Here is a 57,671-nt window from a genome sequence, read left to right on the forward strand (position 1 = left end):
CTATGCTTTATTAAGAAATTTTTTGGTTAAAGCTGAGTCTGTACATTTTAATCCAGATTTATCGAGTGTGTTGAATATCGTAAGTGTTCTTGTCGTTTTTGTTTTTGCCGAAATTTACCGTGCAGGAATTGAAATGAAAGAAGAGTCGGAGTATACCATCTAGCTATCAATCAAGAATTTTAATCATACCGAAATGAAAAATAATTTTAGAATCATCAATTTTTTAAGAATCGTCTTTAAGATACTCTATAGAGTAGGTGTCGTAGGCATTGTTTTACTTGGTATAGGGCATATCGTATGTTTATTTGACGTTGACAAAGTTGTTAAAGTTACCTTTTTAGGTACATCACATTTACAACTAGCATCGGGATACAATTTGATTACAGGAGATAGTTTTACAGGGCTTGCCGATCTTGATGTGAGCTTGGAGTATATTAGATCATCGGGACTATTCTATCGAATTTTAGCTTTATTAAATTGGATAATCCCAGCTATTTTGTCTGTTTTTGTGTTTAGATATGCCCATCTGATCTTTAAAGATTTAAAGGAAAGAGACAAAGACAGCAACTACTTTTCTATAGAGATTTATCATAGATTGAAAAAGATAGGTTTTCTGATACTAGCCTCTAAATTGTATTTGTTTATGAATGGGGCAATCATTTCTTGGTTTGTACTTGATAATTTTACAATCTTGGACCAAGATGTGAATTTTCAACCTGATTATACTTATTTATTAGGGATTGTTAAGGTGCTTGTTATCTTTGTATTTGCTGAAATATACCGTACAGGTATTAGTTTGAAAGATGAAGTTGATCTCACCATTTAATACTATTGAATTATGCCAATAATTACAAATTTAGATGTAATGCTTGCCAAGCGTAAGATGAGCTCCAAAGAACTGGCGGAACGTATTGGGATTACGATGGCTAATCTTTCTATATTAAAGTCGGGGAAAGCTAAGGCGGTTCGTTTTACCACGCTCGAAGCTATCTGCAGAGAATTGAATTGTCAGCCGGGTGATCTTTTCGAATATCAGGCTGTAGATTCTGATGAAAAAACAGAATAATATATAGACTCTTATAAATAATAAAGGCTCGAATTTATTTAGATTCGAGCCTTTGTTTTATGCTTTGATTTGTTCGTCCAGATAAGCGATGATCTCATCTTCCTGATCGGGATGGAACCATTTGATCTTTTCATCTCTGCGGAACCAGGATAGTTGGCGCTTGGCGTAGTGTCGCGAATTGCGTTTGATTAATTCAATGGCTTTGTCTAGACTGATATTGCCTTTAAAATGTTCGAATAATTCTTTATAGCCAACCGTATTAAGCGAGTTTAAATCTTTAAATTCAAATAGATCTCTAGCCTCTTCAATCTGTCCATCGGCTATCATCATATCTACACGTTGGTTAATACGATTATAGAGTTCTGTTCTGTCTCTGTTCAATCCAATTTTAATGATATTGAAGTTGCGTTCTTTGGTTTTATTTGTTCTAAGTGATGAATAGGGTTTGCCCGACATGAGGCAAACTTCTACGGCATGAATCACACGTTTGGCATTTTGCAAATCGACTTGATCGTAAAAAATAGGGTCGAGTTCTTTTAGTTCTGCCTGCATGGCTTCCAATCCATTTTTTTCATAACGATCGCAGACTTCTTTTCTCAATTCAGGGGAAATGGTCGGAATTAAATCGATCCCGTTACAAACGGCATCGATATACATCATCGATCCGCCAACCATAAGCATTTGGTCTTTCTCCTTAAATTTTTCGTTTAGAAGAGCCAGTGTCTTTTGTTCACATTCCCATGAGCTAAAATAATCGTGAATAGAGTGGGAGTGGATGAAGTGATGTTTGACAGCTTCTAATTGTTCCTTTTCGGGTACAGCCGTGCCTATACGCATTTCACGATACACCTGCCTGCTGTCAGAAGAAGTAATCTCAGTGTTGAAATGACGGGCAATACGTATACTGAGATCTGTTTTTCCTACACCAGTAGGACCAAGTAGAACAATGAGTGTTTTTGACATCGGTTTAAAATCTGATAGAACTAAAGCCCCTGAAGAGGAGCTTTAATTTGTATAATTGGGTAAAAGGGGAATTAAAGAATGTCCTCGTAATCATCAAGGTTCTCAAATTTTGGACCATTTTCGATATCATCATCAAATTCATCCATAAAATCGAAATCTGTATTCTTTTTTGTCGCTGACTTTAGGTCTATACCATCAAGATCCAGTTCATCAAGTCCATCAAAACTCATAACAATTTGTTCCGGAGCTTCACCTTTGTATGTGTAAATTTTTGGGGTATCAACTGCTACACGTCTTCTTTCAGTATCGATTAATTCAATATTGAAATAACGATCTGAGAAGAAGTCGAAAACGTAAATCATTTGAGGATTTTCTTTAGAAAGGAATTCTCTTATCATAGCAACATCCATCGCAACAATATTCACATTGTCGTCGTCGTCACTACTCATTTCGAAAAGCGCAATCTCTTTACCTCTTTCTCCCATATCAGAAATTTGAAAGAATGAAGCCATTTGCGTATTATCATAGGCAAGAGCTTGTTGTATGGTGTTGTGAAGTTCTAAATAAGTGCCTTCGTTATTCATTTCAATTTCCATAAGGAAATCGTCTTTCTCTGGAGAGGTGATTTTTAGTTTGTATATGTTCATGGTTTAGATTTTTACATAAAGGTAGAAAAGATCTCGTTTATATTAATTCAATTGACTTAAAAAAGCCATGGTGTCAACATTGTCTGCATAATCGTTTAAATCCGGCTGCTGTGCTTTTCCAAAAGGGATGGCATTTTCAAAATCATTTCCAACGATGCATTGAATGTTTTCTTCATTTGCTTTAAGCTCTTGCTTAATTCGATCAATATCTTGATAGTGCTCGTAATATAAAACCGATATTGGCGATGCAATGGCCATATCCTCTTTCAATAGTAAAAAACCATTATCGTAGTGTTTTACGGCATTCATCAGATAAAGTGAGCGCTGATAGTCGTGGTTGTTGGCGTATTTGTTATGATCAGCACTTGATGCGTAGTCCTGCCAAACATCGAGTACTTGCGTGATATCGTAATTTTCGGGTACGTAAAGTTTTGATACATTTCGGCATCCAAGACCGAAGTAAAGAAAAACATCCTGCCCTAATTTGAAAAGTTCATCTTTACTTTCCTTCCCTGTTAGTATGGCCACTGAATTCCGGTTTCGACGAATGATGTGTGGATATTTACTAAAGTAAGCTTCGAAATAGCGGGCTGAATTATTGCTGCCGGTTGCAATGATGGCATCAAAATCTTTTTGACCACTTAGCTGCTCATTTTTGAATGAGATTAAATTTCCGAATTCAGGATTGAGTTCTCTCAGAAGTTCTGCAATAAAATTGAGAAGACGATTGTCTTTTGAAGAAAGCTTTCCGATAAATTGATGACCTGAAATAAGAACACAAAGCATGTCGTGAAAGCCCACCATTGGGATATTTCCTGCCATAATTACAGCTACGCGTTTATCTGTAGTTTTCTCAGCAATTTGGTAATGATTGGTCCATCCCTTTAGCTTTTTTTTCTCCAAAAAGGAACAAATTCCTTGAATAGAAGCTCTAACATGATCAGGTGTGAACCATGCATTTTCAATGTGAGCATTCTCTATTAAATTATTGAATCCAATATAGAATCGTTCATTTAAATGATGATTGCTTTTGTTTGTTTTAGCGGTTTCAAATTGTTCAAGAAACTGTCCAAGACTAACAAATGCTTCTATGCGCTCTGATATGTTCATTTTATATTTGGTGTTGAAAAAATAAGGGTAGGTACTGTAATATGTCTGCAAATATATTAAAGATATTGGGATTCTCTAAAGTGACTTTAATCGATTTACAAACAGGTCTTATAATTGTTTAATAATGAAATTGTAGAGAATAAGTATGAGTGTGAGACTACTCAAGATGCGGTTGGATTTGATTGTCCATTTCGACCTGAACTTAATGTGTATGACTAAACTTATACCAAGAAGAATTATAGGTAACAGAGCAGGATATGTTTGAATACTGTCAATAAAATTTCCTTTTAGTAGCAAAATAAGGGCTGATTGTAAGCCACAGCCCGGACATTCTATCTGATAATTCTGATAAAAATGGCAAGGGAGACTGTTCGTTTCCAGCCAGTGTATGAGTTTTTGCCACATTTATTGAAGATTCAATTAACACATTTTTACATCTGAATGTTAAATATATACAAAAGAGAAGTTTTTTTGTCAGGTTTTAAAATCGAAAATCAGTACTTATTCACTTAACGAAACAAAAAAAGCGCTGCAATTAATGCAGCGCTTTGGGATATTTTATAATGATCAATTAATTATCATCATCAGTTTCTTTCATAGTTGGGTTGAATTCCCAAGTGTCATCTAAATAGATTCCTGAAGCTAAACCAGTCGTAAAGAAACCTCTGTTATCTAAAGTGAAAGCAACAGCATCTTCTCTCGATGGAATTTCATTTTCAAGAGATGTTCTTTCTACCCATTCATCTTTGCTTGGATCGTATTCCCAAACTTCTCTTGAATAACCGCCTAATTTTCCAGTTACTAAATAGCCTTTGTTGTTGATTACAAATGCTACACCTTCAGAGCGCTGAACGTCTTCTCTTTTATTATCATTATCTAAATATTTCTTTTTAGTCCAGCCATTAGAAGTGCCTGATACTTTTGTAGGATCATATTCCCAAACGTATTTTAAACTGTTATCACCAGAAATAATATATGCTTTTTCGTTGATAACGAAAGTTGTTGCATTTCTCGATTTTTCACCGTCGAAAGCAATTTTTGTCCAATTACCATTCTCAAACTTGTAAAAGTCTTTTAGATAGTTTCGATCTTCTCCTTCTTGGAAACCATAACCGGTTCCAACATAACCGATGTTATTAATAGAGAAAGCAACAGCATTTTGTCTTGCACCACCAGCAAAATCGTTAGCTACCTTAGCCCAAGTGTTAGTTTCTGGAGTGTATTCGTAGAAGTCAGCAAGTCTGTTGTCTTCTTCATCGAGACCAGTTCCGACATAGCCTTTACCATTAGCAGTGAAAGCAACCGCTTCTCTTCTTGCAATACCAGGGAAATCAGCAATTTTACTCCATCCTTCCTGTAAACTATATTTGTAGAATGTGTTTAAAGCATCTTTACCATCATAACCTGTACCTACGTACACATTATCTCCAATAACAAAGCTTACAGCTCCACCACGAGGACGTCCTTCAAAAGATGAACCTTTAATCCAGTTACCATCCAAGCCGTTGTCACTACCACAGCCAGTGAAAAATAGAGATAATGCAAAAAATGCAAATAATAGTCTTTGTTTCATGTGTTATGATTTTATCAATAATTAATAGATTATACTTAGTCGTCATAAGTAAAAAGACAAAGCTTTTTTTTTCTTATGACGACAAATATAAATAAAAATCAATAGGATTGGTTTTTCTCTACATAAAAATACCGTTCACTTTCGAAAAATTAACAAATGAAAATCTCGATTAGAAAATCTCGATATTTTATTTACATTTGTGCGTTATCCAATAATTTCTTATAAATCATCACATGATATTAGTTCATGATTTATCCTTAATTTATATGATTAGCAACCTGCTTTTATTTAGAATGAAAAAAATAAAATATTTCGCATTTCTAACCTTTCTTGCTTTCTTCTCAAGTTGTAATTCAGATGTTTTTGAGGAGCATGAAATTGGTGAGAATTTGATTGATAAATCAACAGAAGTTCTCTTGATTGACACATTTACAGTTGATAGTTATACTGTTAAGCTAGATTCGATTGTCACTTCAGGGGGCTCAAGTGCACGAGTGGGACAATATCAAGACGATTTTTTTGGTAAGGTTCGTTCTGAGTTTTATGGAATATTAGATTATGGAGGCGGATTTGAGTTAAAAAAGGATATTGAGGATGCCATTATTCCAGTTGAATTTGATTCTTTAGTTTTTATTACCTATTTCGATAAAAACTTTTATGGAGATACACTTAAAGAACAAAGTATTTCGATACATAGGGTAACTGAAGAAATTGATTTTGCAGATGGGACGGCCAGTTTTTTTGGACACAACGAGTTTGATTACGATGATAAAGTATTGGGAGAATTGACTTTTAAAGCACGTCCTTATAGAACAAAGAATGAAAGGCCTTATAATTTAAGAATTCCGATGGGGGATGAGCTTGGTCAGAAGATCATTTCTATGGCTATGGAAGCGAACGATACTTTATCTGAATCTAAAAAATGGAAAAGATTTTTTGAAGGGATTGTTTTAAAGCCTGGAGAGGATGACGATGCAGCAATGTTGACTTTTAAAACGGGCGATACATTGATGAAAATGCGTGTGTATTATAGTAACCTTGAAGGAGAAAATACAGATGTTGTCTTATATCATGATTTTCCGGTTAAGTCTGATCCGTTCAATTTTTCAAATTATACATCCGATAAAAGCTCAACACCTCAAGATTTAGGTCGTATTGTCGAACGTACTGATGAATTGAGTTCTGAATTGACTGATAATCTTGCTTTTGTGCAAGGAGGTGTGGGGTTTATAACAAAAATTAAGATTCCTTTTATAGAAAATTTAAATACTTTGGGTTTAACAGGAGGGATTCTGAAAGCAGAGTTGGTTTTTTATCCGATGGATGGTAGTTATGACAGTAAACTTTTTAAGTTGCCAAATTCAGCACCATTTAATATTTACAAAACAAATGCTGATAATATGGCTTTAGAGGCTGTTATTAATCCGACCATTAATGGGCCTGTGGCATCTAACTATAATTACAATTATGACAATCCGGATGAATCTTTTTATTCTTTAGATATAACAAGCTATGTCAATGAAATTTTAATGCAAGGGCAGGAGTATGACGATGCTTTGTTGTTATCTTTTCCTTTGGAGGGATTAGGAAATTCTATGGAGCGTATAGTTATTGAAAATGATCCTAAGTCTGATTTTCGAATTAGATTAAAAACAACGTATGTTGTGCAAAAATAATTGATATTACTTGACCAATTTAATTACTAATATATGTGTAACATAAGAATGATTGTTAAGCCTTTTTATTTTATAAAAAAACTCATTGCATTCTTAGGCGTAAGTTTATTGTTTTTAACAAGTTCAACTTTTGCTCAGAATAGTACCAGTTCACCCTATTCATATTACGGACTAGGGGAGTTGAATCAAAATGGAAGTGGTAACAGTATTTCTATGGGAGGGACGAGTCTTGCCTATAGAGATGGAGGTGTTTTGAATATTCAAAACCCTGCAGCATTGGCTTATATTGATAGTCTTAAGTTTATCTTTAATGCTGGTATGGCTGTAAAATATACCAATTTAAATCAAGGAGATAAGAGTGATGCCTTTAATGATTATAATTTGACCAGACTAGCTTTTGGTTTCAAGGTTTCTCCAAGATACTCAACTGCCTTTTCGGTATCACCTTATTCGAGTTTGGGCTATGATATTGCGAAGAGAGAGAAGGTGATTGGTTCTGAAACATATTTGAATCGCTTTTTAAAAGGATCTGGAGGATTGAATCAGCTGATTTGGTCGAATGGGGTGAAAGTAACTAAGAATTTTTCTTTAGGTATTAATGGTATTTATTTGTTTGGGAATAATACTCGGGATGAGATTATTACTCTTGAGAGTGAATCTACTTATACATACAATAGTAAAACAAAGCTAATTTCTCAAGGTATCTATTTTAATCTTGGTGCTCAGTATCAAATTAATTTAGGTAAATACAATTTTAGTTTAGGAGCCAAATATCAACCCCGATTAGCAGTTGATGCTGAGCAGGTTATTGAGGTGACAAATTATAGTAGTGGATTTGGTGCTGTAAGACACAAAGATACTGATGATGGTGCGTTTGATGTTCCGGAAAGCTATGGTTTAGGCTTTGGAATAAATAAAGGGAAACATCTATGGATTGGAGGAGATTTTCTTCATGAAAAATGGAGTGATACAGAAGTTTTCAAAAAAAGTTATTCATTGCGCGATCGTAATAAATTCAGTCTTGGTATGGAATATAAGGCTAACGATGGATATGCTAGAAAATTTTTCAAAAAAATGACTTATCGTCTAGGTGGATTTTACGATACGGGTTATATTACTGTAGAGGATGAGAAGATCGGAGCGATGGGTCTTAGTTTAGGCTTTGGTATTCCTATGGCTAAAAATACGGGTATGATTAATCTAGCCATTGAATTTGGAACTTCTGGAACAACGAACAATAATATGGTTCGTGAAGATTTTACGAGAATTACAGTTGATATTAATCTTTTCGAACGTTGGTTTGTGAAGCGAAAATATCATTAATAGATTAGACCTGATTAGAAAATATATATACCCAAAAACAATATTGTTTTTGGGTATTTTTTATTGATGGATTTATATGAAAAAATGGAATAAAAAAATAATAGACCTCTTACTCCAATTTAGAGTTGATAAAGAATAATATTGACTAATTTTGTGTCGATCTAAAGTTTGAAGATAACTTTATATTTAAATACCATAACAACACAATATCACTAATAGAACCTGGTTGTATTTTTTGTCTCGAATGGATTATTCTTATTCGATTACAATGAGTTTGCTGGTTTAAAAAGATTATAATATGAAAATGATTTATAAACCTCAAGAGTATAGAATCAAAGATGAAAGGATGAAACCTTTTATTGACGAGTCTGAGATTTGGGAGATATTAGATTCTGCAGAACCTACAAAAGAAAATGTAAGAGCAGTAATTCAAAAATCATTAGCTAAAAACCGTTTAAGTTTGCAGGAAACTGCACTTTTGTTAAAAACGGAAGATCCTGAGTTAATTGAGGAAATAAAGGCGGGAGCACGAACTTTAAAGGAAAATGTATATGGCGATCGTATAGTCATTTTTGCACCATTATATGTAGGAAACAAGTGTGTTAATAATTGTACGTATTGTGGATTCCGAGCTTCAAATAAAAAGCAAAAACGCACAACTTTAAATGATATTCAACTCAGATCTGAGGTGAAGTCATTGGAAGATAACGGTCAAAAGCGTTTGATTTTGGTATATGGTGAGCATCCTATGTATGATGCTGACTTTATCGCGGATTCTGTACGTACAGTTTATTCAGTCAAATCAGGATCAGGAGAGATTCGACGTGTCAATATCAATGCTGCTCCTTTGGATATTGAGGGGTATAAAAAAGTTAAAGAAGCCGGCATTGGCACCTATCAGATCTTTCAAGAAACCTATCATCGTGAGGCCTATGCGAAATACCACTTGAGTGGTCAGAAGAGTAACTTTGATTGGCGTTTAACAGGTTTAGATCGTGCACAAGAAGCCTTAATTGATGATGTTGGTATTGGGGCCTTATTTGGTTTGTACGACTGGAAATATGAGGTTTTGGGACTTCTTCGTCATGTTAACCATTTTGAGGCATGTTATAATGTCGGTCCTCATACGATTTCATTTCCGAGAATAAAGGCTGCATCTGATTCGACTATTGACCCTAGGTTTGAGGTTAACGATGATGATTTTATTCGTTTAGTTGCTATTCTGCGTTTAGCCGTGCCTTATACAGGTTTAATTTTAACTGCTCGTGAAACCAAAGAACTACGTGAAGAAGTGATTAAGTTGGGAGTTTCTCAGATTGATGCTGGAACAAACATTCAATTAGGAGGATATTCTGAGGAGAGTCGTGAAGAGCAACAGTTGGATCATGAGCAATTCGAAATAGGCGATACGAGAAGTCTGGGAGAGGTGATAGATGAATTGTTGGATAAGCAATATTTACCATCGTTTTGTACGGCTTGTTATCGTAAGGGGAGAACAGGAGAGCATTTTATGGAATTTTCAGTTCCTGGTTTTATTAAGCGATTCTGTACTCAGAATGCTATATTAACTCTAGCGGAATACCTTGAGGATTATGCAACGCCTGAACAAAAGAATAAAGGCTATAAGTTGATTGATTTAAAGGTCGAAGAACTGAATCAGAAGGATAGTCTTAAAGTGGCTCCTTTATTAGATCGTTTGGAGAAAGTGAAAGAAGGAGAGAGAGATCTGTATTTTTAGATTTTAGCCTCATATAATATTTAAACAAAAGCCCGAAATATCGGGCTTTTATTATATGTGATCAATCCAAAATGAAGGAAAAAACTTTATTTAATACTAAATAAAGTCGTTGTGTTTTTTAGTTATCATCATTTGTTTCTTTCATTGTAGGGTTGAACTCCCAAGTGTCATCTAAATAGATTCCTGGAGCATAGCCAGTAGTAAAGAAACCTCTATTGTTTAAAGTGAAAGCAACAGCATCTTCTCTTAATGGAATTTCATCTTCTAGAGATGTTCTTTCTACCCATTCATCTTTGCTTGGATCGTATTCCCACACTTCTCTTGAATATCCGCCCACTTTGCCTGTTACTAAATAGCCTTTGTCGTTAATTACAAATGCTACACCTTCAGAACGCTGTATATCCTTCATTTTTGTCCAGCCATTTGAGGTTTCAGAAACTTTTGCAGGATCATATTCCCAAACATCTTCAATACTATTGTCACCAGAAACAAGGTAAGCTTTATTATTGATAACAAAAGTCGTTGCATTTTTTGATTTTTCACCATCAAAAGCAATCTTAGTCCAGTTACCATTTTCAAATTTATAGAAGTCTTTAAGGATGTTTCTGTCTTCTTCTTTTTGGAAACCATAACCAGTTCCAATATAACCAATATTATTAATAGAGAAAGCAACAGCGCTTTGTCTTGCACCACCAGTAAAATCGTTTGCTACTTTAGCCCAAGTGTTTGTTTCTGGAGTATATTCCCAAAAATCAGCAAGTCTGTTGTCATCTTCATCGACACCAGTTCCTACATAACCTTTACCATTAGCAGTAAAAGCAACTGCTTCTCTTCTTGCAATACCAGGGAAGTCTGCAATTTGTCCCCATCCTTCTTGTAAACTATATTTATAGAATGTGTTTAAAGCATATCTACCATCATAACCTGTACCTACGTACACATTATCTCCAATAACAAAGCTTATAGCTCCACCACGAGGACGTCCTTCAAAAGAAGAATGTTTAATCCAGTTTCCAATTAGAGTACCACTTTCAGATGTTCTATCTATCACGTTAAATGATATATACCCAAAATCCGAAGGGTCTTTTTCTTCAGTACTTAAAACCTCAATATTAATTTTTGATCTTTTATCTTTTTCTATATCAAAATTTAATGGTAATGGGTTTTCAATAAGTTCTGCCAATTCTGAATTTTGGTAGGGAGCTGCAAAGATTATTTTATTATCGGAATTTTTTAATTCGAATTTTGTTAGTTGATAATCTGAGTCGACTTCTAATGTTATCGACTCTGTAGTATATGTGCCTCCTCCCCAGCTGTTGATATTTATTTCTTTATTGTCGAAGTCCTCCAATACCTTCCCATTGTGTTGGATTGTGATGAGTGCTTTAGATACATTCTCCAACGAATATTCACTATCTGATTTTGTTTTGGATTGAGGTTTGAATGAAAAGGAAAACGTTCCGTGAAAATTTTCTATTTCTTTATCTTTTTTACAGGAACAGAATATAAGTCCAATAGCTAAAATAGATAGGGAAAGTATTTTTTTTATTTTCATAAATAACAATTGTTAGTTTATATCATAATGAGTTTTATTTAATGGTTTAAAATTATGTATTTTTGACATAAAATAACTACTATAAATAGAATTTATCTAACTTATGGCTTTGTCCATCTCAATAATAAAGTTACTTCCTCGTCCAATTTCGCTCTCACACCAAACTTTACCATCCATGGCCTCAATATATTTTTTTACGATTGACAAACCAAGTCCGGTTGATCGTTCTCCAGCAGTTGGTTTTGCACTAAGTACCTGAAATTTCCCAAACATTCTTTTCTGATCTTCTAAGGAAATACCTGGCCCTTCATCTTTAATCATCGTCTTTACTTTATTACCATCTTCCCAAACTTTAACCCAAATTTCTTTATTTGATGGTGAGAATTTTATCGCATTTGAAATTAGGTTCTCATAAACTTGTGTCATGTATTCGGGATCAACTTCTACGTAAGTTTCGGTTGATTCGAAGTTTAATTTGATATGCTTTTGTTCGAGTTTTTCTTTAAAATTCTGATTGACGATATTGAGTAATCTTGATAGGTTAATTTTCTCAAGTTGAAGGTTAATACTTTTTGATTCAATCATTTTAACATCAAGAATACGTGTAATCATTTTATTCATGCGGGTCAAGGCATTCAGCATGAAATCAATGTTTTCAACATCTTCAGGCTGGTTGCTGTTTTTAATTTGTGATTTTAAATATTCAGCAATTGTTAGAGTTGATGTTAATGGGTTTTTTAAATCATGTGCAATAATTCCTATTAGGTGATTCTTTTCATGATTCAATTCTGTGAGTTCCGAATTTTTTCTGAGAATTTCCTCTTTCTGCAGGTTGATGTTGTTGTTTGCTTTTTGTAACCACTTTGCTTGTAGTTCAATCTTTTGGAAGACCTGAGCATTTTCGATTGCAATGCTAGCGTACACGGCAATATTTTGTAGAAGACTCAAGTGGTAGTCTTTAAATGCATTTTTTAAATAGCTTTGTACGGTAATAACGCCAATGACTTTACCTCTTACTTTGAGAGGGAGGTAGATGACTGACTTGGGTAAGTGAGTGTTATTGATTGAAATGACTTTTTCTATGTATTTCGAGGCTTCCTTGTCAAGATCATTGATGAAGACTTCAGCTTCATTTTTGTAGCAGTACACTGCTAGCCTATTGGGGTCATCTAAATCAAATCTAATATTATTGATATCATTACCATCTTCCTTGAATCGAGGGAAATAAAGATCTTTTTTCGATTTATCGTAAACACCAATCCCAAAAATTGACGCATCCATCAGTTCTTTTACAGATTGATAAGCCGAATCAATAATCCGTTCAAACGAGAGGTTAGCCGTAATTATTTTTCCGATATCACTTAGATGTATGAGGTTCATATACGACTTCTGAAGAAATTGGGATTGTTGAAGAATTTCTTCTTTTTGCTCCTCAAGAGCTTCATTTTTCTTTTCAATTTCAGTTTTTTGTAGTCTGATCTCCTTTGTCTTATCAAAGACCATTATTTCAAGCACTTTTTGCTTGTTGCGAATGTTGATTAATCTAATTTTAATGGTTAAAAACACCACTATAGCCAGAAAAATAACGAGAAGGGACAAAAACCACCAGGTTAACCACCATGGTGGTTGTATCGTGAATGTGTATTCATATGGAGTGGAAGTCCATATGCCGTCACTATTCGAAGCTTTAATTTTTAGGGTGTAGGTTCCGGGAGGAATTCTTGAATAAATAGCTTCTGATTTGCTTGTGATTGGTGACCATTCTTTATCCAGACCTTCAAGAATCCATTTGTATTTTACCTTTTCGGGGGACTTGTAAGATAATGCCTCAAAATTAAATGTAAGGTGATGCATATCATGGGTTAATTCCAGTTTCTGAGGAATAGGAAACCAAGGGCTAATAGAGCTATATTTATCCTTATATTTTTTATCATTCCAATTTATCTTTTTGAAAAATAAATTGATGCTGGTCAGTTGAATAATGGGTGGAGTTATGTTGATGTTATCGTTACTTGGATTGTATACCATCGCTCCATTTACAGTTCCAAACCAGAGGTTTTGATTTTTATCAATATAATTGCTGGCACCGTTATTCTCGATCCCAATAAAACCATCGTATTTGTCGTAGTTGCGAATTTTGTCAATTTTCCCCGATAAGTCGATAGAAATTCGATCAACACCATTTTGTGTTCCAGCCCAGATATTTCCTTCTTTATCTGTAAGAATAGAATATGTAATTTCAGAACTTAAGCCATCTTCAACGCTTACTTTTGTCCAACGCTGATCGTCCCAAAAGCTAAGGCCTCCACTGAAAGTAGCAGCCCATATCCGGCCTAGTTTGTCCTCACAAGTTTGCAGCACCCAATCGTGGCTTAATCCATTTTTAGAGTCGTAATTAATGATTTGGTCGCCATCGAGTACCGAGACACCATGCATATGGGAAAGCCATAGGCGATTCTTGGAGTCAATAAAAATGTTCGAAATATTCTCGCTGGTTAAATCATGATTTTTTGAATTAATTTCGCGCCTTTTGTTATCCTTATCAATAAAGACAAGGCCATTATTTAAAACAGCAAACCAGATCCCATTTTCGGCAGTACAGATATCTGTGATAATTGTGTTGGGATGAAATCCATATGTTTTTGCTGCTGATTTGATTTTTCCATTCTGATATTCCAATAATCCATTTTCAGAGGCAATAAGTATTTTACCATTGTCCAGTTCCAGAAGATCGATAACCCTGCTCAAGGATGGATGCATCTCTGTGGTTAGAATTTGAGATTCTCCATTTTTGTAACGAACAATTCCTTTCCCCGAAATACTAAACCAATAATAACCATTTGAATCTTGAAGGGTTGCCAAAACAATATTTCCACCAATAATGTTTGTGAAATCTAGGGATAAAAATTTGTTTGAGCCATATTTAATTAATCCGTTCCCACTGGTTGTTAGCCAAATATTCCCCTCGTTATCTTCTAGCACTTCCTGAATGTAAGGCGATATCAAACCTTTGCTTTGATCAATAATTTTAACATTCCCATCAGAAACAATGGCCAAACCGACTTCCTTAATACAAATCCAAAGTCTTCCTTTAGAGTCAAGATTTATATTTGTAATATCTAGTGGGTTGATTGATTCGGGAATATCAATTTTGGATATTTTATTGTTTTTAGTTTTAAAGATTGAAAAGCCAAAATTGGGTTTGAAAGCTCTGTACCAGCATTCATGGTTAGAATCAAAAAACGCGGGGACAATAATTTGGTCTTTGAACAGACTTTCATCATTAAGTTTAGATATGGACAGTTTGTTGTCTTCGTACTCATACAGTGCGTTCTGCGTTGTAATCAGGAGTTTTCCTTTCGGATCGTTTAAGATGGAGAGAGCTCGATTTTTAGTACTGAGTTCTGGATATAATTTATTGGCATTATAAATATGCCCATCTTGAATATAGACCAGTACGCGTTGATTATCTTTAATTCCCAGTGCCCATATTTTTCCATCATTACTTTCTTGAATTTGGAAGTATCTGGCTACAGGAAGACTATCGGTTTCGTTATAATTGATGAATTCAATTCCGTTAAAAAGACTGATGCCAGTGCTGGTTCCAATCCAAATGTTATCTTTACTATCTTTGAACAAGGAGCGAATGTTATTGTCCTCTAAACCATGATTTTTATTATAGGAAAAGAATTCCTGCCCATTGAATCGGGATAAACCGCCTCCGTTTGTACCCAGCCACAAATTGCCTGTTTTGTCTTGAATAATTGATGACACTTCTGATTGTGGTAAACCTTGTTCTAAAGAATAATTTGTGAAACTATACTGCTGAGCATAGTTTACCATGGAGAGTGTTAACAGAAAAAGGCTTATTAATATTTTATTGAACAGGTTGTACATATTATCAATGCTTATCTTGTGGCTTAAATAATTTGGCCAATTGTAGCTTAAGGTTGCTTTTGATATTCTTTAATGTTAACAGTAAAATTTGCCTTTTAGTATATTTAATATAAAACTGAATAAAAAGCAGTAAAAGGTACAAATTTTTTTAGGCATTTAAAAATAGTACTTTTGTTATGGACAAATCGAAATAATTGAAGTTTTTGATTTGTGTATTTAACTTAAGTATTTAATCGATATTATACTAATTATCTGGTTTTAACCTAAAAATATGTTGATCAGATAAAAATCTTAACCTTATTTACAATGACTACTAAATTAATTACAAAGATTGGATTTGTTGGTTTGACCTTGTCTTTGTTTTCATGTCAAATCCAGAAACCAATAGAAAAGGCTGAATCTGTAATATCTGAGGCGCGAATGAAAGAGTACGTTCAGGTTCTGGCTTCAGATGAATTTCAGGGACGCAAACCTTTTTCTCCAGGGGAAAGTAAAACGATTAAATACATATCAGAAGTTTATTCTGATTTGGGATTAAAGACTGATAATAATTATTTGCAGGAAGTTCCTTTGGTTGAAGTAACAGTTGGGGTAGATACACCAATGCAGTTTGAGACAAAAGGCAAAGAGCAAAGCATTCGATATAAGGACGATTTTGTTGTTTTTTCGCGTCGTTTAAAAGATCAAATCGAAGTAAAAGATTCTGAGATTGTTTTTGCGGGTTATGGTATTGTTGCTCCTGAATATGGATGGAATGATTATGAGAATCTTGATGTGAAAGGAAAAACCGTTTTGGTCTTAGTGAACGATCCAGGGTTGGATTCAGGCAATGATGAATTGTTTAAAGGTAACGAAATGACCTATTATGGTCGTTGGAGTTATAAGTTTGAAGAAGCGGCCCGGCAAGGTGCAGCAGCTTTATTAATTATTCATGACAATAAGGGAGCGGGTTACCCCTGGTCAGTGGTTTTAAATTCGGCATTGGTTCCTAAATTGTATCAGCAATCTGAAAACGCTTATCAGGACAGAGCAGCGATAGAAGGTTGGTTGACTCATGAGGTTGCTTCCAAATTATTTGCGGAGAATCAGCTGAATTTGGATGAGTCCATTTTGAATGCTAAGAAAAAAGGTTTTCATGGGTTTGCTTTGGATACAAAAATGAGCATAACAATTCGAAATTCATTTCGTGAAGATGTGACGCATAACGTTATTGGAATTATAAAAGGGAGTGACTTATCAGATGAATGTATTGTGTATTCTGCGCACTGGGATCATCTTGGCATAGGTCGAAAAATGAATGGAGATAGTATTTATAACGGCGCAGTTGACAATGGTACATCATTGGCTTGGATGTTTGAGATTGCTAAGGCCTTTAAAGCCATGCCTACACCTCGGCGTTCTGTGGTATTTTTAGCTCCATCAGCAGAAGAATCGGGGTTGAATGGATCTGCTTATTATGTGAATCATCCTTTATTCCCACTTCATAAAACTGTAGCAAATATTAATAATGATTTGATGTTGCCTTATGGTCGCATGAAAGATTTGATGGTGACAGGCTATGGTCAGTCCGAATTGGATGATTATGCCGAAGAGGCTGCCAAACAACAAGGGCGTTATATCTTGCCAGATCCTAATCCTCATACAGGAATGTATTATCGGGCTGATCATTTTAGTTTTGCTAAAGCGGGAGTGCCGGCTTTGTTTGCTCGTGGGAATAACGACCATGTTGAGAAAGGCAAGGTTTTTATGTCTGAAAAAGAGAAGGATTGGTTGGCAAATAATTACCACAAGCCTTTTGATGAATATCAGGATTGGTGGGATTTATCGGGTGTAGCCGAAGATGCTAAACTGATGTTTCGTATTGGATGGAAACTGGCTAATGAAGATTCATTTCCTCAATGGAAAGATGGTTCTGAATTCAAAGCCATTCGTGAAAAGCAATTTGTAAATAAGAAAAACTAGACTTAGGTTTTAGTCTATACAACCAATAAAAAAAAAAGTGATCTCAATTTTGTTGAGATCACTTTTTTATTTTGTATCAATTAGTGTCTTGATTTATAATGTAAGGAATCACCCCATTGACCATAGCCAATTTCACCATCAGCCATATTGATACGAGCTTCCATACAGTTGGTGCAATCATCCGCACCTTCATCAATACAGGGTTTGTTTTGATATAAAAGGTAGTTGGCTCTTTCTTGTGTCGGTGTAATATTTGGCATGATAATATTTGCTCCAATTTTCAAAGCTTTTTCTCTTCCCAAAGGATCAATAGCTTGCAGGGCAGTGGCTGCAGCAATATTAATATCCTTCATCATGATTCGAAGAACCGCAATCATTCTAAGCGTTAACCTAAATCTTTCATTCAGACTCATCAACTGATCCTTGTACTGGTACAATGGGGTCTGGTCATGTTCGATAAAAGGGCCCATACCCACCATATCGATATCAAACTTTTTCATGAAAAGCAGATCGTTGGCCAAATCTTCGTAGGTTTGAAAAGGAAGACCAATCATCACGCCCGTTCCCGTTTGATAGCCAATATCCTGAAGCGATTTCAAGCATTTAAGTCGGGTTGCATGCGAGTGTTCTTCGTTATTGGGGTGGATTTTATTGTAGAGTTCAGCATTACTCGACTCAATGCGTAGCAGATAACGATGGGCTCCGGCATCAAACCATTTTTGGTAGGTTTCAGGATTTTGCTCACCAATTGAAATGGTGATCCCCAGCTCATTATTACTGATTTTTTTGATATCTCTTAAAAGTTGACTGATGCGGTCAACAAAGGCAGGATCGGAACGTTCGCCAGCTTGCAAAACCATTGAGCCGTATTTGTGTTCGTGGGCAAATTTGGCAGCCTTCAGAATCTGCTCATCAGCAATATCGTAGCGATTGACCTCTTTGTTAGTGGCCCGAATGCCACAGTATAAACAGTCTTTTTTACAAATATTAGAGAATTCAACTAGTCCTCGGAAATAGACTTTATTGCCGATATATTCAAGTTTTACTTCGTGTGAACGTTTAAATAAAGCTTTCTCTTGTTCACCACTAGCCTTCAAGAGTCGAATAATGTCGTCTTTGCTAAAGTTCTCTTTTTGTAATAGTGCGTTGAAACTAATATTCATATCAGTGGACTTAGATTTTATGAGCTTGAGTTTGTTCTGCAAAAATAGTGATAAAAATTTAAGATTTTCTTTCGAATGGCAGTATTTGGAGTTTCATACTCGAAACTCTTTAATGTGTTTATTGGAAGAATTTTAGTTTAAATATTAAAGACCTGATTGTATTGGCAGTTTATGCTGAAGTCAGAAAATAGGGGGCTTCATTGCAAACGTTTGTTTTAGATCAGTTCTAAATTGTTGTTTTTTTCTTGATAAATGGGGATTTGCTTACAGATTACTAGTGATTCTTCTTTTTAGAGTATTGATTCTTACTATATTTGTCCAAAATTTTGATGAATCATAAGTTGGTTCTGGGGAATTAAATTTACAAGATACTACACCCGAAATCGGTTTTAAGGTGTTTATACAATTGAGTAGGTATACACGCTTTATTTTGCAGATCAGAATTTAATTTGAAATAAAATACTAAAACATATACAATGATTAACGAACAGTTATTAAATCCTAAAAGTATTGTCGTTGTTGGAGGTTCCGACGATGTACAAAAGCCAGGTGGTAAGGTTTTAAAGAATCTTATTGATGGAAATTTTCAAGGAAACCTATATGTTGCTAACCCAAAGTTAGACGAGGTTCAAGGAATTAAGTCATATAAGAATCCACAAGATTTACCTGAAGTGGATTGTGCAATTCTTGCAATTGCAGCTAAGTTTTGTCCACAGACAATTGAGTTGTTGGCAAAAGAGAAAAACACAAGGGCTTTTATTATTCTATCTGCTGGATTTAGCGAAGAGAATGAAGAAGGAGCTGAACTTGAGAGACAAATTGTTGAAACGGTGAATTCAGTTGGGGGTGCTTTAATCGGACCAAACTGTGTTGGTGTTTTAAATTCAAACTATAATGGTGTTTTCACAACTCCAATTCCATCATTAGATCCTAAGGGATGCGATTTTATTTCTGGATCAGGAGCAACAGCGGTATTCATTATGGAGTCCGGTGTACCTAAAGGGCTTTCTTTCTCTAGTGTTTATTCAGTAGGGAACTCTGCTCAGATGGGTGTTGAAGAGATCTTGAAATATATGGATGAGAGCTACGATCCTGAAACTTCCAGCTCGGTTAAATTATTATATATCGAGAATATCGACAAGCCAGAGATGTTATTGAAGCACGCTTCATCTTTGATTCGTAAAGGTTGTAAGATTGCTGCAATTAAATCGGGTAGTTCTGAAGCGGGTTCTCGTGCTGCTTCATCTCACACAGGTGCACTAGCTAGTCCTGATGTTGCTGTAAATGCACTTTTCAAAAAAGCGGGTATTGTTCGTTGTTCAGGTAGAGAAGAGTTGGCAACTGTCGCTTCCATCTTTATGCATCCTGAATTGAAAGGTAAAAATATTGCGGTTATTACCCATGCAGGTGGGCCGGCAGTGATGTTGACAGATGCGCTTTCAAACAATGGTTTGGATGTACCGCATATCGAAGGACCTAAAGCTGATGCTTTGCTTGAGAAACTTTATGCAGGCTCTTCAGTGGCAAATCCAATCGATTTCTTAGCAACAGGTACAGCTCAGCAGTTGGGTGATATTATCGATGCTTGTGAAAATGATTTTGACAATATCGATGCGATGGCTGTTGTATTTGGTAGCCCGGGTTTATTCCCTGTATATGATGTTTACGACTTGTTGGATGAGAAGATGAAGCAGTGCAAGAAGCCAATTTATCCAATTCTGCCATCGGTTATTAATGTGAAAGATGAAATTGAACATTTCTTAGCTAAAGGTCGAATCAATTTCCCTGATGAAGTTGTATTTGGTGACGCATTGGCTAAGGTTTACAATACTCCAAAGCCAGAGGCTGAAAATATTGTGATGCCTGAGGTTGATAAAAAAGCAATCCGTGCGATTATTGATGAGGCTGATAATGGTTATTTAGCTCCTGAGAAAATTCACGCTTTATTGGATGCTGCTGGTATCGACCGTTCGAAAGAAGGTGTGATTGATACGGTTGAAGCTGCTAAGGAAATGGCTAAGGAAATTGGTTACCCAATGGTAATGAAAGTTGTTGGTCCGGTTCACAAGTCAGATGTTGGTGGGGTTGTTTTAAATGTGATGAATGAGGAAACAGTGGTTGCAGAATTCGAGCGTTTGATTAAAATTCAGGATACTTATGCCGTAATGATGTGTTCTCAGCATAGCGGAACAGAAGTTTTTATTGGTGCAAAACGTGAAGATAAATTCGGTCATATGGTTCTTTGTGGACTAGGTGGAATTTTTATCGAAGTATTCAAAGATGTGAAAGCAGCTTTAGCTCCAATTTCAAAAGATGAAGCGCACGAAATGATTCGCGGTTTGCAGTCTTATGGTATTATTAAAGGGATGCGTGGACAAGAGCCTGTAAACGAAGATAAGTTTGCAGATGCAGTTTCTCGTGTTGCTGCTCTGATGACAGTGGCTCCTGAGATTTTTGAAATGGATTTAAATCCACTTTTAGGATCGAAAGATGCTGTTGTTGCTGTTGATGCTCGTATTCGAATTGAAAAAGAGATGTAAAAACTGTGGCTTAGCTTGTTTGTAGGTTCGTGAATTTGACGATACCTTTACATTCTTCAAATTGACAATTTACTCACTTACTAAATCACTCATTATATTATGAGAAAGTTTAAAGATCTAAGCCTGAATGAAAAACTGATGATCAGTTTTATCCTAATTCTTTTAATCGCTATTGCTTTAAATTGGAGCAATGTTTTTAAAGGAATAAAAAAAGGCTTCGATATTCAGACCGAACAACCGGCCGAATAAGCTGGATGATACCCGAGACATCGTCTCGGGTATTTGTTTTAAATCTTGATCTTGCGATCTCGATATTATTTACCATTTGCATGATATTATAAAATGAAAAAACAAGATTTAATATTCATACTTTGTGTTGTCATTTTCTTTCTGCCATTTTTTGTGTCAGACGAAGTGTTTAACTTTTATGTAGGCTATAATAAAGCTCACGGTATGGTTACCAGTTTCATTAAATTCGCAGTTCTGGCGACTTTGGGTGAGATAATCGGTTTAAGATTGAAATCCGGTGTTTATTACCAAAAGGGTTTTGGTATTCTTCCCAGAGCCATTGTATGGGGATTCCTGGGATTAAGCATCAAGCTGGCTTTTGTCATTTTTGCTACCGGAACACCGATCTTCATTGCTTATCTTGGTCTTGATGGTGCAACTGAAATTATGAAAGGCGCTTTTAGCACCGATAAGCTATTGGTTGCTTTTGCAATATCAGCTTGTATGAACCTTATATATGCACCCGTAATGATGACTTTGCATAAAATTACGGATACCCATATTATTGATAATGGCGGAACGTTAAGAGGTTTTCTGAAACCGATTCAGTTTTCTAATATTTTTCAGAAGCTGGATTGGGGTGTGCAGTGGAATTTTGTTTTCAAAAAAACAATTCCATTTTTCTGGATTCCGGCACATACATTTACCTTTTTATTGCCACCAGATTATCAGGTTTTGTTTGCAGCCGTTCTGGGAATTGTCTTGGGGGTATTACTCGCCATTGCAAGTTTGAAAAGTGCTAAATAATTATAACTTTGTAGAGGATTGAAAATTATAAATTTTTAATCCTCTATTTTTTTACAATAAGCACAAGTGGGTTCACTGTGTTTGGTTTGATGTCTCATCTCTTTTATACTGAAAATATGACTAAAATTGGTTTGTTTTACGGCCCTGAAGAAGGTAATGTAGAAAAAGTAGCCAAGCTTATTGCTGGCAAACTTAAAAATGTTGATCTGGTAAAAGTTAAAGATGTTGATGCAGATGCTTTCGATGCGTACGAGAATATTATTCTGGGAATTTCGACACTTGGAAAACACACGTGGTCTTCGGATAATACAGGAAACGATTGGGATCAATTTTTGCCCAAAATGAAGGGGATTAGTTTAAAAGGTAAGAAGGTTGCCATTTTCGGACTTGGGGATCATGTTGCTTACGCTGATTTCTTTGTTGATGCTATGGGAGAATTATTTGAGCTTGTTAAAGAAACCGGAGCGACCCTTATTGGTGAAGTGAGTGGTGAAGGTTATGAGTTTAATGAATCTCGTGCTTTTATCGATGGGAAATTTGTAGGACTTCCTATTGATGAAGACTTTGAAGAAGAATTAACTGAAGAAAGAATCGATAATTGGTTGAAAATCATTGAGCCGGAGATGATTTAAAAAATATTCATATATAAATTGAAGCTTTCTTCCCTTGAAGAAAGCTTTTTTTTTGCCGAAACTATCAGTTTAGTATTTTTAAAACGATTACTCTCTTTAGATTGTAATTATATAAGCTTAATTCGTTTTAATTTGTAAGGAAAATTTGTAAAATTGCAGTAATTAAAATTTAAACAATAACCCTTTAAATATAAAATATGAAAACCCCCATAAGTTCTCAAATCGTTGATGCTAAATTAGCTCTGTGTGAGATAGATAAGATGGAAGATGCCACTATTCGTGATGTTGTACGTGTGGTCAATATGATTGAAGAAGAGAGTGGAGAGAAATTCATTCGTATGGAAATGGGGGTTCCGGGTTTGGCAGCCTCTAAATTTGGTATTGAAGCAGAAAAAGAAGCATTGGATCGTGGTGTTGCTTCAGCTTACCCAATGCTTGAAGGTGTTAAGCCTTTGAAAGAAGAAGGTTCTAAGTTCATCAAAAATTTCATGGATGTAGAATTAGGCGCAGAAGGTGTAATTCCAACTGTTGGTTCTATGCAAGGTGGATATGCTGCTTTTATGGCTGTTTGTTCGGCTACCAAAGGTAAGGATACGATCTTATTTGTTGATCCAGGTTTCCCGGTGCAGAAAACACAGATGGATGTTTTGGGAATGAAATATGAAACTTTCGATATTTACGAGTATCGTGGTGATAAGCTACAAGATAAGCTTGAATCTATTATGTCGAAAGGAAATATTGCGGGTATCCTTTATTCAAATCCTAACAATCCGGCTTGGACTTGTATGAACGAGGACGAGTTGAAGACAATTGGTGAAATGGCTACAAAATACGATGCGATTGTATTGGAAGATCTTGCCTATTTCGCTATGGATTTCAGAACAGATTTAAGTCAGCCAGGTGTGGGTCCTTACCAGCCTACTGTTGCTCGATATACAGACAACTATATCTTGATGATTTCTAGTTCTAAGGCATTCTCATATGCTGGTCAAAGAATTGGTTTGCTTTGTATTTCTGATAATCTTTACAATAGAAGATATGAAGGAATGAAGAATCGCTTTGGTTTAGATAAATTTGGCGATGCTGTTGTATTCAGAATTATTTACACATTATCTTCAGGTGTATCTCATTCAGCACAATATGGTTTACATGGTATGCTAAAAGCGGCTAACGAAGGTAAATTTAATTTTGTTGAAGATGTAAGAGAGTATGGTGAGCGTGCTAAGATTATGAAGAAACTATTTATGGATAATGGTTTTGAATTGGTTTACGGAACCGATCTTGATGTGCCTTTGGCTGATGGATTTTATTTTACAATTGCATATCCCGGACTAACCGGTTCCGATTTGAATAAGAAATTGCTGTACTATGGTATTTCTGCAATCTGCTTGAATGAAACAGGGAGTCTAAAAGAAGGCCTTCGTGCTTGTGTTTCTCAGATCTCACGCGATCAATTTGCTGATTTGGAGTTCAGATTGAAAGAGTTTCATAAGCATCATCAAGTTCTTGCATAACTGAATGCTTATACATTTCGTATAAGTAAGAGGTGATCAGAAACAGATTCGTATAAAATATGCCTCTCAAGTAACGAATTTGTTATATATGGGGCATAATTTATTTAGACTGATTGTAAATTTTTGATATTGGCGATGAATTGAAAGGAAAATGATGGAAGTCGCTTTTGATTTGTTACCTTTATCGAGCAAATTAACATTAAATTCTTAATATATAAACGCTATGGCAAAATTCAAAGGTGCTATTGTTGTTGATACCGAAAAATGTAAAGGTTGTGGCTTATGTGTTGTAGCCTGCCCTACAAAGGTTATCGAACTTGCACGCGACGTTAATGGCAAAGGTTACCATTATGCCCACATGGCCAATGCTGATGCATGTATTGGTTGTTCAAGTTGTGGTTTAGTTTGTCCGGACACAGTAATTACTGTTTACAGAGTAAAAGCAAGCTAATTACTATTTAATCAAAATCTGAAAATCTTAAAAATATTTTTGTAATGGGAGATATTCGATTAATGAAGGGGAATGAAGTGATTGCTGAAGCAGCTATTCGTTGCGGATGCGATGGGTATTTTGGTTACCCAATTACACCTCAGTCCGAAGTTATGGAGACCCTTATGATTCGCAGACCTGAGCAGGAAACCGGAATGGTTGTTGTTCAAGCGGAAAGTGAAGTCGCTGCAATTAATATGGTGTACGGTGGTGCATCTTGCGGTAAAAAAGTAATGACATCATCTTCAAGTCCTGGAATCAGTTTGAAGGCTGAAGGTATTACTTATCTTGCCGGTGCTGAATTGCCTGCCTTAGTTGTTAATGTTGTACGAGGAGGACCAGGTCTTGGTACGATTCAGCCAGCTCAGTCTGACTATTTTCAAGCTGTAAAAGGTGGTGGACATGGTGACTACAAGCTAATTGTTTTGGCTCCTGCTTCAGTTCAGGAAATGAACGATTTTGTTGAGTTGAGTTTTGACTTGGCATTTAAATATTTAAATCCAGCAATGATTTTGACTGATGGTGTTATTGGTCAGATGATGGAGAAGGTTGAATTGTCAGAATTCAAGCCTCGTTGGACTGAAGAAGAAATTATTGCGAAGTCTGGAACTTGGGCTACTACAGGTAAAACTGCAGATAGAGAGCGTAATATTTCTACATCTCTAGATCTTGATTCAGCTAAGCAAGAAGTCTTTAATCACAAGTTGCAAGCGAAATATCGCGCAATGGAAGAGAACGATGTTCGCTTCGAAAAAATCAATTGTGATGACGCTGACTATCTATTCGTAGCTTACGGATCAAGTGCTCGTATTTGTCAAAAAGCGATTGAGATTGCTCGTGAAAAAGGAATTAAAGTTGGTTTGCTACGTCCTATAACTCTTTTCCCTTACCCAGTTAAGCAGATCCAGGAAATGCTTGGTCAAGTAAAAGGAATTTTATCAGTAGAAATGAGTGCTGGTCAAATGGTAGAAGATGTACGTTTGGCTGTTAACGGTAAGGTGCCAGTTGAGCACTTTGGTCGTTACGGTGGAATCATTCCTACTCCTGATGAAGTAGTTGAAGCATTAGAACAAAATTTTTTAGGAGAATAAGTTATGACAGCAACAACAGAACTTAAGAATATAATTAGCGAAGAGAACGTTGTTTACAAAAAAACTTCCGTTCTTTTAGATAACGAAATGCATTATTGCCCGGGTTGTACTCATGGTGTAATTCATAAAGCAATTGCTGAAGTTATTGACGACATGGGTATTCAGGAAAAGACCATTGGTGTTTCTCCTGTAGGATGTTCCGTGTTGGCATATAACTATTTAGATATCGATTGGCAACAAGCTGCTCACGGTCGTGCGCCTGCATTGGCTACAGCAACTTCTCGTTTAATGCCGGAAAAATATGTTTTCACTTATCAGGGTGATGGTGATTTGGCTTCTATCGGTTGTGCTGAAATTATGCACGCTTGTAACCGTGGGGAGAGCATCGTCGTATTCTTCGTGAACAATGCCATTTATGGTATGACCGGAGGACAGATGGCACCAACCACACTTGAAGGACAGGTGACTGCTACATCTCCTTACGGACGTGATTGCCAGACAACCGGTTTCCCAATGAAAATTTCTGAAATGGTAGCGATGTTACCAGGAACTCGTTTTGTGACTCGTGAGTCTGCAGAAACTCCAGGTGCGGTTCGCAAACTGAAGAAAGCAATTCGTAAAGGTTTTGAAAATACCAGAGAGAATAAGGGTATTTCATTCATCGAAATTGTTGGTACTTGTAGCTCGGGATGGAAAATGTCTCCAGTACAGTCTAACGTGTGGATGAAAGAAAACATGTTCCCTTACTACCCACTTGGTACATTAAAAGACGAGTAAATTTCATTAGGGATAGAGCGAGATTAACTTTATGGTAGATTATTTAGAACAATCGATGATCTATCCCATAATCGATTAAAACTGTAAAAAAATGACTGAAGAAATTATAATTGCAGGATTTGGTGGTCAGGGTGTACTTTCAATGGGTAAAATTCTTGCTTACTCAGGTATTATGCAGGATCAGGAAGTATCATGGATGCCATCTTACGGTCCTGAAATGCGTGGAGGTACAGCTAACGTAACTGTAATCTTAAGCGACAATCGTATTAGTTCACCCGTATTGAAGAAATTCGATACAGCTATTATTCTTAACCAGCAATCAATGGATAAGTTTGAGGCGGATATTAAGCCTGGTGGAACTTTATTATATGATCCAAACGGTATCACACGTCATCCGGAAAGAACAGATATCAATATCTTTAGAATTCCAGGTGCAGCCTTAGCTACTGAAATGGGTAATCCTAAGACTTTCAACATGATTATTATGGGTGGTTTCCTTAAGGTGAAGCCTATCGTAAAAATTGAGAATGTTCAGAAAGGTCTTGAGAAATCATTGCCAGAGCGTCATCATAAATTGATTCCTTTAAATATTGAAGCAATTCAAAAAGGAATTGAAAATGTTGAAACTGTACTCGCACTATAGAACAAAACAACAACAAATACTATCCAATTAAAAAGAAGAATCTTACTATAAGATTCTTCTTTTTTTATATAAAATATGTTTTGTAACTTGATTGTCATAAAGTTACTGCCTATGATACATTATGACTTTGATAAAAGACGACAGGTGTTAAATTGCACTATGGTAGGTACAATTACGGTAGATGAAGTGGTTGTATTTATTGAATCTATAATAAAAGCTGACTATTTGCTGGCTGATTTGAATATGATCATTGATATGTTGGACTGTGAGGTTTTATTTCAGCTTAATCAACTTCAGAAAATTGCTGATGTCAATAATAGATTATTGGATAGATATCTGTCTGTTAAACACGCTATTGTATTAGATAAGCCACTTGATACAGCCATGGCTTATTATTATAAGCAACTTAGTATGCAAGGGAATTATATGCTGGAACTTTTCACAACTATTGAAGCTGCCAATAAGTGGATGGGAGTTTCTGAATTGAGTTCCGGATAAATTTTATTTGAGTAGGATAGTCGTTGTTTTTGTCTACTATCCCATTATGTATTTAAGGCTTGTTACCCCGGATGGTGCACGATTTTATAACGTTCCTTGAAAAAAAAGATAAAAGCCACATGATGCAACCGAAACTAAACGTGCGGTAGTAATGATATAAAAATGGCTAGCCCTTACATTAAGAGCTAGCCATTCATTTTATTGGTTTTATACACTAAAGCTTAAAGAAGCTATAGTCCAAATATTGAAGGACAGTTTTAGCATCCTCGTGTTTATCAATTTCAGATTTCCATTTGTTTGAATTCAGATCAAAAACTAAACTCTGAGTTGAATCCACAAAACCATACCCGTTATTATAGGTAAAGTAGGCATATCCTTTTTGAGATTTATTTAAAAGATTCTTTCCTATCTTGAATTCAGAATCATCAATCCCCATTTGTGACAATAGCGTGTTTGCTAGATCGGGCTGACAGCCATATTTAGGAACTTTAAGCCCTTTTTGTTTTAGGCAACCCCCCAACCAAAGCATTGGAATCTTGTATTTTTCAGGGTCACTGGGGACAAAGTTTCCAACGTAACGAGAGCCATGATCAGCCAACAGAATCACTAAGGTATTGTCCCAACTTGGTAGCTTTTTTAATTTCGAAATAAATTCACCTAAACACTTGTCTGTGTAGTAAGCTGAATTCATAAACAAGCTGTTTTCATCTTTCCCTTTTATTACTGTTTCCATTGGGACAGCAAAGGGTTCATGGCTGCTTAAGGTTAGGCAGGCTTTAAAGAAAGGTTCTCTTTCTAGTTTGATATCATGATACAGTCTATCGAATAAGTACTCATCGTGTACGCCCCATTTCGACGTATTCAACTCGCTTGGAAAATCCTCCATTGTGATGGTATTATTGAAACCAATGTTCGATAAAAAGGAATTCATGCTGGCAAAATGGAGGTCTCCGCCATAATAGAATTTGCTAGTGTATCCCTGTTGTTTAAATGTCTTGCACAGGCTGGGTAGATTCTGAACCTTTTTGTGATATTCAATAACAGGTTTCTTTGGAAGAGAAGGGAAACCACTGAAAACACCAACTGTTCCAATTTTTGTTCTGTCTCCAATGCCATAGAAGTTTGTGAACATGATGCCTTCGTCGGATAAGCGGTGGAAGTTTGGTGTCACCCCTTTTTTACCTCCAAGTTCCTCTATGATTGCAGATGTGAAACTTTCCAAAACGATTAAAATAATATTTGGAGATTTGCTTTTCAGGACGCTGTCTTGATCGATGATTTTAGATTCAATCATCTTAGCATATCTGGTTTGTGCCTCCTCATCAGAAAGAAGCTTTATTCTTTTATTCTTCTTTAGCTTTTTCAATGAATAAGAGAAGTTCCAAATTGGATTTACGGACAAAAGATTCGCATAGGTGTTTGATGAATGGTAAACATAGCCAACATTCATAGGTGCTATTCCCAAGCCACCTCTGATTGGGATAATCATGCTGGCAGTAATCAGTAACAATAGGGGAAAGAATTTTAATTTGGTAGGTGCAATAGCATCTAGCTTCCGAATAATAAATCGATTAAACAGCTTATAAGTGATGGTGTAGATGGCTACGAACAAACCCAATAGGAGAATATAAGTTGAGGTAGCTGTTGATGCCGCAGCTTCTTTTGGTGTTTTTAGATAGCTTAAAACCGTACCATCAATATGAAAGCCCCAATTACGGAATAGTTCAAAGTTAGGCACAGCAATGGATAAGCTGATTAAAATAAGAGTTGCGTATAAAATCTGGAAGAAACGTTTTAATTTCTTTCCGGGTAAAGTAATGCTCAAACTTAGGATTAAGCCGGTAAGCATAAGGATGTAGCCTGTTATCGAAATGTCGTGATACAAGCCGTAAATAAATGACAAGAGAATCTCTCCAAAGCCTAATAAGCTGGTTTGAGAGTATTGATAGATTGAAAATGCAAAGCGGATAAATATCATGAATGCGATCCAGCCAAGGGCTGCTGCAAGGAAAAAAGATAATCTTTGTTTCATAACTTTTGATTATAAGTAGTAATGTTATTTGAAAAGAGAAATTAGAAGCATTCCTAAAATGGAGAGACTTCCCCAGCTTGTAAGATCCCATTTCCAATCTCGTTGTGGAGATGCTTGATCTATTTTTAGAAACTTAAATAGGGGGAGAGCTTTGTATATGGCGTAGCCAAATGAGAGACCAATAAACATACCCACAATAATATCTCCGGGATAATGAACGCCTAAATAGATTCTCGAATAAGAAACCAGAACTGCCCATGAAAATAAGAATATGCTTAGATATCTTTTGCGAAACAAAAGACTGCAAAATGTTGCCAGTCCAAATACATTAGCTGCGTGTGATGATGCAAATCCGTATTTGCCTCCACGGTAGCCATTTACAATATGCACCAAGTTGGACAGCTCAGGTGAACGACTGGGTCTGAATCGCTGAAAAGTGGGTTTTAAAATACCCGATGCCATTTGATCACAACAAATGATAACCAGCACAATGGCAAGGACAAGGTAGAGGCAATTTCGCCATCCGTAAGTTCGGTAAATCTGAACAATAATAGATAAATAAAAGAGTGCCCAAACAAGTTTTCCGGATATCAAATACATAAATGAATCGAAAAAAGAAGAATGCAGGCTATTGAGATAGAGTAATAACTCTTGATCAAGTTGGTTAAGTGTTTCAAGCATAATTGGAGTTGTATATCGTCAGCAAAAGTAAGTTTTTACGATGGCTTTTTAGTTTCAAAACGATTGTAAAAATAGTTATTATCCTTACAAAATGCTGAATAAGTATGGATTTGAATACTGGAAAGCGCTTTTTAATTGCATATCTGCTTACAAATAATCTTCTTTTTTTTGTCTTGAAATGATGAAATGATGATTTTAACCGTGTTGTTGGCAGGCTTTATCGTGTGATATATTGTTTCATCCAATAAGTTTGATGTGATTGATTTATTCAGTTAAAATTGTGATTAAGTTTGAATATTTGAGTTAATTTTAACGAACATAAATATTATAACTGTTGCGCACTTTATGATTAGATAAAAGAAGCTTTTTCTGTTGTTTTCATCAAGTTGTGTTCTGTTTAATAATCAATTCTAAATTAAAAAAAATGATTAGAAAATTATTTCTATCACTTCTATTTGTAGGTGTTTTTACACTTGGAAGTTTTGCCCAAACTGGAAAAATTAAGTTTGAGGAATACGATCTTGATAATGGCTTACACGTCATTTTGCAGCAGGATCATACAACACCAAATATTGTTATTTCGGTGATGTATCATGTTGGTTCTAAGAATGAAAAGCCTGAATTGACGGGGTTTGCTCACTTTTTTGAACACTTGATGTTCGAAGGAACGGATAATATTCCTCGTCATCAGTACGATAAATATGTGTCAAGAGCGGGTGGTGAGTTAAATGCTAACACATCGAGCGATAGAACTTACTATTATGAGTTATTGCCATCGAATCAGCTGGCTTTAGGTGTATGGTTAGAGTCTGAAAGAATGATGCATGCCAAAGTAGAAGCTATTGGTATCGAAACTCAGAAAAATGTTGTGATTCAGGAGAAGAAACAGCGTTATGACAACCAACCTTATGGAACCATTTTGCCACAGACTTTGGCACATGCTTACGAAAAGCATCCTTACCACTGGACTCCAATTGGAAACGAAGAGCATATTCGTAATGCAAAAGACGAAGACTTCCTGAATTTCTATAAAGAGTTTTATGTGCCTAACAATGCTGTTTTAACCATTTGTGGTGATTTTAAAACTGATGAGGCTAAGAAATTAGTGAATGACTATTTCGCTTCAATTCCAAAAGGAACAAAAGAGATTTATCGCCCATCAATTGTTGAACCGGTAAAAACAAAAGAAGTACGCGATACGGTTTTTGACAATATTCAATTACCTGCTGTTATTCAGGCTTATCATATTCCAGCTATTGGGACACCCGATTTTTATGCTGTAAGTATGTTAGGGAAACTGTTAACTGATGGTAAGAGTTCTCGTTTGAATAAAACTTTGGTTGAAGAAAAGCAATTGGCTCTACAGATGATGGCTTTCCCAATGCCTAACGAGGATCCAGGTTTAACATTAGCTTTCGGTATTCCAAATATGGGCGTTGATCCGATGGATCTTGAAAAGGCAATGGATGAACAAATCAATTTGGTTCGATCAGATTTAATTTCTGAAAGAGAGTTTCAGAAGCTTCAAAATAAGGTAGAGAATGATCTTGTAAGTTCTAATGCGACTATAGAAAGACGAGCTGAAAATCTTGCTACAGCTTATACTTATTATAAGTCAACTGAAAGAGCGAATCAAGAGTTAGATAATTATATGTCTGTATCGCGTGAAGATATTAAGCGTGTTGCAAATAAATATTTTATTCCTGAAAACCGAGTTGTTCTTTATTACCTGCCTAAAGCAAAATAGGGGGTAGCTTAATTTTTATTGAGTCGTTTAGTGAAGACTCAAATTTATTGGGATAGGCTTTTGCCTTAACATGTAAATTATAAATGATGAAAAAAATAAATAAATTCTTATTCATACTTGTTGCTATCTGCTTAGTAACAACGGTTCATGCTCAAGTTGACAGAACCAAGGCTCCGGCTGCTGGTCCTGCTCCAAAGGTACAGTTGGGCGATTACGATAGTTTCACACTAAAAAATGGATTGAAAGTTTTAGTTGTAGAAAATCACAACCTGCCTAAGGTTGCTTTTAATCTTGAACTGCTTATCGATCCGATTGTTGAAGGAGATAAAGCGGGATATATTTCTATTGCAGGAAGCATGCTTGATGCAGGAACCAAAACAAAAACCTCACAGGAGATTGCTGAAGAGGTCGATTTTATTGGTGCAAGATTAAGTACCAGATCAAAAGGTGCTGCTGCTGCTGGTTTGTCGAAATATAAGGATCAAATCTTAGCATTAATGGCTGATGTTGTTCTTAATCCAGCTTTTCCTACTGACGAATTTGATAAGCTGATCAAACAAAATATTTCAGGTATTCAGGCGGATAAAACATCACCAAAACAAATTGCACAAAATGTTGCTAGTAAAGTTTTATATGGTGATGCTCACCCTTATGGAGATGTGATGACTGAAGGAACATTGGCTAATGTAACTTTAGATGATTGTAAAACGTATTACGCTAATTATTTTAAGCCTAATGTTGCCGTAATGGCTATTGTGGGTGATATCACAACCAAAGAAGCTAAGAAATTAGTGAAGAAGTATTTTGGTAAGTGGGAATCGGGGAATGTACCGACTCATGCTTATGATGCGCCAGCTAAAATCGAAGGTAAGCGTGTTGTTTTATCTAACAAAGATGCTGCTCCTCAGTCTACGATTCAGGTTGTTTATCCAATCGACTTGAAAAAAGGTTCGGCTGATGTGATTCCTGTGAGTGTAATGAATGCGATGTTAGGACGTGGTTTTACAGGTTTGTTAATGAAAAATCTACGTGAAGATAAAGGATATACTTACGGCGCTTATTCAAGCATTTCAGCTGATAAATTGATTGGTGATTTTTATGCGGGTGCTGAAGTGAAAGCAAACGTAACTGACAGTGCTTTTATCGAAATTGCAAGAGAAATGAATCGTATCAGAAATGAGAAGATGACTCAGGATCATTTTGATATGACTAAGGCGACTCTTGCTGGTGATTTTGCACGTGCACTTGAATCACCTTCAACTATTGCAAGTTTTGCATTAGCTATTGAACGTTACCATTTACCATTGGATTATTATGCAACTTATCTGGAGAAATTAGATAAAGTAACGCTTGAAGATGTTCAGGCTATGGCTAAAAAATATGTTGATCCTGATAATGCAATCTATTTGGTCGTAGGTGACAGAGGTTTGAAAGCTAAGTTGGCTAAATTGAGCTCTACCAATACAGTTGAGGAGTATGATGGAGAAGGGAATGTTGTAAAAGAAGATCCTAATGCGATTCCTGATGGTTTAACTGCCAATGTTGTTGTTGAAAATTATATCAATGCAATTGGTGGAAGAAAAAAGCTTGAAAGTATTAAAGATATGAGTGTGAAAGGCGAAATGAAAATGGGACCTATGAGCATTAATGTTGAACAAGCTTATAAGAATAATACCATGTTTGCTATGTCGATGGTAATGAATGGACAGGTTTTGCAAGCAATTAAGTACAACGGAACGGTTGCTAAAGTAACTGCTCAAGGACAAACTAATGAGGCTAATGCTGAACAGTTGAAAGGATTTAAAATGCAAGCTCAGATGTGTGCTGAGTTAAATCTTGAAGCCTTAGGTTTTACAACAAAATTAATTGGCACTGATAAAGTTGATGGACAAAAAGTGTATAAGGTAGAAATTGTAAGTGCTGACGGAACCAAAAAGGTTGACTATTTTAGTGCGGCAACTGGTTTAAAATTAAAAACAGTGGCTCAACAAAACGGTATGTCTGTGACGATGATTTATAAAGATTATCAAGATGTAGAAGGATTAAAGTTTCCATTTACAACGATCACGCAAATGGGTCCACAGGAAATGCCTTTAACAATTACAAGTTTAGAGTTGAATAAGGATGTTAAAGATGAATTATTCAATTAAAAATGTTGAATAAATATTTTAAAATGGCTGCCTTAGGCAGCCATTTTTTTTGTTTTATGCTTTGTAGCACCCCATTTTGTTGAGTTGATGAGATTTTTTGAAAAAAAAGAAGAAGTGTTTGGTCATTTGTAAATTGTTTCTACCTTTGCGCACCGATTCAGGAGTGTAATTAGTGGTTAGTTAAACATGATGATTGAATCGATTGTTTCAATATGATTATATAAGGATTTAGGGTTAAATTCGTATTGAAAATTAATTTTGGGTTAGAAGAAAAAGGCTGGTGGGGACCAGCCTTTTTCGTTTTTCATAGAATTGTATATTTTGATTCTTTTTTAACTACTCTTCTGTTTCGGGAGACATGTATTTATAGATTATACCTGCCAATATGGCTCCAACAATAGGTGCTAACCAAAATAGCCACAGCTGATCAATTGCCCAATCACCAACAAAAAAAGCCTGACTTGTACTTCTTGCTGGATTAACCGAAGTATTGGTTACCGGAATGCTGATTAAATGGATGAGGGTTAAGCCTAGTCCGATTGCTAATCCGGCTAAACCTTTAGGAGCCTTAGAGTGTGTGGCACCAAGAATAATAAGCAAAAACATGAAAGTCATCACAATTTCTGAAACCAGTGCAGCAAGCATGCTGTAACCTCCTGGCGAATGTTCGGCATAACCATTTGCAGCGAAACCACCCATTTCGAATCCCGGTTTTCCACTGGCAATTAAATAAAGAATGCCTGCTCCTGTTATGCCACCTAATACTTGGGCTGCAATATAAGGGAGTAATTCTTTTTTATCAAATCGACCACCAGCCCATAAACCAATCGATACGGCGGGGTTCAGGTGACAGCCCGAAATATGCCCAATGGCGTAAACCATGGTGAGAACTGTTAGACCAAAAGCAAGAGCGACACCTAGAAAACCGATTCCTAAATCAGGGTAGGCAGCTGCTAAAACAGCACTTCCACAACCTCCCAATACTAACCAAAGTGTTCCGATAAATTCAGCAATTAATTTTTTCATAACTCGTTTTTAATTAGGGTTAATAATTGACTTTATTTTGAAATATTTTTTGGTTTTAGTTCTGATTTAGTTTTAAAATTCGATCATTAATCCAATAGACGGAAGGGTTGATCCTGATTCATTTTCAATTTGGTAAGTTTTGTATGCAAGCGGGTTGTTGGGATCCTCAATTGGATTTCCTGAAGCATCGCGCTCCACACTTAAGTATGGCTGAGTTTCAACCTGAAAGTTATAGATGTTTTGAATATCAAGATAAGCATTTAATGACCAGTTTTTAAAAAACCATTTCTTATCGAGTCTGATATCCAGACTATGAGCTGTTGGGTTGCGTTTTTTATTTAAACGATCCCAATCAAATTGTCCGGACTGAGTGATGTCCCAAATTTCCTTACGGGCAGATAATTCAACATTATAAGGTGTGTAAGGTGCAGGTCCAAGGAGTCTGAATTTCATCCCAAATTCCCAGTTGTTGTTAAATTTCTTACCAGCCGTAATATTCAGGATGTGTTTATTATCCCAGGAAGAGGGGACGTATAAGCCGTTTTTGTCTTTAAATTCACTTCGAACCCAGGTGTAGGATAGTATGCCGTAAATCGTATTACTCAATTTCTGTTGCATTAGGATTTCCAGTCCGTACGATCTGCCCTCAGATATCGATTTGGCAGCTTCGTTACCTATCACCCCATAGTCGCCACCCAGATTGGCCAATGAAATACTATCTGTTAAAAGAAAGGGATAGTTTTTATATTTTTTATAGAATCCCTCAAGGCTAATTTTTGAGTACTGTGTTGGATTATAATCAACACCAGCGACCCAATGATTCGATTGGATGAAAGTAATTTTGTTTTCTTTATTTATCGGTGTATTGTTGCTGTCTCTGTAGCCCATAACTGTGTAGGCTGGCAACTGAAAATAGCGTCCTGTGTTAAAGTTGATATTAAGCTTATCATTAAGCGAATAGGATGCTGAAAAACGTGGTGATAATTGATCCAGAGGATTGATCATCTCCTTTGAATAATCTGAGAAATCACTTCGTAATCCCAATGAAAGGCTTAACCTGTCATCTATGAATTTTCGGCTGAGTTGAGTGAAAACGGCATATTTTCCGAATGTCAATTCGGAATTGAAATTGATTGTGACAGCTTCTCCATTTTGTTCTTTTTTGCGGAAAGTCGAATTGGTGTATTTCACAAAGTCGCTTGAGGCTCCCAAGTTCCATTTCCAGGCACCTTTTCTCTTGGTACTTTCAAATTTAAATTTGTTTTCGATTTCTTGTGATTTATAATTCAGCAGTAATAAATTCGCTTGTTTAATATTGTCCTTATATTTTATTGCTTCGTTATTCAGATGGTTGCGGCTCACAATAAAACTCTGATAACTGTTTTTTGAAAAGTGTAACCATTTTGCCCCAAGGGTATAGTTCCATTGACTGTTTACAGGTAGGTTGCCTAGAATGTAAGTGTTTCTTTCTATTTTTTTTGTGTCGCTAAGCCCCTCGTTGACTGATGCATTTAGTTTAAAATCATCAATAGCACCCAAACCAATTAGTGTGAGTGTGTTTTTAGCATCCAGTTTTATATTGTGTTTAAATTGCATATCGTTGTAGGTAGGCAAAAAGGGTAGTTTTAATGCCTTGAAAAGGAGTTGAAGATAAGAACGGCGAACCGAGAAAATGAAGGTTGATTTTTTACCTATAGGTCCTTCAAGGCTTATACCTAAATCGCTTGAACCTACCATTATGTTTCCTGATAATCTTTCGTCATTTCCGTTACGTTGTTTAAAGTCCAGAACAGAGCTCAAAGCATTCCCTTTATTCGCGGGAAAGGCACCAGCATAGAAATCCAGATTTTGAATAAAGTTTAGATTGATCATGCCAACCGGTCCGCCTGAAGCACCCTGTGTGGCAAAGTGATTGATATTGGAAACCTCAATACCATCCAGATAAAATCGATTTTCGTTTGGACTGCCACCACGCACAATAATATCGTTTCGGAAAGCAAGGGTTGAAGCCACTCCCGGAAGAATCTGAATGACCTTGGAAATGTCTCGATTCCCACCCGGGCTTCGGTATATTTCAGTCGAATTTATGCTGCGCATACTCAGGGGGCTTTCTTGAGTTCTATTAAAGGGGGGCGCACTGATTTTCACCTCTTCAAGCTGTTGAATGTTTTTTTGTAATGGAATGTTTATGTTGCTCGGTTTAGACGGGTTTACGGTAACCTCGTAAAGGAAGTAAGTTTCGAATCCAACGCTGCTACAAATCAAATTGTAGCTGCCCGGAGCCAGATTTTCGAGGAGAAAAGTACCATTAATATCTGCTGTAGTCCCTTTATTGGAATTTGCAATTGCAATATTGGCAAATGGAACAGGTTCATTGTTGATGCTATTAAAAACACGTCCTTTAATATGTCCTGATTGGCTCCAGACATTCAGGTTTGAAAGTATAAAAAGGCTTAGTAAAATAAGTTTGATTAATTTCATATAAAGGTTGATTTTTGCAAAACAATCAATGTCAGGACTCTCTAATTTAGTGTTTTATGTTGAAATGATTAGAGTATGGCATAAAAAAATCCCAACATTTGAACGTTGGGATCTGATTTTGAGTTATTGATAATTATTTGATGACTGCTTCTTCAATGATTAAATCGTAAGAATATCCAGCACCAAAATCTTTATTTAAAAAGACTGTTCCTTCAATGGTAATGATATCACCCATGTTGGCTTGATTTTGAGTCGTCAATGTCAGGTCAAAGTTGTCTGCATCACTTGTTCCATCCTGGATGTGTATCCAATTCTTTTTCATGATGGCATTATTTACCTTTACAACTTTTCCACTAACGATTACTTTTTTGCCTGCATATTGCTCTTTGTTTTTGAAAAGTTCTGCAATATTGATTCCTCCTTTAACAGGATTAACATGAATGCCTTCAATTTTTTTATCCACCTTGGGAGGCATTTTTTTAGCGGGCATTTTAGCGCTTGGACTACTTGTTGGAGGTGTGCTTGTATTGCCTTGTACAAATAAAACAGTTTCGAAAACGCGATCGAGTTCTTTACTTTTGAAATCGTTCATCACGAGTGCTTTTTGGTAATACACATCGTCACCAACTTTAGCATCCAGTTTACGAACGGCTATCCAGAAATCTTTGTCATTTTCATTTACAAACAGATAGGTGTAAGAGCTGGTTTGTAAAAATTCTTTGACTTTAACGTGGTGATAATTGGGTGTAGCACTTGCAGTTTCTTCAGAAACACTTTGACTCGTTTTTTCACCAGTACTGAATGATTGTACTTTTTTTGCATTCTCCTGACAAGAACACATAAATAGGCTGCAGGTAAGCAGAGCAAATATTAATTTCATAGGGTATGATTTTTAAATTTGAGGATTAAGATACATAAAGATATTAATATGCAATATAGCAAAAGGGATTTGCTAAACAATCAAGCAAAGATTCTTTTGAGCATTGTAATATACCTTTGTTCTTAATTTGATGAATTAGAAAATCTCCATTTCAGCAATGAAATGGAGATCTGTCTGGTTTTAATATTATTTTTAGTCATTAGGGTGTTCTGCCTTAAATTTTGTCCAGTAACTATTTAGTGTATCTTTCATATCCTTTCGAAGTAAAAGAATACCCAAAAGATTGGGTAAGGCCATTAAAGCAATTGTAATACCTGATAGGGTCCAGATGATAGTGGTATCGGCAAACGAAGCGATAAAGAAACCGATGCAATAAATAATGCGATAGGGTAAGACACCCTTGGCTCCAAATAAATAGGTGACTGAACGGCCTCCATAGTAAGCCCAGGCTATTGCCGTTGAGAAAGCGAAGAGTAATAAACCGATAGAAACAATCCAACGTCCCCAGTCTCCCAGATAACTTCTTGTAAAAGCCTCAGCTGTTAAAGGAGCTGAGTGTATTAATGATTGTCCTTTAAAATAGGTGTCACTATTTTCATCGTAAACACCATTATTTACATTAATTTTTCCTGTGAAAAGTGAATCTTGAGTATTGTAGACTAATATATCTTCAGCGATTGAACGGGCATGAATAATAGAAAGTTTATTTTGAATTTTCCCATTTTCTACCAGCAATTCACCACTGAAAAGGGGTAATTCTTTTTTGCCATTAAGGAAATTAAAAAGTTTGCTTTGATCGTCTTTATTCGCATCGTCATAAACGTCAGCCATAATACTCATATCAGTAGATTGAAACTGATTGGGAAATTTTTCATTCCAAACCCCAGATGAAAGAATAACCAATCCGGTAAGGGAGCAAATAATGATGGTATCGATAAAAGGTTCTAGAATAGCAACCATCCCTTCAGAAACGGGTTCTTCGGTACGTGCTGCAGCGTGGGCAATTGGAGCAGATCCTTGACCGGCCTCGTTGCTAAATAGACCTCGATTGACACCCCGGTTGAAGGCATATGCAAATCCAGCCCCCAGAAATCCACCGGTAGCTGCTGTTCCTGTAAAAATACTTGAAAAGATTGACTCTATTGCCGGAACAATGTTTTGATAATTGTAAAAAATTACGGCAATGGCGCCCACAAAATAAATGATTGCCATGGTCGGGACTAGCTTTTCGGTCACTTTTGCAATACGCTTGATCCCACCTAAAATAACAATGGCAAGGAGGATTGCAAGTACGCCACCACTAAGCATTTTTTCGATTCCGAAGGTCGAATGCAATGAGCTGGAGATGGAATTAATCTGGGGTAAACTACCCGTTCCAAATGAAGAAACAACGGTCATGGCTGCAAAAAAAGCTGCAAGTCCAGGCATCTTTAATTTATTCTTCATGTAATACATTGGTCCACCGGATATAAAGCCTTCTTCGTCTGTTTCTCGATATTTATGTGATAAACTGACCTCCACAAATTTGGTTGTCATACCCAAAATGGCTGTCATGAGCATCCAGAAAAGGGCAGCTGGCCCTCCCAAATAAATAGCGAAGGCTACCCCTGCAATATTACCCGTTCCGACTGTTCCTGAAAGGGCAGTTGTTAGCGCTTGGAAGTGGGATGTGTCGCCTTTTTCGTCGGCTTTGTCATATTTGCCTCGAACGACCTTTAAGGCATGTCCGAAAAATCGAATTTGGGGAAATTTAAGGTAGATGGTAAAAAAGAGACCGGTTCCAAGTAATACAAGAGTAAACCATTGGCTGCCTCCAAGGTATTGTTCTATTCCGGCTAAAAAAGCGTTGATACTGTGCATAAAAATAATAGGGTTTTGGGTTAGTTTCGTTTTCTGTTTTTTAGAAAATCAGTCTAATATAAAGGATAATTTTTAAAAGTTGATTACTAAAGTTAATCTTAGGGTGAATATGTCTTTTTGTTTATTAGAGCTTAGAATGGTTCTGTATAATCATAATCATGTTAGCAAGTAGTAGACATAAAAATGGATTGTGTTACATTTGATTATTAAAAAAAATGAAAAGAATGAGATTAAACTTAGTTATTGTTTTTTTCCTTCTTATGGGGAATATTGGAGCTTCTGCTCAAGAGTATAGGGTCTCACTTGCCGACAAGAATAAAGCGATTGTATTAACTAATCAGGCTATTGAAAAAGTGAGGGATGATAAGGTTGATGATGCATTTAAATTATTGGTTGAAGCAATTTCTATTGATTCCACTAATCGTAATTCATACCTACAGTTATACAGAGTTGCAATGAATGATTCTGCTCGAGTTGCCCCTGCAATTTCCATTTTGAAAAAATCGAAAAAGATTTTTAAACAGGATGATGAAATTTGTTATTATTTGGGGGAAATGTATAATATGAAAGGTGAGGTTAAAAGAGCTATGGCAGAGTATAGTATGGCAATTGCCTTCAGTAAAATAAATGGAGAGGATTTTCATTTAGTACACCGATACTATTTTAATCGAGCTAATATTTGTTTAGGAAAAAACATGATAAGTACTGCGGTGTTAGATTATACTTATGCATTAAACCTGAAACCCGATTATGGTGCCGCATATGCAAATAGAGGTATTTGCTTTTACAAGATGGGAGAGAAAGATGCTGCATGCAAAGATTGGAAACAGGCAGTTAAATTGGGGATAAGCCAATCAAAAGAGTATGTAAAGAGAAATTGTAATAGCGAAGTAGCTAAATAATTAAAGCTACAGAACTTGAGCTTGCTCCTTTACTTTTGCCTCTTCGAGCTCTTTTGTTAATTTTGCAGAAGAAATAACTAAGATTGTAAAGAAGCGCGTGATATATCCTGATAATTTTGAAACAAAAATACGGTTCGATAAAGTTCGAGAACTATTAAAGAAACAATGTTTAAGTCCTCTTGGGCGCGATTTGGTTGATGAGCTCAAGTTCTCCGAATCATTTAAACGAGTATCTCGTAGAGTAAATGAAACCAACGAATTTAAAACGATTTGCCTAGAAGAAGAGAATTTTCCTTTGGGACATTTCATTGATGTGCGCCAAAGTTTAGAAAAAATTCGAATTGAGGGGACTTATTTGGAGTTGGAGGAATTGTTTAATCTGAAACGTTCTTTGGAATCCATCTCGGCTATTCTACGTTTTTTTAAGAATAAAGAAGAAGGTACTTATCCTTATCTGATGAAGCTGACGGGGAACGTGAAAATGTATCCCTATATCTTCGAAAGAATAAATGCGATATTGACAAAACACGGGCGGATGAAGGATAATGCTTCGCCGGAGTTGATGCAAATTCGCAGCAGCTTAACACAAAAGCAAGCTACAATTTCAAGACGTATGCAAGCACTTTTGCGTGCGGCCCAAAAAGATGGTTGGGTTGATCAGGACGTATCCCTTTCTGTTCGTGATGGTCGTACGGTTATTCCTGTTGCGTCGGCTTATAAGCGTAAAATCAAAGGGATTGTTCATGATGAATCGGCAACGGGAAAAACCTCTTATATTGAACCTGCTGAGATTGTTGAAACGAATAATGAAATTCGCGAATTGGAGTATGCTGAACGCCGTGAGGTGATTAAGGTGCTTCGTGAATTTACAGAACAAGTTCGCCCCTATATAGACGACTTGTTTTTGGCTTATGCTTTTTTGGCTCAAATTGATTTTATTCGTGCAAAGGCCAAGTTTGCAATTCAAGTGAATGGCCTTTTACCACAAATGCAGAAAACGCCAACAGTTCTATGGGAAAATGCAGTTCATCCCTTATTGTATCTAACCCTGCAGGGCGAAGGGCGACAAGTTGTTCCTTTAAATATTGAGATTAACGATAAGCAACGGATTGTATTAATCTCAGGACCCAATGCAGGAGGTAAGTCAGTTTGTTTGCAAACCATGGGCTTATTGCAGTACATGTTTCAATGTGGTTTATTAGTACCAATGGGCGAAAAATCGAAAATGGGTATTTTCGATAATATTTTCATTGATATTGGTGATGAACAGTCTATGGAGAACGATTTGAGTACTTATAGTTCCCATCTGATGAATATGAAGCATTTTCTGAAGTATTCGAATGCTGAAACCCTGATAATGATTGATGAGTTTGGTACAGGGACAGAGCCCGCTTTGGGGGGAGCTATTGCTGAATCGATTCTTGATAAGCTGAACAGGAAACAAGTGAGAGGTGTCATAACAACGCACTATACCGGATTAAAACACTATGCTTCTGAAGCTGAAGGTATAGAAAATGGAGCGATGCTTTACGACTCGCATAAGATGCAGCCTTTATTTCAATTGCATGTCGGTAAACCGGGTTCCTCTTTTGCATTTGAAATTGCACGTAAAATTGGATTGCCTGAGGAAATCCTTAAGTCGGCTACAGATAAGATTGGAGGCGATCATATCAATTTTGACAAACATTTACGTGATATCGTTCGTGATAAACGTTATTGGGAAGGTAAACGTGAGAAAATTCGTGTGAACGAAAAGAAGCTTGCACAATTGGTCGAACGTTACGAAGTTGATTTGAAAGAAACCTCCAATTTGAGAAAGGAAATTATTTCTAAAGCTCAGGAAGAGGCAAAGCAACTCTTGAGTCAAGCCAATAAGTCGATTGAAAAAACCATTCGCGAGATTAAGGAGAGTAAGGCTGAAAAAGAAAAAACACGCCAAGTTCGAAAAGCTTTTGAAGAACAAAAAGAAGCGATTACTCAAGGCGATTTACAAGAAGAGGAGCGTATTAATCGGAAAATCCAGAAACTAAAAGATAGAGAGAATAAGGCTAAGAAATTTAGAGGTGAGAAAACGTCTGAGACAAGTCGTTCGGAAAAAGAGGTTCCTCAAAAGAAGAAGCAATTTGATCCATCAGTTATTGAAAAGGGAGATAGTGTAAAGCTGGACAATCAGCGAACAGTAGGAGAAGTGATTGAAGTTAATGATAAGACTGCTGTAGTTGCCTTTGGCGCTTTATTAACATCCGTAAAGTTGAACAGGTTGACCAAGGTTAGTAAAACTCAAGCGAAAAAGGAGAGTACAACTTACAATCAGACTTCGGCATTGGTGCAGGAACGAATTTCGAAGCGTAAACTAAGTTTCAGAAGGGATATTGATGTGAGGGGTATGCGTGCTGAGGAAGCTCTTCAGATTGTGATGGACCATGTTGATGAGGCCATAATGCTGGATATTAGTGAATTTAGAATTCTACACGGAACCGGGCATGGTATTTTACGAAAGTTAATACGCGACTATCTGAAAACTGTACAGTTGGTTCGATCTTGTACCGATGAGAAAATTCAAATGGGAGGCTCGGGTATAACGGTTGTCCATTTGGAATAGACGGTTTGACGATGTGTGAGCATCTAATAATATAAAAGGCTTGCTATTTAATATTAGCAAGCCTTTTGTATATATAATTGGTAATTCTGTTTATACTTACATAAACATGGTTACCAGCACATAAAGATAGTGGGCAAAACAACCCGCTATAATTCCGCCTATTGTGTGTGAAAGAAGCGCTTTTGAAGTCAATTCACGGTAATTTAAAGTATCAAGCATAGCCGTATGCGTACTTAAATAACCACTCCAACACATACCCATTGCAGTAAATACGGCAATAACGTTTCCATCGATAATGCCTTTTGCTATAAATGCTTTAACCAATGATAAGGCGGCACCTACAGCACCCAATGAGGTTACTGGGAAGGCAATCAGCTCTGGATTTTTGAACCCGAACAGACCTTCGAATAACCACCAAATATGACCGGCAAGATCTGGTAGTAAAGTCACACCTTCGTAAGCTAAACCCTGGTATCCAATAGCAGGATCTTTAGGTCCGAATGTAAGCATCATCACCATGGTTGAGATAATCAATACCCCGGGAATAATTGCCAAGCCTAAGTCAACACCAGATTTTCCTCCATCCAAAATTGAGTTCAGAAAACGAATAAAAAGACCACCTTCTGATTTGAAAGAGATTTTCTCTGTAGCACCTTCGAAGTCCGTATCTTTACGAGGTTTTATCACATTTTTGATTAATCGTTGCATCAATCGTGTCGAAACAATTGCACCAACTAAGGCACCAATTAAACCAATTAAAGCAGGTATAAATAAGTTGTCATCGTTGCCAGGGATTTTAAGAGTTGACATAAAGGTGATTACAATAAGTCCCATACCAAAAGCTGTTCCAAAGTTGGTTAATGAAACCAATTGGTAGTTCTTAAAATATTTGCTAAAATTTTTGTCGTTAGCCAAACTGATGATAGCAGGATTGTCAGAAAGAAAGGTCAAGACTCCAGCTAATGCTCCTACACCTGGAAGGTTGAAAAGAGGTTTCATTAGAGGGGCAAGAATTTTTTCCAATAAACGGACCACGCCAAACTCGATTAGTAATTTACCCAGCGCTCCGGATAATACGGTAATCCCCATAATGTAGAATACAGTGTTCATAAGAAGATCCCAAGCTGTATTCATAATGGTGTTGAGCATATTTGCTACTCCCATTGTGTGACCGACATAACCGAAAATTCCAAAGAAAGTGATAAGAAACATCACGGCTTCATACCTTCTTTGTTTAAGGAAATTAGTCTCTTTAATCGACTTAATTGCGTTCATTCTGTGTTGTTAGATTAAGGTTGTTAAATTTCGGGGCAAAAATAATTTTTTACTTTAGTATCGTTACTCTTTTTATCATGACATTTATCATGTTTATGCAAATGTCATATGTTTTAAAGTATATAAATCGACAAACGTTTGCATAGTATAAGAATTGCAAATAACAGAAGAGATATAATTGTGAAGTAATAAGCTTAAATATGGGCTTGAAATTAAAATTTGACCAAGTAAAAATCTTTGTTGATAACTAAACATGCAAATACTAGTATACTTTTAGCCATGAGATTACTTTTGTGACTCAAATTAGATTTTGAAATCCTTAATTTAAGGATCTTGATTGATCCGTTTTTGACGATTACAGTAATGACACGTATCCATCTAAATTTTTTGTCGATAAATGAAATTGGCTAACCGCATATTAAAAAAATACTTCGGATACGATAAATTCCGCCCTTTACAGGATGAAGTTATTCAGTCCATACTTAATGGGAATGATACTCTGGTCATAATGCCTACGGGTGGAGGAAAATCCTTGTGCTATCAAATTCCGGCTCTTATGATGGAAGGAGTTGCCATTGTTGTATCGCCTTTGATTGCTTTAATGAAAGATCAGGTTGAAGGCTTGCAAGCCAATGGCGTAAAAGCTGGTTTTTTGAATAGTTCTCAGTCTTCTCAAGTACAAAATGAGATTATTGAAGATGTGCATGAAGGAAAAATAAAATTGCTTTACGTTTCACCTGAAAAGTTGGTGAGCCAGGATTTTTATTATCTGTTATTGCAATTGAAGGTCAATTTATTTGCGGTAGATGAGGCGCACTGTATTTCGGTGTGGGGACACGATTTTCGTCCGGAATATTCTAAAATGGCCTATCTGAAAAAGCACTTTCCACTGGTTCCTGTTGTTGCACTAACGGCAACGGCTGATAGTTTGACTCAAAAAGATATTATTCGCCAATTGGGATTGGATGAACCCAAGCTTTTCCTTTCGTCTTTTGATCGTCCTAATTTGAGTTTAAAAGTGGCTCCGGGAAAGGATAAGTTTAAAAGTATTCTGGGATTTCTTCGTCAGCGCCCCCATCAATCCGGTATTATTTATTGTTTGAGTCGTAAGGCTTGTGAAGGATTGTCTGAGAAATTGAGAAATTCGGGTGTTAATGCGAGTTATTATCATGCAGGTTTATCGCCGGAAGATAGAGCTAAGCGTCAGGAAGATTTTATAAACGACACGGTGCCTATCATTTGTGCAACCATTGCCTTCGGAATGGGGATTGATAAATCAAATGTTCGTTGGGTAATACATTATAATTTGCCACGGAACATCGAGTCATATTATCAGGAAATTGGTCGTGCCGGACGTGATGGCTTGAAGGCTGATACGCTTTTGTTTTATAGTTTCTCTGATGTCATTGTTCATCGTAAATTTATCGAAGAATCGGCTTTGAAAGAGGTTTCACATGCCAAGCTTGAACGCATTCAGCAGTTTTGTGATGCTCAAATTTGCCGAAGAAAGATTCTATTAAGCTATTTTGGCGAACATTTGGAAGAGGATTGTGGCAATTGTGATGTGTGTAAAGATCCGCCACAACAATTTGATGGAACTTTGATTGCACAAAAAGCGCTTTCTGCCGTCTTTCGTTTAAAAGAACAAGTGGCTGCAGGAACGGTGATTGATGTTCTTAGAGGTTCCTCACGACAGGAAATTCTTTCGAGAGGCTACAATACAATTAAAACCTACGGAGCTGGTAAGGATGTGCCTCATCAGGATTGGCAACAATATATGCTTCAACTGTTGAATTTAGGTTACATTTCGGTTGCTTATGACGAAGGGAATGCACTTAAATTGACAGAGCAGAGTAAGGAAGTCTTGTTTAGTGGTCGAAAAGTTAACTTGGTGCATTTAGCAACAATGAAATCTGAAGTTCAAAAAGCACCTGTGGTTGCTAAACCTGCTAAACAGATATACAGGGAAGATTTGTTTGAGGCTCTGCGCAAGTTGCGTTTAAAAATCTCTAGATCATCTCGTATTGCGCCATACTTGGTGTTCTCAGATGCGACTTTAAACGAAATGGTTGAAGAAAAGCCGACAAGTGAATTTGCAATGAAAATGATTTCGGGTGTTGGTGAACGTAAATACCAACTCTACGGTGAGTTGTTTATTAACGAAATACTTGAATTCGAGCAAAAAAAGAATCAAGAGGCCAAAAAGAGCAGTCAATCCTTTTATGAAACGTATGAGTATTATAAGCAAGGGTATTCGGTTGATGAAATTGCTCAAATTCGTCGCATCAACCCTGTGACAATCTATTCTCACTTGGCTTCGCTGTATGAGAAAGGTGCTGATATTGATATTTTGTCCTTTTTACATGCCAGTGAGTTAGAGCGCATTGAAAGTGCTGTTCGCCAATTGGGGCATCTAAATACCAAGGCTTTATATCTTCATATGAACGAGGAAATAGCCTATTACAAAATAAGACTTGCCACTTCATATCTAAAAATGTTTGCCGAGGCTTAATAAAGTATATCACCAATGCATAATCCAGCTTGATGTTGTTTTATAAATCATAAAATAATTCAAAAAAAGACCTTTCTTCAAAACTCTTTTTTTTATATTTCGATACTTAAAATTAGAACTATGATAAAAGCCATAATCGTTGACGATGAGATGAAGAGCCAATCTTCTCTATTTAAATTATTGGAAAGATTTTGCCCCGAAGTTGAGGTTATTGGCTTTGCTTGTAATGTGCAAACAGCTGTAGAGCTTATTAATCAGGAAAATCCAGAACTTGTATTCTTGGATATTTCTATGCCTGATGGCGATGGTTTTGAGGTTTTGGAGCAGGTAAACTCTCGTGATTTTGAAGTGATTTTCACAACCGCTTATAATGAATATGCCTTGAAAGCCATCAGGTTTTCTGCTTTGCATTATTTGTTAAAACCGATTAATTATTCTGAATTAAAGGATGCTGTCTTACGATTCCAAAATTCAAAAAGGGATATTAATCTGGATGAGAAATTTCAGGTTTTGTATGATTCTTTGAAAAATGAGTATAAAAAAATCATTTTGCCAACCGCTAATGGTCTTCGCATGGTCGATCTTAATGATATTGTCCGATGTGAAGCGAATGGAAGTTATACCGATTTTTTTCTGGAAGAGAAAGAGGATTTAATGGTATCCAAGGCTTTGTCAAATTTTATGGATATTCTTCCTGAACATTTGTTTTGCAGGGTACACAGTAAACATCTGGTAAATTTGAATTTTGTCGATCAATACATAAAAGGTCGAGGGGGGCGAATTATTCTAAAAGATGGGAAAGAAATTGAAGTTTCTGAAGGAAAGAAAAAGGAGTTTCTCGATCGTTTAAAACAGCTAGCTCATTCTTTGCCAGATAAAAAATAGACAAACTTCTTTCAGGTATTTTAATCATTTATTTCATCAGTTTCACTGATACAATTTATTGCTGTATATAACAGTAAAAAACCATCTGGGTTAAATAAAAGTATTGTGTCGAAACACGTTGGTTTTTATTGTCTTAAGTGAATATGTATTCATATCTGTTTTTTATAGAATTTACCCCAATACGCAATCGGAAACTCATATGACGTAGTTATAAAATCAAACCCCCAAGGCATAAATTATAGATTGTTTTAAGCATAGAGGAAGTCTACTTTTATCTTCCGAAAACCAATAACGTTGAGCTATGTTAGAACATCTAAAGAAAGAAATCTTAAAAAAGTTTGGTCAGGAACTGGCTTATAATAAGGATTGTGAAGCTTTAGCTGAAATTGTTTGTGAGGCTACCGGAGGGAGAATTAGTGCGACAACAATACGCCGACTTTATGGGTTACTTAAATCACCTTCAGCACCATCCAAGTTTACTTTAGATTTATTGGCAAACTACGTGGGGTATAAGTCATGGAATGATTTTCAATCGAATTATGTCTGTGAAGATAAGGAGAAAGGTAATACACCAACCAATTGGCAAGCTTTTCAAGAGCGCGCTTTCGAATTGAGTAATGATGCTTATAATTTAATCAAAGGTCAATCAGGAATTCCCTTTAAATCTGTTGCTACAAGAAAGATTGGAGAAGATCGTATTCATAATTTTCTTCAGTCCGATAAAATGGCTTTGAGTTTTGTTGCACCTGGCGGAGCTGGAAAATCAACCATGCTTGCGAAATGGTATGAGCGAGTGAGTCAGGACTCTGGAAATAAGGATGTGATCTTATTTTTTAATGCGACTTTCATGATCAATTGTTTGAATAGCGATTTTATGCTCGAGCGTTGGTTGGAAGAGCAATTGAATTCAAAATCGAAAACATACCTGAAACACTTTTTGGATAAGCCCAAAGCCTGTGAAGGAAACATTATTTTGATATTGGATGCCTTAGATGAGGTGAGTTATGACAATACAAAATTGGAGCGATTGTTCTTACAATTGAATCAGTTTGTGGCCAATCGTAAGGATTCAAAAAATATGAAGTTGATTTTAACATCGAGAACTTCAACCTGGGAAAAATTTGTGCTCCCATTTATACAACGAGAAAATAGCCTGTTTGATGCCTGGTACGAAATTGACTTAGATTTGGATCAGGAAGATAAAAGAAACTTCCCCCCATTAAATGGTTTTGAAATTCAGCATGTTTTTGATGAGACGATTAATCAACAGTTTTTCTATGACTTGAAGGTTGAAAATTTAGATCACTATCAGCGCAATACAATTTCAAATCCCTTCTTTTTAGAACTGTTTGTTAAAACATATTCGCCCAATAAAAAGAATGATATTAACGACGGTTATAAATTGATTAATCAATTTTTAAAGAATAAGATTTATTATTCCCGTTATTCTGAGGAAAAAATCGAGATACTCAAAGCGATTTTAAAGCTTCAGAAGTTGGGGAAAGATTCACATTCCGTTAAAAAAATGGAGCTCAAATCAATCTTGCCTATTCACCTTAAAACAGCAGGAAACTATTACCATGCCTACGAAGAGATGCTAAGTTATGGTTTGATATCAGAATATGTTTCAGTTAATGAGTACAATGGATATTGCAAATTTGTAAAGATCTACAATGAGCAACTTTTTGAGGTATTGTTGGTTAAGGAGTTGATTGAAATGAACCAGGGCATTAGCTTTGATCTGTTTAAGAAAATTGAAGAGGAGTATCAGGAATTTGAACTTAAGGATCGATTAATTGCACAGTTGTTTAGCATTGCTGTTGAATCTGAAAATTACGAATCTTTGTCTCGTTTTTTCGAATTAAGTGAAGCAACAATAACCAGTAGTGCCGTAACTGATATTCTGACCACTGTGATCACCAATATGGATGACAGTAAGATTGATTTAATTAAAACATATGCATCAGGAACGCGTTCGGTCGAATTTATGCTTGCACTTTCGGGGAATCTAAATCGCCTTTGTGGTGATTTTTCCAAGGTTGTTGAAATTATATCGGAAACCAGCGCTGACGAGTCCGTCAGAATTAAGTCGTTAAGTCTATTATTGATGACTTCCTTAATGTCGTTGGAGCAAGAATTATCTGATAAGTATTATCATTTATTATTAGAGACGGAACCGAATTCAAGTTGTTCGGCTTATTCCATTGCATTGCGCTTTACCAGTATCTTATTCTACAATCACATATCGGGTAAGAGCAATGATATTGAATTATTACGCGTGTTTTATTACCGTCAGATGGCCTATTGCCAGGTTGGTGATAAATATGAGAGTTGGAGTGGGGAATTTGAGGTATTGGTTTGTAACGCTTTATTTTACATGCAATCGTACCATAAAGTCATTCAACTGATTGAAGATGCTGAATTGTTTTACGATCAGTTAACTGTTAAAGCTCATTTCTCGAATCATAAATTACTGAGAGCCTATAAACTGATAGCTCAGAGTAAATTGGGAATGAAATTGTCAGCTGCTCAGGTGCAAGAATTAGAGTTTTGTAATGATAGCCTAATCAGTTCAAAAGCATATCCTTTGCAGATATTCTTTAAAAGTTCTTTAGCTGAAGTTTATTTTGAAAATGGGAACAGAGATTTTCAGGAGAAGCACTCCAATAGAGCATTTGCAATCAGTGAATTCACACGTTACGATTTCTGCAAAGTTAGCTTGTTAACGAAGATGGCTAAATATTATAATGCCTGGAATGAAACAATCAAAGAGAATTTATGTTTGAAAGAACGTGACCAGATTTTGCAAACCAAAAATGCGGAGTCGCTTGTAAAGATCTTAAATAATTAAGGCTAAAATATAATATTTAAAAGAGGAACTAATTATTAGTTTTAAAAGTATCCTGGGAGTCTAGATTAACTCTCAGGATTTTTTTTTGTAAAATTTGTAGGTATTGAATTCAAATGACACACTTTTTGCTTTAAATCGTCGTTAATTATTGTAGGTTTTGCACTAAAGTCTCCATCCAAATTTTGGACGCTCTATAAATACTAGCTATATTTCTTTACTTTTGTTTTTTACTGAATGTTTTTGAATTCGGAGGGATCTAATAAACATTGGTTTAAATGGAATATTGCAAAAAAATCAGATTTTATTAATGAGAGCTATCATCTTAAAATATAAGCATATTGGTTTACTGATTGTCATGTTCAGTCTTTTTTCTTACTCCAGTTTTGCTCAGGAAAAATGTTCTGTAAAAGGTAATGTGACAATAAATGAGGGGGATCTTGATAATGTGAAAGTGACTTTATACAAGGATTCTCAACAGGTGAGTGTCAAAAATATTTCTAAAAACGGGAAGTTCTCGTATGAATTGGATTTTGGATATGATTATATTTTCGAGTTTTCAAAACCCGAATTTGTAACAAAGCGAGTGAGTGTCTCAACTTATGTGCCTCAGGAGGTTTTGGAAAGAGATAGTCATTTCCCTCCCTGTAAATTTTCTATTGAATTGTTTCGTTTTTTTCCAGGTATCGATTTATCTGTATTTGATCAGCCAATTGGTATGATCATGTATAACAGAGAAACGGATTTGATTGAAACGGATTTATCGTTTCAGACGGAGATTGAAGCAAAGCTTAAACGAATTGAGAAAGAAACCAGATTGAAGCAGGAAGCTTATCTGGCTGAGTTGGCTCGTGTAAATAAGGCATTTAACTTAGCCATTAAAAATGCCGATACTGAGTTCAAGAAAAAGAATTATACGGAGTCAAAATCGTTTTATACAGAAGCAACTGAATTAAAACCCAAAGAAGAATACCCTAAAATTCAGATTTCAAAAATTGATGACATTCTTTTGAAACAAAAGGGACAGCTTGAGACTCAGCGTCTTTTAGATGAGAAATTTAAGGCTTTGATTGATCTTGCAGATCAGTTTTTTACAGAGAAAAACTATGAGCAGGCAAAAGTGAATTATGAGTCGGCTATAGCTGTTAAGTCGACAGAGACATATCCTCAAGAACAACTTGATAAGATTAAAGCAATAGAACTCGAACTGAAACTTAAAGCCGAAAAAGAAGCTAAGCGATTGGCTGAAGAGAAAGCTCTAAATGAACAGTATGCAACACTCATAAAATCAGCAGATGAAGCTTTTGGTTTGAAGCAATATGAGACGGCTAAATCAGACTATACTGTTGCTCTTAAGTTGAAAGCAGATGAAGTTTATCCACAAAATCAGATTCAGGAAATAGATAATAAACTAGATTATCTGAAACAACTAAAAGCAGCAAATGCAAAGCTTGTGGCTGAGCAGAAGGCATTGAGAGTTGAGTACGACAAAATTATTAAATTAGCTGATAGCCAGTTCAAAAAGAAAAATTATAATGAGGCTTTGACCTCTTATACTCAAGCTCTAGAATTGAATGTTGAGGAGGTTTATCCTCAAGAACAGATACAAAAAATTAATGAGGCAATTGTTCGTGAACAAGAATTGGCTGCAAGTAGGTTGAAGCAAAAAGAACTCGATCAAAAATATGAGCAATTAGTTGGTTTAGGCGATACACAATTGAAGGATGGTGAGTATGTATTAGCAAAGGCTAATTATACCGAGGCTATAGCTTTAAAGCCTAATGAGACTCATCCTAAGGCGCAGCTGACAAAGATTGAAAGTCTGATGGCACAGCAGGCAAAAATTCTAGCGCAGAAAGAAGCTCGGGAAAAAAAATATGCTGACTTGATTGCTTTAGCTGATTCCCAAATGAATTCCGGCGAATTTGACAAGGCTCTAGGTAATTATGAGCAGGCTTTAGGTTTAAAACCCAAAGCGGAGTATTTAAAAGAGCAGGTAAAAAGAGCCAAACAAGGCCAAGTTGATAAAAAACGTAAAGAGGAAGAGAAAGTAAAACAAGAGCTTGAAAAGAAATTATTAGATCAGAAATATGAGGATTTGATTGCCAAAGGGGATAATAATTTGGCGGCAAAAAAATATTTTGATTCACGTGATAATTTTAGAAAAGCTTTGGAGATAAAACCTGATGAGAAATATCCTAAAGATCAGCTTAATAAGATTGAAGATTTAATGGCTAAGGAGCTTAAGCAGGCGACAGCAATGAAAGAGTTCGATGCGAAGTATGAAAGTTTAATAACAACCGGCGATTCTCAATTGAAAGCCAATGAATATGCATCGGCTCAGAAGAGTTACACAAGCGCTTCTGTAATGAAACCTGAGGAGTCGTATCCAAAATTACAATTGCAAAAATTAAAAGATTTAATTGCGGAAGCCAACCGAATTAAGGCTGATGAGAAAATGCTTAATGAGAAATATGGTGAATTTATTAATCAGGCTGATCAGGAGTTTAAAGCTAAGGATTACAAAAAAGCAATTTTAGATTACCAGTCAGCTTTGAATTTAAAACCTGATGAGAATTACCCTAAAGAACAAATTACAAATGCTGAGTTAGCTTTGGAAGAATTGGCCCGTTTGGCTGATAAAAAACGCGAAGGAGAAAATGCATTGAAATTACTTGAAGAGAATTATTCAAGGGTAATTTTATTGGCTGATGCCGCATTGAATACTGAAGACTTTAAGCGAGCGAGTACGCATTACAATCAAGCATTGGAATATAAAAAAGGAGATCAATATGCTACAGCTCAACTTTTGAAAATAAAGACGCTTATTGCTAAAAAAGAAAGTCAAGCTAAAGCTGAAGAATTATTATCGAAGAAGAAAGCTATTTTGGAGAAGAAATTCCGCTCCTTCATCAGTGAAGGGGATAAACTCTTTGGAAACGAAAAGTATTCAGATGCATTAGTAAAGTATAACGCTGCGATTCAAATTTATAGAAATGATGAATATGCCTTGAAACAAATTGCTCTTGTTAGTGAAAAGTTAGCTAAAGAGAAAATTGCAGCAAAGGAACAATTGGAGCTTTCAAAACAATACGAGACGATTATAAGCAAAGCTGATAAATTATTTGCCGAAAAGGAATTGAAATCTGCGAAAGAGGAATATTTATTGGCACTTAAGTTGAAATCAAGAGAAGTTTATCCAAAAAATCAGATTACAATAATTGATGCATCGATAGCAAAGCAAGCTAAATTGAATCGTAAGAATAATCAAATTGAAAAAGAATTTGAAGAGACGCTTGCAACTGCTGATTCTTACTTTAAAAAGAAATCATACAGTTTAGCCAGACATCATTATAAAGAGGCTCAGAAAATTAAGCCTGATAATGCTTATGTCAGATCGCAACTTAAAGAGATTGAGACGATTTTAGAAGCCAATGCGAAATTAGAAGAAAACAAATTGTTGGTTGAAAACTCAAAAGCATTTGACGAACACTTGTTGAAGATAAAAGAGCAGGATTATAAAGCTTTGGTTGATAAGGGGGATAAAGCGATAAAGGGAAAATACTTGGGGAAAGCTAAGGCTTATTATAAAAAGGCTCTGGATATTTTTGAACGTGATTATCCGAGAGAGAAGCTTGTTGAGATTGAAAAATTGAAATCGACTTTTAAATCAGAAAAAGAGCGAGAAGAATATGAGCGATTGGTGAAATCTGCTGAAGATGAATTTTCTAAAAAGAATTTTTCTGTTTCTCGTCACTATTACAATAAGGCGATGCCTATAGCAACGGATAAAAGTCTTATCGATGAAAAACTGGAAGAAATTGAACAAGCGATAGTTGCACAAAAGCAAGAAGCAATTGATGAAGAATTCAACTCACTAGCTAAAAAAGGCAATGCCGCTTTTAAAGATGGCAACTTATCAATTGCTCGATTCTATTATCAAAAGGCTTTAAAAATTAAGCCTAATGATAAAGAATTAAAAGAGAATTTGGAGACTATTAAAAAGACATTGAAGTAAAATAAAACATATGGCACTAAATTACATCTGGGTTTTCTTTTTTCTTTTAGCCTTTGTTGTGGCATTAATCAAGTTGATCTTTTTTGGAGATATGGAAGTGTTTCCAGCCATGATTAATTCAACTTTCGATATGGCGAAAACGGGCTTTGATATTTCTTTGGGATTAACCGGGGTTTTAACGCTTTGGTTAGGTATTATGAAGATTGGAGAAAAAGGAGGTATTATTAAGATCTTTTCCCGATTGATAGGTCCTTTTTTCAATCGCTTGTTTCCTGACTTGCCTAAAGATCACCCTGCACATGGTTCTATCATGATGAATCTGGCTGCAAATATGTTAGGTTTAGACAATGCTGCGACGCCAATGGGTTTAAAAGCCATGACTCAGATGCAAGATGCGAACCCGGTTAAAGACCGGGCTTCAAATGCTCAGATCATGTTTCTTGTTTTGAACACTTCAGGTCTGACTATTATTCCTATTTCAATTATGGTTTATCGTTCTCAGCTTGGTGCCGTAAACCCCTCAGATATTTTTATCCCAATATTGCTGGCAACCTATTTTTCGACCATTACCGGATTAATAGCCGTATCGGTTATGCAGAAAATAAAACTGTGGGATAAGGTGATCTTGCTCTACTTGGGTGGTATGACAGCTTTTATTGTTGCAGTCATTTTCTACTTCTCGAGTATTGAAAAGGAACAGATCGCATTAATTTCAAGACTGGTGAGTAATGTTTTTCTTTTTTCGGTGATTGTTGCATTTATTTTGCTGGCTTTTATTCGAAAAGTGAATGTTTACGAGAGTTTTATTGAAGGAGCCAAGGATGGTTTTGCCATTGCTGTTAAAATTATTCCTTATCTGATTGCAATTTTGGTTGCAATTGGAGTTTTTAGGGCATCAGGCGCCATGGATATGTTTATTCAGTCAGTTGAAAAGCTTTGTGGTGTATTAGGGATTAATGGTGATTTTATTCCTGCTTTACCTACGGCATTAATGAAACCTTTAAGTGGCTCCGGAGCTCGGGGGATGATGGTTGATGCCATGACACAATACGGCGCGGATAGCTTTATTGGACGGATGACCTCTGTCTTGCAAGGCGCGACTGATACCACTTTTTATATTATTGCGGTTTATTTTGGTGCCGTTGGTATTAAGAATACCCGTTACGCTATTACATGTGGTTTAATTGCTGATTTTGCAGGGATTGTAGCTGCTATTGGCATTGCTTATTTATTCTTTCATTAATCTTTGAAAAAAAGAATACCTTTGCCATTCAAATTCTAATAACCCAATTTACCATTTAGATATGATAAACTTCAAGATTGATACGGAATATATTGAACTGATAAAACTGATAAAAGCCTTAAATATTAGTGAAAGTGGTGCGCAGGCAAAGATCTTTGTAGAAGATGGCCAGGTTATTCGCAATGGTGAAATTGAATATCGTAAACGCGCGAAAATTCGTCCGGGAGATAAGATTGAGATTTTTGATGAAGTCATTATTGTAGAATAATCAGAAATCAGCTCTTATTCGAAATAAAGCACAAAAAGTCCAGTTAGTCTGGACTTTTGTTGTAATTATAAGTAATGTCTTTATTGTTTCAGATTAAGGAGTTGTAGAAAATGTTCATCTTTCCAGCCCTCCTGACTTTTAATCCATTGTTTTTTTGTTCCGGTTATTTCGAAGCCTTTTGCGCCAAATAAATCAATGCTTGCTTGATTATTAGTGGTAATATTGCAATAGAGTTGATGCAACTGTAAGCCTTTAAAACAATAGTTTATCAGAGTCTCAAGTGCTTCACTGGCATAGCCTTTTTGGCGATGAATTTTATCGTGAAGCAGAACACCAATACCAGCTCTGTTATGGAATGGATCAAAGTC

General features: G+C 36.0%; 43 protein-coding genes (2 of these 43 cut by a window edge). 27 read left to right on the forward strand and 16 right to left on the reverse strand.

The window, feature by feature from the left end:
- The 3 genes in view from EV201_RS11925 to EV201_RS11935 are tightly spaced (at most 30 nt apart) and all read left to right on the forward strand, a layout consistent with a single transcriptional unit that may run on beyond the window.
- A protein-coding gene (locus EV201_RS11925; protein WP_130307873.1) for a DUF2975 domain-containing protein crosses the window boundary here: on the forward strand, positions 1–163 show its 3' portion. It extends 470 nt beyond the left edge of the window; the window shows 163 of its 633 coding nt (coding positions 471–633); its start codon lies beyond the left edge, outside the window; its stop codon occupies positions 161–163.
- A 30-nt stretch (positions 164–193) separates the two neighbouring features.
- Entirely contained in the window at positions 194–826 is a 633-nt protein-coding gene (locus EV201_RS11930) for a DUF2975 domain-containing protein (protein WP_130307874.1), read from the forward strand.
- A gap of 12 nt (positions 827–838) precedes the next feature.
- Positions 839–1,066, forward strand: a complete 228-nt coding sequence (locus EV201_RS11935; protein ID WP_130307875.1) for a helix-turn-helix domain-containing protein — start codon at positions 839–841, stop codon at positions 1,064–1,066.
- Between the two features lie 57 nt (positions 1,067–1,123).
- Here the strand turns inward: EV201_RS11935 and miaA are convergent, their stop codons facing one another.
- The 5 genes from miaA to EV201_RS11960 all read right to left on the reverse strand — a co-directional run bounded on the left by miaA (position 1,124) and on the right by EV201_RS11960 (position 5,359).
- Complete coding sequence (gene miaA / locus EV201_RS11940; protein ID WP_130307876.1) at positions 1,124–2,029, reverse strand: tRNA (adenosine(37)-N6)-dimethylallyltransferase MiaA; 906 nt, start codon at positions 2,027–2,029, stop codon at positions 1,124–1,126.
- Between the two features lie 71 nt (positions 2,030–2,100).
- Positions 2,101–2,676 carry an IS1096 element passenger TnpR family protein gene (locus EV201_RS11945; protein WP_130307877.1) on the reverse strand — a complete coding sequence of 192 codons (576 nt, stop codon included), beginning with the start codon at positions 2,674–2,676 and terminating at the stop codon, positions 2,101–2,103.
- 42 nt (positions 2,677–2,718) lie between these two features.
- Positions 2,719–3,786, reverse strand: a complete 1,068-nt coding sequence (locus EV201_RS11950; protein ID WP_130307878.1) for an acyl-CoA reductase — start codon at positions 3,784–3,786, stop codon at positions 2,719–2,721.
- Positions 3,787–3,894: 108 nt separating this feature from the next.
- Positions 3,895–4,191 carry a DUF2752 domain-containing protein gene (locus EV201_RS16645; protein WP_130307879.1) on the reverse strand — a complete coding sequence of 99 codons (297 nt, stop codon included), beginning with the start codon at positions 4,189–4,191 and terminating at the stop codon, positions 3,895–3,897.
- 166 nt (positions 4,192–4,357) lie between these two features.
- Positions 4,358–5,359 (reverse strand): Kelch repeat-containing protein, encoded by a 1,002-nt coding sequence (locus tag EV201_RS11960; RefSeq protein ID WP_130307880.1) that lies wholly within the window; start codon positions 5,357–5,359, stop codon positions 4,358–4,360.
- 293 nt (positions 5,360–5,652) lie between these two features.
- On the opposite strand from EV201_RS11960, the gene EV201_RS11965 reads away from it, so the two are divergent.
- From EV201_RS11965 to hydG, 3 genes are all read left to right on the forward strand, one after another.
- Positions 5,653–7,035 carry a DUF4270 family protein gene (locus EV201_RS11965; protein ID WP_165389645.1) on the forward strand — a complete coding sequence of 461 codons (1,383 nt, stop codon included), beginning with the start codon at positions 5,653–5,655 and terminating at the stop codon, positions 7,033–7,035.
- Between the two features lie 33 nt (positions 7,036–7,068).
- Positions 7,069–8,358, forward strand: a complete 1,290-nt coding sequence (gene bamG, locus EV201_RS11970) for a BamG family beta-barrel-assembly machinery protein (protein ID WP_130307882.1) — start codon at positions 7,069–7,071, stop codon at positions 8,356–8,358.
- Between the two features lie 298 nt (positions 8,359–8,656).
- Entirely contained in the window at positions 8,657–10,096 is a 1,440-nt protein-coding gene (gene hydG / locus EV201_RS11975; RefSeq protein ID WP_130307883.1) for a [FeFe] hydrogenase H-cluster radical SAM maturase HydG, read from the forward strand.
- A 118-nt stretch (positions 10,097–10,214) separates the two neighbouring features.
- Here the strand turns inward: hydG and EV201_RS11980 are convergent, their stop codons facing one another.
- On the reverse strand, positions 10,215–11,651 hold the full coding sequence (locus tag EV201_RS11980) for a Kelch repeat-containing protein (protein ID WP_130307884.1): 1,437 nt from the start codon (positions 11,649–11,651) through the stop codon (positions 10,215–10,217).
- 96 nt (positions 11,652–11,747) lie between these two features.
- Positions 11,748–15,548 carry a sensor histidine kinase gene (locus EV201_RS11985; protein WP_130307885.1) on the reverse strand — a complete coding sequence of 1,267 codons (3,801 nt, stop codon included), beginning with the start codon at positions 15,546–15,548 and terminating at the stop codon, positions 11,748–11,750.
- 306 nt (positions 15,549–15,854) lie between these two features.
- Between EV201_RS11985 and EV201_RS11990 the strand changes: the two genes are divergently transcribed.
- Positions 15,855–17,510, forward strand: a complete 1,656-nt coding sequence (locus EV201_RS11990) for a M28 family metallopeptidase (RefSeq protein ID WP_130307886.1) — start codon at positions 15,855–15,857, stop codon at positions 17,508–17,510.
- Between the two features lie 80 nt (positions 17,511–17,590).
- Here the strand turns inward: EV201_RS11990 and hydE are convergent, their stop codons facing one another.
- Complete coding sequence (gene hydE, locus EV201_RS11995; protein ID WP_130307887.1) at positions 17,591–18,673, reverse strand: [FeFe] hydrogenase H-cluster radical SAM maturase HydE; 1,083 nt, start codon at positions 18,671–18,673, stop codon at positions 17,591–17,593.
- Between the two features lie 476 nt (positions 18,674–19,149).
- Here hydE and EV201_RS12000 point away from each other — a divergent pair, with 476 nt between their 5' ends.
- The 10 genes from EV201_RS12000 (at position 19,150) to EV201_RS12040 (ending at position 27,893) form a co-directional block, all read left to right on the forward strand.
- Positions 19,150–21,213, forward strand: a complete 2,064-nt coding sequence (locus EV201_RS12000) for an acetate--CoA ligase family protein (protein WP_130307888.1) — start codon at positions 19,150–19,152, stop codon at positions 21,211–21,213.
- Between the two features lie 99 nt (positions 21,214–21,312).
- The gene (locus EV201_RS16390) at positions 21,313–21,462 is read left to right on the forward strand and encodes a hypothetical protein (RefSeq protein ID WP_165389646.1); all 150 of its coding nucleotides are present in this window, start codon (positions 21,313–21,315) and stop codon (positions 21,460–21,462) included.
- 93 nt (positions 21,463–21,555) lie between these two features.
- Positions 21,556–22,248, forward strand: coding sequence for an Mpv17/PMP22 family protein (locus EV201_RS12005; protein ID WP_130307889.1), 693 nt, complete (start codon positions 21,556–21,558; stop codon positions 22,246–22,248).
- 116 nt (positions 22,249–22,364) lie between these two features.
- A complete protein-coding gene (fldA, locus tag EV201_RS12010) occupies positions 22,365–22,880 on the forward strand; it encodes a flavodoxin FldA (RefSeq protein WP_130307890.1) in 516 nt (171 codons plus the stop codon).
- Between the two features lie 197 nt (positions 22,881–23,077).
- Positions 23,078–24,394, forward strand: a complete 1,317-nt coding sequence (locus EV201_RS12015) for an aminotransferase class I/II-fold pyridoxal phosphate-dependent enzyme (RefSeq protein WP_130307891.1) — start codon at positions 23,078–23,080, stop codon at positions 24,392–24,394.
- A 223-nt stretch (positions 24,395–24,617) separates the two neighbouring features.
- The gene (locus EV201_RS12020; RefSeq protein ID WP_101308731.1) at positions 24,618–24,845 is read left to right on the forward strand and encodes a 4Fe-4S dicluster domain-containing protein; all 228 of its coding nucleotides are present in this window, start codon (positions 24,618–24,620) and stop codon (positions 24,843–24,845) included.
- 44 nt (positions 24,846–24,889) lie between these two features.
- On the forward strand, positions 24,890–25,975 hold the full coding sequence (locus EV201_RS12025) for a 3-methyl-2-oxobutanoate dehydrogenase subunit VorB (RefSeq protein WP_130307892.1): 1,086 nt from the start codon (positions 24,890–24,892) through the stop codon (positions 25,973–25,975).
- A gap of 3 nt (positions 25,976–25,978) precedes the next feature.
- On the forward strand, positions 25,979–26,752 hold the full coding sequence (locus EV201_RS12030; protein ID WP_130307893.1) for a thiamine pyrophosphate-dependent enzyme: 774 nt from the start codon (positions 25,979–25,981) through the stop codon (positions 26,750–26,752).
- 91 nt (positions 26,753–26,843) lie between these two features.
- Positions 26,844–27,395 (forward strand): 2-oxoacid:acceptor oxidoreductase family protein, encoded by a 552-nt coding sequence (locus EV201_RS12035; RefSeq protein WP_130307894.1) that lies wholly within the window; start codon positions 26,844–26,846, stop codon positions 27,393–27,395.
- Positions 27,396–27,554: 159 nt separating this feature from the next.
- A complete protein-coding gene (locus EV201_RS12040; RefSeq protein WP_165389647.1) occupies positions 27,555–27,893 on the forward strand; it encodes a hypothetical protein in 339 nt (112 codons plus the stop codon).
- Positions 27,894–28,107: 214 nt separating this feature from the next.
- Here EV201_RS12040 and EV201_RS12045 read toward each other — a convergent pair whose 3' ends face one another.
- Both EV201_RS12045 and EV201_RS12050 read right to left on the reverse strand, forming a co-directional pair.
- Positions 28,108–29,925, reverse strand: coding sequence for an LTA synthase family protein (locus tag EV201_RS12045; RefSeq protein WP_130307896.1), 1,818 nt, complete (start codon positions 29,923–29,925; stop codon positions 28,108–28,110).
- A 24-nt stretch (positions 29,926–29,949) separates the two neighbouring features.
- The gene (locus EV201_RS12050) at positions 29,950–30,606 is read right to left on the reverse strand and encodes a phosphatase PAP2 family protein (RefSeq protein ID WP_130307897.1); all 657 of its coding nucleotides are present in this window, start codon (positions 30,604–30,606) and stop codon (positions 29,950–29,952) included.
- A 424-nt stretch (positions 30,607–31,030) separates the two neighbouring features.
- On the opposite strand from EV201_RS12050, the gene EV201_RS12055 reads away from it, so the two are divergent.
- Together EV201_RS12055 and EV201_RS12060 are read left to right on the forward strand one after the other, a co-directional pair.
- Positions 31,031–32,353 (forward strand): M16 family metallopeptidase, encoded by a 1,323-nt coding sequence (locus EV201_RS12055; protein ID WP_130307898.1) that lies wholly within the window; start codon positions 31,031–31,033, stop codon positions 32,351–32,353.
- 86 nt (positions 32,354–32,439) lie between these two features.
- A complete protein-coding gene (locus EV201_RS12060; RefSeq protein ID WP_165389648.1) occupies positions 32,440–34,503 on the forward strand; it encodes an insulinase family protein in 2,064 nt (687 codons plus the stop codon).
- A gap of 336 nt (positions 34,504–34,839) precedes the next feature.
- On the opposite strand, the gene aqpZ is transcribed toward EV201_RS12060, so the two are convergent.
- The 4 genes from aqpZ to EV201_RS12080 all read right to left on the reverse strand — a co-directional run bounded on the left by aqpZ (position 34,840) and on the right by EV201_RS12080 (position 40,750).
- Positions 34,840–35,529, reverse strand: a complete 690-nt coding sequence (aqpZ, locus tag EV201_RS12065; RefSeq protein WP_130307900.1) for an aquaporin Z — start codon at positions 35,527–35,529, stop codon at positions 34,840–34,842.
- A gap of 72 nt (positions 35,530–35,601) precedes the next feature.
- Entirely contained in the window at positions 35,602–38,010 is a 2,409-nt protein-coding gene (locus EV201_RS12070; RefSeq protein WP_130307901.1) for a TonB-dependent receptor, read from the reverse strand.
- Between the two features lie 133 nt (positions 38,011–38,143).
- A complete protein-coding gene (locus EV201_RS12075; RefSeq protein ID WP_130307902.1) occupies positions 38,144–38,890 on the reverse strand; it encodes a GW dipeptide domain-containing protein in 747 nt (248 codons plus the stop codon).
- A gap of 192 nt (positions 38,891–39,082) precedes the next feature.
- Positions 39,083–40,750, reverse strand: a complete 1,668-nt coding sequence (locus tag EV201_RS12080; protein WP_130307903.1) for an alanine/glycine:cation symporter family protein — start codon at positions 40,748–40,750, stop codon at positions 39,083–39,085.
- 224 nt (positions 40,751–40,974) lie between these two features.
- Here EV201_RS12080 and EV201_RS12085 point away from each other — a divergent pair, with 224 nt between their 5' ends.
- Together EV201_RS12085 and EV201_RS12090 are read left to right on the forward strand one after the other, a co-directional pair.
- Positions 40,975–41,652 (forward strand): tetratricopeptide repeat protein, encoded by a 678-nt coding sequence (locus EV201_RS12085; RefSeq protein WP_130307904.1) that lies wholly within the window; start codon positions 40,975–40,977, stop codon positions 41,650–41,652.
- 97 nt (positions 41,653–41,749) lie between these two features.
- Positions 41,750–44,254 (forward strand): endonuclease MutS2, encoded by a 2,505-nt coding sequence (locus EV201_RS12090; RefSeq protein ID WP_130307905.1) that lies wholly within the window; start codon positions 41,750–41,752, stop codon positions 44,252–44,254.
- 96 nt (positions 44,255–44,350) lie between these two features.
- Here EV201_RS12090 and EV201_RS12095 read toward each other — a convergent pair whose 3' ends face one another.
- Complete coding sequence (locus EV201_RS12095) at positions 44,351–45,529, reverse strand: CD0519/CD1768 family membrane protein (protein WP_130307906.1); 1,179 nt, start codon at positions 45,527–45,529, stop codon at positions 44,351–44,353.
- Positions 45,530–45,926: 397 nt separating this feature from the next.
- Here EV201_RS12095 and recQ point away from each other — a divergent pair, with 397 nt between their 5' ends.
- The 6 genes from recQ to EV201_RS12125 all read left to right on the forward strand — a co-directional run bounded on the left by recQ (position 45,927) and on the right by EV201_RS12125 (position 57,303).
- On the forward strand, positions 45,927–48,041 hold the full coding sequence (gene recQ, locus EV201_RS12100; RefSeq protein ID WP_130307907.1) for a DNA helicase RecQ: 2,115 nt from the start codon (positions 45,927–45,929) through the stop codon (positions 48,039–48,041).
- Between the two features lie 120 nt (positions 48,042–48,161).
- Positions 48,162–48,926 carry a LytR/AlgR family response regulator transcription factor gene (locus EV201_RS12105; protein WP_130307908.1) on the forward strand — a complete coding sequence of 255 codons (765 nt, stop codon included), beginning with the start codon at positions 48,162–48,164 and terminating at the stop codon, positions 48,924–48,926.
- Positions 48,927–49,227: 301 nt separating this feature from the next.
- Positions 49,228–51,777 carry an NACHT domain-containing protein gene (locus EV201_RS12110; protein ID WP_130307909.1) on the forward strand — a complete coding sequence of 850 codons (2,550 nt, stop codon included), beginning with the start codon at positions 49,228–49,230 and terminating at the stop codon, positions 51,775–51,777.
- A gap of 307 nt (positions 51,778–52,084) precedes the next feature.
- Positions 52,085–55,792, forward strand: a complete 3,708-nt coding sequence (locus tag EV201_RS12115) for a tetratricopeptide repeat protein (protein WP_130307910.1) — start codon at positions 52,085–52,087, stop codon at positions 55,790–55,792.
- A gap of 10 nt (positions 55,793–55,802) precedes the next feature.
- On the forward strand, positions 55,803–57,035 hold the full coding sequence (locus tag EV201_RS12120) for a nucleoside recognition domain-containing protein (protein WP_130307911.1): 1,233 nt from the start codon (positions 55,803–55,805) through the stop codon (positions 57,033–57,035).
- 61 nt (positions 57,036–57,096) lie between these two features.
- Positions 57,097–57,303, forward strand: coding sequence for an RNA-binding S4 domain-containing protein (locus EV201_RS12125; RefSeq protein WP_129252148.1), 207 nt, complete (start codon positions 57,097–57,099; stop codon positions 57,301–57,303).
- Between the two features lie 80 nt (positions 57,304–57,383).
- On the opposite strand, the gene EV201_RS12130 is transcribed toward EV201_RS12125, so the two are convergent.
- On the reverse strand, positions 57,384–57,671 hold the 3' portion of the coding sequence (locus tag EV201_RS12130; RefSeq protein ID WP_130307912.1) for a GNAT family N-acetyltransferase. The gene runs 246 nt beyond the window's last position; only the last 288 of its 534 coding nucleotides appear in the window; its start codon lies beyond the right edge, outside the window; it ends in the stop codon at positions 57,384–57,386.

The sequence above is a fragment of the Ancylomarina subtilis genome (assembly GCF_004217115.1).
Lineage (GTDB): Bacteria > Bacteroidota > Bacteroidia > Bacteroidales > Marinifilaceae > Ancylomarina > Ancylomarina subtilis.

Bases quoted from the DNA above. Each gene is read 5' to 3' on its own strand.
- fldA (WP_130307890.1), top strand. From the start codon at position 22,365: ATGACTAAAATTGGTTTGTTTTACGGCCCTGAAGAAGGTAATGTAGAA.
- EV201_RS11950 (WP_130307878.1), bottom strand. From the start codon at position 3,786: ATGAACATATCAGAGCGCATAGAAGCATTTGTTAGTCTTGGACAGTTT.
- EV201_RS12085 (WP_130307904.1), top strand. From the start codon at position 40,975: ATGAGATTAAACTTAGTTATTGTTTTTTTCCTTCTTATGGGGAATATT.
- EV201_RS12045 (WP_130307896.1), bottom strand. From the start codon at position 29,925: ATGAAACAAAGATTATCTTTTTTCCTTGCAGCAGCCCTTGGCTGGATC.
- EV201_RS12020 (WP_101308731.1), top strand. From the start codon at position 24,618: ATGGCAAAATTCAAAGGTGCTATTGTTGTTGATACCGAAAAATGTAAA.
- EV201_RS12055 (WP_130307898.1), top strand. From the start codon at position 31,031: ATGATTAGAAAATTATTTCTATCACTTCTATTTGTAGGTGTTTTTACA.
- aqpZ (WP_130307900.1), bottom strand. From the start codon at position 35,529: ATGAAAAAATTAATTGCTGAATTTATCGGAACACTTTGGTTAGTATTG.
- EV201_RS11935 (WP_130307875.1), top strand. From the start codon at position 839: ATGCCAATAATTACAAATTTAGATGTAATGCTTGCCAAGCGTAAGATG.
- EV201_RS12120 (WP_130307911.1), top strand. From the start codon at position 55,803: ATGGCACTAAATTACATCTGGGTTTTCTTTTTTCTTTTAGCCTTTGTT.
- EV201_RS16390 (WP_165389646.1), top strand. From the start codon at position 21,313: ATGAGAAAGTTTAAAGATCTAAGCCTGAATGAAAAACTGATGATCAGT.
- EV201_RS12050 (WP_130307897.1), bottom strand. From the start codon at position 30,606: ATGCTTGAAACACTTAACCAACTTGATCAAGAGTTATTACTCTATCTC.
- EV201_RS12060 (WP_165389648.1), top strand. From the start codon at position 32,440: ATGAAAAAAATAAATAAATTCTTATTCATACTTGTTGCTATCTGCTTA.
- EV201_RS12105 (WP_130307908.1), top strand. From the start codon at position 48,162: ATGATAAAAGCCATAATCGTTGACGATGAGATGAAGAGCCAATCTTCT.
- EV201_RS12110 (WP_130307909.1), top strand. From the start codon at position 49,228: ATGTTAGAACATCTAAAGAAAGAAATCTTAAAAAAGTTTGGTCAGGAA.
- EV201_RS12070 (WP_130307901.1), bottom strand. From the start codon at position 38,010: ATGAAATTAATCAAACTTATTTTACTAAGCCTTTTTATACTTTCAAAC.
- EV201_RS12115 (WP_130307910.1), top strand. From the start codon at position 52,085: ATGAGAGCTATCATCTTAAAATATAAGCATATTGGTTTACTGATTGTC.
- EV201_RS12035 (WP_130307894.1), top strand. From the start codon at position 26,844: ATGACTGAAGAAATTATAATTGCAGGATTTGGTGGTCAGGGTGTACTT.
- EV201_RS12005 (WP_130307889.1), top strand. From the start codon at position 21,556: ATGAAAAAACAAGATTTAATATTCATACTTTGTGTTGTCATTTTCTTT.
- EV201_RS12080 (WP_130307903.1), bottom strand. From the start codon at position 40,750: ATGCACAGTATCAACGCTTTTTTAGCCGGAATAGAACAATACCTTGGA.
- recQ (WP_130307907.1), top strand. From the start codon at position 45,927: ATGAAATTGGCTAACCGCATATTAAAAAAATACTTCGGATACGATAAA.
- EV201_RS12075 (WP_130307902.1), bottom strand. From the start codon at position 38,890: ATGAAATTAATATTTGCTCTGCTTACCTGCAGCCTATTTATGTGTTCT.
- EV201_RS12095 (WP_130307906.1), bottom strand. From the start codon at position 45,529: ATGAACGCAATTAAGTCGATTAAAGAGACTAATTTCCTTAAACAAAGA.
- EV201_RS11985 (WP_130307885.1), bottom strand. From the start codon at position 15,548: ATGTACAACCTGTTCAATAAAATATTAATAAGCCTTTTTCTGTTAACA.
- hydE (WP_130307887.1), bottom strand. From the start codon at position 18,673: ATGAATATTAGTTTCAACGCACTATTACAAAAAGAGAACTTTAGCAAA.
- EV201_RS11965 (WP_165389645.1), top strand. From the start codon at position 5,653: ATGAAAAAAATAAAATATTTCGCATTTCTAACCTTTCTTGCTTTCTTC.
- EV201_RS12040 (WP_165389647.1), top strand. From the start codon at position 27,555: ATGGTAGGTACAATTACGGTAGATGAAGTGGTTGTATTTATTGAATCT.
- EV201_RS12000 (WP_130307888.1), top strand. From the start codon at position 19,150: ATGATTAACGAACAGTTATTAAATCCTAAAAGTATTGTCGTTGTTGGA.
- EV201_RS12015 (WP_130307891.1), top strand. From the start codon at position 23,078: ATGAAAACCCCCATAAGTTCTCAAATCGTTGATGCTAAATTAGCTCTG.
- bamG (WP_130307882.1), top strand. From the start codon at position 7,069: ATGTGTAACATAAGAATGATTGTTAAGCCTTTTTATTTTATAAAAAAA.
- EV201_RS11930 (WP_130307874.1), top strand. From the start codon at position 194: ATGAAAAATAATTTTAGAATCATCAATTTTTTAAGAATCGTCTTTAAG.
- hydG (WP_130307883.1), top strand. From the start codon at position 8,657: ATGAAAATGATTTATAAACCTCAAGAGTATAGAATCAAAGATGAAAGG.
- EV201_RS12025 (WP_130307892.1), top strand. From the start codon at position 24,890: ATGGGAGATATTCGATTAATGAAGGGGAATGAAGTGATTGCTGAAGCA.
- miaA (WP_130307876.1), bottom strand. From the start codon at position 2,029: ATGTCAAAAACACTCATTGTTCTACTTGGTCCTACTGGTGTAGGAAAA.
- EV201_RS11960 (WP_130307880.1), bottom strand. From the start codon at position 5,359: ATGAAACAAAGACTATTATTTGCATTTTTTGCATTATCTCTATTTTTC.
- EV201_RS12030 (WP_130307893.1), top strand. From the start codon at position 25,979: ATGACAGCAACAACAGAACTTAAGAATATAATTAGCGAAGAGAACGTT.
- EV201_RS11990 (WP_130307886.1), top strand. From the start codon at position 15,855: ATGACTACTAAATTAATTACAAAGATTGGATTTGTTGGTTTGACCTTG.
- EV201_RS11945 (WP_130307877.1), bottom strand. From the start codon at position 2,676: ATGAACATATACAAACTAAAAATCACCTCTCCAGAGAAAGACGATTTC.
- EV201_RS11980 (WP_130307884.1), bottom strand. From the start codon at position 11,651: ATGAAAATAAAAAAAATACTTTCCCTATCTATTTTAGCTATTGGACTT.
- EV201_RS12125 (WP_129252148.1), top strand. From the start codon at position 57,097: ATGATAAACTTCAAGATTGATACGGAATATATTGAACTGATAAAACTG.
- EV201_RS16645 (WP_130307879.1), bottom strand. From the start codon at position 4,191: ATGTGGCAAAAACTCATACACTGGCTGGAAACGAACAGTCTCCCTTGC.